This is a genomic window from Bacillus sp. MT(2024), from assembly GCF_036362845.1.
GTDB lineage: Bacteria > Bacillota > Bacilli > Bacillales > Bacillaceae > Bacillus > Bacillus velezensis.
The window spans coordinates 346,029-403,699 of the sequence record NZ_CP143632.1 but is presented as its reverse complement, the minus strand read 5'-3'; the positions used below and the strand labels follow the sequence as shown (position 1 = coordinate 403,699).

At 49.6% G+C, this 57,671-nt stretch carries 47 protein-coding genes (2 of these 47 cut by a window edge); 17 read left to right on the top strand and 30 right to left on the bottom strand.

Annotated features, from left to right (window positions below):
* Positions 1-865: the 5' portion of a succinate-semialdehyde dehydrogenase gene (gene gabD, locus VP472_RS02045; RefSeq protein WP_003156319.1), read on the bottom strand. Its footprint begins 524 nt before the window's first position; 865 of the gene's 1,389 nt are visible here — the first part of the coding sequence; its start codon is at positions 863-865; its stop codon lies off the left edge, out of view.
* Between the two features lie 105 nt (positions 866-970).
* The gene (gene gabT / locus VP472_RS02040; protein WP_153986646.1) at positions 971-2,278 is read right to left on the bottom strand and encodes a 4-aminobutyrate--2-oxoglutarate transaminase; all 1,308 of its coding nucleotides are present in this window, start codon (positions 2,276-2,278) and stop codon (positions 971-973) included.
* Between the two features lie 107 nt (positions 2,279-2,385).
* Here gabT and gabR point away from each other — a divergent pair, with 107 nt between their 5' ends.
* Entirely contained in the window at positions 2,386-3,795 is a 1,410-nt protein-coding gene (gabR, locus tag VP472_RS02035; RefSeq protein WP_146276116.1) for a MocR-like transcriptional regulator GabR, read from the top strand.
* A gap of 27 nt (positions 3,796-3,822) precedes the next feature.
* On the opposite strand, the gene VP472_RS02030 is transcribed toward gabR, so the two are convergent.
* The gene (locus tag VP472_RS02030) at positions 3,823-4,137 is read right to left on the bottom strand and encodes an ArsR/SmtB family transcription factor (protein WP_003156322.1); all 315 of its coding nucleotides are present in this window, start codon (positions 4,135-4,137) and stop codon (positions 3,823-3,825) included.
* Positions 4,138-4,278: 141 nt separating this feature from the next.
* Between VP472_RS02030 and VP472_RS02025 the strand changes: the two genes are divergently transcribed.
* From VP472_RS02025 to VP472_RS02010, 4 genes are all read left to right on the top strand, one after another.
* Positions 4,279-4,566, top strand: coding sequence for a putative quinol monooxygenase (locus VP472_RS02025; RefSeq protein ID WP_003156323.1), 288 nt, complete (start codon positions 4,279-4,281; stop codon positions 4,564-4,566).
* A 16-nt stretch (positions 4,567-4,582) separates the two neighbouring features.
* The gene (nfsA, locus tag VP472_RS02020; RefSeq protein WP_016937252.1) at positions 4,583-5,329 is read left to right on the top strand and encodes an oxygen-insensitive NADPH nitroreductase; all 747 of its coding nucleotides are present in this window, start codon (positions 4,583-4,585) and stop codon (positions 5,327-5,329) included.
* A 160-nt stretch (positions 5,330-5,489) separates the two neighbouring features.
* Positions 5,490-6,365, top strand: a complete 876-nt coding sequence (locus VP472_RS02015) for a TetR/AcrR family transcriptional regulator (RefSeq protein ID WP_025853760.1) — start codon at positions 5,490-5,492, stop codon at positions 6,363-6,365.
* A gap of 17 nt (positions 6,366-6,382) precedes the next feature.
* A complete protein-coding gene (locus VP472_RS02010; RefSeq protein WP_015388705.1) occupies positions 6,383-7,807 on the top strand; it encodes an MDR family MFS transporter in 1,425 nt (474 codons plus the stop codon).
* A gap of 41 nt (positions 7,808-7,848) precedes the next feature.
* Here VP472_RS02010 and VP472_RS02005 read toward each other — a convergent pair whose 3' ends face one another.
* From VP472_RS02005 to VP472_RS01990, 4 genes are read right to left on the bottom strand one after another with little or no spacing between them, the layout of a single operon-like run.
* A complete protein-coding gene (locus tag VP472_RS02005) occupies positions 7,849-8,793 on the bottom strand; it encodes a siderophore ABC transporter substrate-binding protein (RefSeq protein ID WP_003156329.1) in 945 nt (314 codons plus the stop codon).
* A 21-nt stretch (positions 8,794-8,814) separates the two neighbouring features.
* Positions 8,815-9,573, bottom strand: coding sequence for an iron ABC transporter ATP-binding protein (locus VP472_RS02000; protein ID WP_022552588.1), 759 nt, complete (start codon positions 9,571-9,573; stop codon positions 8,815-8,817).
* On the bottom strand, positions 9,567-10,514 hold the full coding sequence (locus tag VP472_RS01995; protein WP_077721797.1) for an iron chelate uptake ABC transporter family permease subunit: 948 nt from the start codon (positions 10,512-10,514) through the stop codon (positions 9,567-9,569). The genes VP472_RS02000 and VP472_RS01995 overlap by 7 nt, the downstream gene beginning before the upstream one ends.
* On the bottom strand, positions 10,504-11,457 hold the full coding sequence (locus tag VP472_RS01990) for an ABC transporter permease (protein ID WP_003156332.1): 954 nt from the start codon (positions 11,455-11,457) through the stop codon (positions 10,504-10,506). Before VP472_RS01990 ends, VP472_RS01995 begins: the two co-directional genes overlap by 11 nt.
* Before the next feature lie 414 nt (positions 11,458-11,871).
* Here VP472_RS01990 and VP472_RS01985 point away from each other — a divergent pair, with 414 nt between their 5' ends.
* Both VP472_RS01985 and VP472_RS01980 read left to right on the top strand, forming a co-directional pair.
* Positions 11,872-13,236, top strand: a complete 1,365-nt coding sequence (locus VP472_RS01985; protein WP_146276115.1) for an aspartate kinase — start codon at positions 11,872-11,874, stop codon at positions 13,234-13,236.
* Positions 13,237-13,315: 79 nt separating this feature from the next.
* The gene (locus VP472_RS01980; protein ID WP_369719092.1) at positions 13,316-13,426 is read left to right on the top strand and encodes a YjcZ family sporulation protein; all 111 of its coding nucleotides are present in this window, start codon (positions 13,316-13,318) and stop codon (positions 13,424-13,426) included.
* A 149-nt stretch (positions 13,427-13,575) separates the two neighbouring features.
* On the opposite strand, the gene VP472_RS01975 is transcribed toward VP472_RS01980, so the two are convergent.
* The 4 genes from VP472_RS01975 to VP472_RS01960 form a co-directional block, all read right to left on the bottom strand.
* Positions 13,576-13,695 carry a phosphatase RapC inhibitor PhrC gene (locus tag VP472_RS01975; RefSeq protein ID WP_003156334.1) on the bottom strand — a complete coding sequence of 40 codons (120 nt, stop codon included), beginning with the start codon at positions 13,693-13,695 and terminating at the stop codon, positions 13,576-13,578.
* Positions 13,679-14,827: a Rap family tetratricopeptide repeat protein gene (locus VP472_RS01970; RefSeq protein ID WP_014304340.1), complete on the bottom strand. Its 1,149-nt coding sequence runs from the start codon at positions 14,825-14,827 to the stop codon at positions 13,679-13,681. Before VP472_RS01970 ends, VP472_RS01975 begins: the two co-directional genes overlap by 17 nt.
* A 152-nt stretch (positions 14,828-14,979) precedes the next feature.
* Positions 14,980-16,413: a two-component system sensor histidine kinase YclK gene (locus VP472_RS01965; protein ID WP_162008365.1), complete on the bottom strand. Its 1,434-nt coding sequence runs from the start codon at positions 16,411-16,413 to the stop codon at positions 14,980-14,982.
* Positions 16,400-17,083 (bottom strand): two-component system response regulator YclJ, encoded by a 684-nt coding sequence (locus VP472_RS01960; RefSeq protein WP_094247243.1) that lies wholly within the window; start codon positions 17,081-17,083, stop codon positions 16,400-16,402. The genes VP472_RS01965 and VP472_RS01960 overlap by 14 nt, the downstream gene beginning before the upstream one ends.
* Positions 17,084-17,295: 212 nt before the next feature.
* Here VP472_RS01960 and VP472_RS01955 point away from each other — a divergent pair, with 212 nt between their 5' ends.
* On the top strand, positions 17,296-18,732 hold the full coding sequence (locus tag VP472_RS01955; RefSeq protein WP_146276111.1) for an ABC transporter permease: 1,437 nt from the start codon (positions 17,296-17,298) through the stop codon (positions 18,730-18,732).
* A gap of 14 nt (positions 18,733-18,746) precedes the next feature.
* Entirely contained in the window at positions 18,747-19,430 is a 684-nt protein-coding gene (locus VP472_RS01950) for an ABC transporter ATP-binding protein (RefSeq protein ID WP_146276109.1), read from the top strand.
* 103 nt (positions 19,431-19,533) lie between these two features.
* On the opposite strand, the gene VP472_RS01945 is transcribed toward VP472_RS01950, so the two are convergent.
* The 10 genes from VP472_RS01945 to gerKA form a co-directional block, all read right to left on the bottom strand.
* Positions 19,534-20,880, bottom strand: a complete 1,347-nt coding sequence (locus VP472_RS01945) for an MmgE/PrpD family protein (RefSeq protein WP_146276107.1) — start codon at positions 20,878-20,880, stop codon at positions 19,534-19,536.
* The gene (locus VP472_RS01940) at positions 20,877-22,028 is read right to left on the bottom strand and encodes a M20 peptidase aminoacylase family protein (RefSeq protein WP_071392134.1); all 1,152 of its coding nucleotides are present in this window, start codon (positions 22,026-22,028) and stop codon (positions 20,877-20,879) included. Before VP472_RS01940 ends, VP472_RS01945 begins: the two co-directional genes overlap by 4 nt.
* A 17-nt stretch (positions 22,029-22,045) precedes the next feature.
* Positions 22,046-22,795: an amino acid ABC transporter ATP-binding protein gene (locus VP472_RS01935; RefSeq protein ID WP_077721789.1), complete on the bottom strand. Its 750-nt coding sequence runs from the start codon at positions 22,793-22,795 to the stop codon at positions 22,046-22,048.
* A gap of 13 nt (positions 22,796-22,808) precedes the next feature.
* Positions 22,809-23,483 (bottom strand): amino acid ABC transporter permease, encoded by a 675-nt coding sequence (locus tag VP472_RS01930; protein ID WP_003156350.1) that lies wholly within the window; start codon positions 23,481-23,483, stop codon positions 22,809-22,811.
* A 22-nt stretch (positions 23,484-23,505) separates the two neighbouring features.
* Positions 23,506-24,297 (bottom strand): amino acid ABC transporter substrate-binding protein, encoded by a 792-nt coding sequence (locus tag VP472_RS01925; RefSeq protein ID WP_077721787.1) that lies wholly within the window; start codon positions 24,295-24,297, stop codon positions 23,506-23,508.
* A 28-nt stretch (positions 24,298-24,325) separates the two neighbouring features.
* Positions 24,326-24,817 carry a GNAT family N-acetyltransferase gene (locus VP472_RS01920; protein WP_115996110.1) on the bottom strand — a complete coding sequence of 164 codons (492 nt, stop codon included), beginning with the start codon at positions 24,815-24,817 and terminating at the stop codon, positions 24,326-24,328.
* Between the two features lie 13 nt (positions 24,818-24,830).
* Complete coding sequence (locus tag VP472_RS01915) at positions 24,831-26,156, bottom strand: LLM class flavin-dependent oxidoreductase (protein ID WP_102422332.1); 1,326 nt, start codon at positions 26,154-26,156, stop codon at positions 24,831-24,833.
* Between the two features lie 168 nt (positions 26,157-26,324).
* Positions 26,325-27,443, bottom strand: a complete 1,119-nt coding sequence (locus VP472_RS01910) for an endospore germination permease GerKB (protein WP_025853768.1) — start codon at positions 27,441-27,443, stop codon at positions 26,325-26,327.
* Positions 27,444-27,467: 24 nt separating this feature from the next.
* A complete protein-coding gene (locus tag VP472_RS01905) occupies positions 27,468-28,694 on the bottom strand; it encodes a Ger(x)C family spore germination protein (RefSeq protein WP_025853769.1) in 1,227 nt (408 codons plus the stop codon).
* Positions 28,681-30,321 carry a spore germination protein GerKA gene (gene gerKA, locus VP472_RS01900; protein ID WP_146276105.1) on the bottom strand — a complete coding sequence of 547 codons (1,641 nt, stop codon included), beginning with the start codon at positions 30,319-30,321 and terminating at the stop codon, positions 28,681-28,683. The genes VP472_RS01905 and gerKA overlap by 14 nt, the downstream gene beginning before the upstream one ends.
* Before the next feature lie 121 nt (positions 30,322-30,442).
* On the opposite strand from gerKA, the gene VP472_RS01895 reads away from it, so the two are divergent.
* Complete coding sequence (locus tag VP472_RS01895; protein WP_063174352.1) at positions 30,443-30,664, top strand: YczF family membrane protein; 222 nt, start codon at positions 30,443-30,445, stop codon at positions 30,662-30,664.
* A gap of 92 nt (positions 30,665-30,756) precedes the next feature.
* Here VP472_RS01895 and VP472_RS01890 read toward each other — a convergent pair whose 3' ends face one another.
* Entirely contained in the window at positions 30,757-32,502 is a 1,746-nt protein-coding gene (locus tag VP472_RS01890; protein ID WP_146276103.1) for a right-handed parallel beta-helix repeat-containing protein, read from the bottom strand.
* Positions 32,503-32,780: 278 nt separating this feature from the next.
* Here VP472_RS01890 and VP472_RS01885 point away from each other — a divergent pair, with 278 nt between their 5' ends.
* Positions 32,781-34,259, top strand: a complete 1,479-nt coding sequence (locus tag VP472_RS01885) for a peptide MFS transporter (RefSeq protein ID WP_003156366.1) — start codon at positions 32,781-32,783, stop codon at positions 34,257-34,259.
* Positions 34,260-34,301: 42 nt separating this feature from the next.
* Here VP472_RS01885 and VP472_RS01880 read toward each other — a convergent pair whose 3' ends face one another.
* Genes VP472_RS01880 through VP472_RS01865 form a run of 4 tightly spaced genes read right to left on the bottom strand, consistent with a single transcriptional unit; the run spans position 34,302 to position 37,052 of the window.
* A complete protein-coding gene (locus VP472_RS01880) occupies positions 34,302-34,763 on the bottom strand; it encodes a hypothetical protein (RefSeq protein WP_070081352.1) in 462 nt (153 codons plus the stop codon).
* Positions 34,763-34,990 (bottom strand): non-oxidative hydroxyarylic acid decarboxylases subunit D, encoded by a 228-nt coding sequence (locus VP472_RS01875; protein WP_016937281.1) that lies wholly within the window; start codon positions 34,988-34,990, stop codon positions 34,763-34,765. Before VP472_RS01875 ends, VP472_RS01880 begins: the two co-directional genes overlap by 1 nt.
* A gap of 17 nt (positions 34,991-35,007) precedes the next feature.
* The gene (gene bsdC, locus VP472_RS01870; protein WP_003156369.1) at positions 35,008-36,429 is read right to left on the bottom strand and encodes a phenolic acid decarboxylase BsdC; all 1,422 of its coding nucleotides are present in this window, start codon (positions 36,427-36,429) and stop codon (positions 35,008-35,010) included.
* A 2-nt stretch (positions 36,430-36,431) separates the two neighbouring features.
* Positions 36,432-37,052, bottom strand: coding sequence for a non-oxidative hydroxyarylic acid decarboxylases subunit B (locus VP472_RS01865; protein WP_146276101.1), 621 nt, complete (start codon positions 37,050-37,052; stop codon positions 36,432-36,434).
* Positions 37,053-37,137: 85 nt separating this feature from the next.
* On the opposite strand from VP472_RS01865, the gene VP472_RS01860 reads away from it, so the two are divergent.
* From VP472_RS01860 to VP472_RS01835, 6 genes are all read left to right on the top strand, one after another.
* Positions 37,138-38,010: a transcriptional regulator BsdA gene (locus tag VP472_RS01860; RefSeq protein WP_063174349.1), complete on the top strand. Its 873-nt coding sequence runs from the start codon at positions 37,138-37,140 to the stop codon at positions 38,008-38,010.
* Positions 38,011-38,138: 128 nt separating this feature from the next.
* On the top strand, positions 38,139-38,936 hold the full coding sequence (gene tcyA, locus VP472_RS01855) for a cystine ABC transporter substrate-binding lipoprotein TcyA (protein ID WP_003156373.1): 798 nt from the start codon (positions 38,139-38,141) through the stop codon (positions 38,934-38,936).
* Positions 38,923-39,627 (top strand): amino acid ABC transporter permease, encoded by a 705-nt coding sequence (locus VP472_RS01850; RefSeq protein ID WP_003156375.1) that lies wholly within the window; start codon positions 38,923-38,925, stop codon positions 39,625-39,627. The genes tcyA and VP472_RS01850 overlap by 14 nt, the downstream gene beginning before the upstream one ends.
* Before the next feature lie 12 nt (positions 39,628-39,639).
* Positions 39,640-40,383, top strand: a complete 744-nt coding sequence (gene tcyC, locus VP472_RS01845; RefSeq protein ID WP_003156376.1) for a cystine ABC transporter ATP-binding protein TcyC — start codon at positions 39,640-39,642, stop codon at positions 40,381-40,383.
* A gap of 117 nt (positions 40,384-40,500) precedes the next feature.
* Positions 40,501-41,112, top strand: a complete 612-nt coding sequence (locus VP472_RS01840; RefSeq protein WP_439931280.1) for a YczE/YyaS/YitT family protein — start codon at positions 40,501-40,503, stop codon at positions 41,110-41,112.
* A gap of 98 nt (positions 41,113-41,210) precedes the next feature.
* Positions 41,211-41,885, top strand: a complete 675-nt coding sequence (locus VP472_RS01835) for a 4'-phosphopantetheinyl transferase family protein (protein ID WP_146276099.1) — start codon at positions 41,211-41,213, stop codon at positions 41,883-41,885.
* 35 nt (positions 41,886-41,920) lie between these two features.
* On the opposite strand, the gene VP472_RS01830 is transcribed toward VP472_RS01835, so the two are convergent.
* From VP472_RS01830 to srfAB, 4 genes are all read right to left on the bottom strand, one after another.
* Positions 41,921-43,231 (bottom strand): aminotransferase class I/II-fold pyridoxal phosphate-dependent enzyme, encoded by a 1,311-nt coding sequence (locus tag VP472_RS01830; RefSeq protein WP_146276096.1) that lies wholly within the window; start codon positions 43,229-43,231, stop codon positions 41,921-41,923.
* Between the two features lie 121 nt (positions 43,232-43,352).
* On the bottom strand, positions 43,353-44,084 hold the full coding sequence (gene srfAD / locus VP472_RS01825) for a surfactin biosynthesis thioesterase SrfAD (RefSeq protein ID WP_003156383.1): 732 nt from the start codon (positions 44,082-44,084) through the stop codon (positions 43,353-43,355).
* Positions 44,085-44,103: 19 nt separating this feature from the next.
* Complete coding sequence (gene srfAC / locus VP472_RS01820) at positions 44,104-47,940, bottom strand: surfactin non-ribosomal peptide synthetase SrfAC (RefSeq protein ID WP_146276094.1); 3,837 nt, start codon at positions 47,938-47,940, stop codon at positions 44,104-44,106.
* Positions 47,941-47,974: 34 nt separating this feature from the next.
* On the bottom strand, positions 47,975-57,671 hold the 3' portion of the coding sequence (gene srfAB, locus VP472_RS01815) for a surfactin non-ribosomal peptide synthetase SrfAB (RefSeq protein WP_153986645.1). It continues 1,067 nt past the right edge of the window; 9,697 of the gene's 10,764 nt are visible here — the last part of the coding sequence; its start codon lies off the right edge, out of view — the gene reads right to left on this strand; it ends in the stop codon at positions 47,975-47,977.

The window sequence follows — 57,671 nt, the reverse complement described above, 5'->3', positions numbered from 1 at the left end:
CTTCACTCAGTTTTTTCGCAAACTCGTCTTTCACGGATTCGTGTACGATCAGACGGTTCGCACAGACGCAGGTTTGGCCGGCATTTCTGAATTTAGAGGCCATTGTTTGGGCTACCGCCAGATCAAGATCAGCGTCTTCATCCACGATCAGCGGCGCATGTCCGCCAAGCTCCATTGACATATGTTTTACGGTGTCGGCGCTGTTTTTCATCAGAATTTTGCCGACAGGCGTTGAGCCGGTAAAGGTAATTTTGCGGATTTTCGGGCTGCTGGTGAAGACGTTTCCGATTTCGGCTCCGTCACCGATCACCACTTGCAGCACGTCCTTCGGAATTCCCGCTTCATATGCGAGACGCGCAAGGGCGTAAGCGGAAAGCGGCGTATCCTCCGCCGGTTTGATGATGAACGTACAGCCTGCCGCCAAAGCGGGCGCGGCTTTTCTTGTAATCATCGCATTCGGGAAATTCCACGGCGTAATCGCGGCTACCGGGCCGACCGCCTGACGGGTGACGACAATCCGTTTGCCCGTTGTCGGCGCAGGTACGGTTCTGCCGTAAATCCGTTTTGCTTCTTCGGCGAACCATTCAATATAGCCGGCGCCGTATAAAACTTCTCCGACCGCTTCTTCGTACGGTTTGCCGTTTTCTTTCGTAATTAATTCCGCAAGTTCTTCTTTATTTTCAACAATCAGCTCATACCATTTTCTCAAAAGTGAGGCACGTTCTCCCGCTGATGTTTTGGACCATGATTGAAACGCTTGATGTGAACGTTCAATCGCTTTTTCAACATCTTCGGCCGTCTGCTGGGGGATGCTTTCGATCGCCTCTCCCGTTGCCGGGTTGTACACTGTTAATTGTTCTGGCATATTGAACATTCCTTTCTTTCCTATAGTAAAACCATTGAATGCTTGTTGATGTATCTCACACTTTCATGATAGCAGACACATCCGGCGGCATTCCAATAATTGAACTCACAGAGCTGCTTCGATAATGGAAAGGCCTTCTTTGAGCTGCTCATCCGTCACCACAAGCGGCGTCAGGAATCTGATAATGTTGCCGTTAATGCCGGCCGTCAGCAGCAGCAGTCCGTTCTCGTTCGCCGTTTTAGCGATCGCCGCGGCTTTTGCTTTATCCGGTTCCCGCGTGTGCGGATCTTTGACAATTTCGATGGCCGCCATCGCGCCGAGTCTGCGCACTTCTCCGATGCAGGCATGCTCTTTTTTCCACTCGAGCGCTTGATGCTCGATGATCCGGCCGATCTCTTCGGAACGCTGATTCAGCCCTTCTTCTTCAATAATATCCAAGACCGCGAGCGCAGCCGCACAGCCGAGCGGGCTTCCCGCATATGTGCCACCGAGTTCCCCCGGCGCGGCGGCATCAAGCATTTCCGCCCGGCCGATGACGCCGCTCAGCGGCAATCCGGCCGCAAGTGATTTGGATACGGTGATCAAATCCGGAACGGCTTCGAAATGTTCAATCGCAAAATACGTTCCCGTTCTGGCAAAACCTGTCTGAATCTCATCCGCAACAAAAACGATACCGTGTTTTTTACAAAAAGCGGCGACGTGCTGCACGAAACGTTTTGAAGGAATGATGAAGCCGCCTTCTCCCTGAACCGGCTCCATTACGACACAGGCGACGGTTTCCGGTGCAACTGCGGCGATAAAGAAATCCTCAAAAGCGCTGATGATAAAGTCGTCATACTGCTCGTTAGTCATGCCGGCCGGCTTTTGATAATAGTAAGGAAACGGCGCCTGATACACCTCTGAGGCAAACGGGCCGAAACCGAATTTATAAGGCTTCACCTTGCTCGTCATGCTCATCGTCATGTTCGTGCGGCCGTGGAACCCTCTTGTAAATGACACGACAGCCTGGCGCTTCGTATATTTTCTGGCGATTTTCACGGCGTTTTCCACCGCTTCCGCCCCCGAATTGAGAAAAATCGCTTTTTTCGCATGATCTCCCGGCGCAAGGGCGCAAAGTTTTTCGGCCAGCTCAATATAAGACGGATACATCATGACGTTAAATCCCGGGTGAATCAGATCCTCCGCCTGTTTCTTCACGGCCTCCACCACTTTCGGATGAGAATGGCCGACATTCAGCGTTCCGATCGCTCCGGCAAAATCAATGAATCGTCTGCCGTCCAAATCGTACAAAAGCGCCCCTTCCCCTTTTACCGCCATGCTGCGGTTTCCGTTGCCGACCCCCTTGGAAACGAATTGGTCCCGTTTTTGCTGCCATTGGGCAGTTGTCACTTCCGATGATGCTGTTCGACTCATAGATTCCATCCCCCTATATTGTTTTCTTATCATTCTGACTTCTTTTTGGTATGATGAAAAGTACCAAAATCAATTTATCCATGGTATCAGAAAGGAGCAGGGTCTGGATGCTGACGATTTCCATTGATCATTCTGAAACGGCGGATTATATCTATCAGCAGATCTATCAGCACATAAAAGCGGCCGTTTTGAAACGCAGCCTGATGCCTCATACAAAGATGCCGTCTAAACGGGAGCTTGCCGAGACGCTGAAGGTCAGCGTGAATTCAGTGAATTCAGCTTATCAGCAGCTGCTTTCGGAAGGTTATTTATATGCAGTCGAAAGAAAAGGCTTTTTCGTGGAGGAAATTGATACGGTTTATCATGAAGAAACGCCTTCGCTCTCATTGCCTGAAGATTTAAAAGAGCGGGAGCCGGATAAGAGCGGCTGGATTTCGTTTTCTCATATGAGCGTGGATACGGCGCATTTTCCCCTGAAAAGCTGGTTCCGCTGTGAGCATAAAGCAGCCGCCCGTTCATTTCATACACTCGGGGAACTCGTCCATCCGCAAGGCTTATATGAAGTCCGTGAAACCATTTCGCGGCTTATTTCCCTGACAAGAGGCGTTACATGCCGCCCGGAACAAATCGTGCTCGGGGCGGGCACGCAAATGCTGACGCAGCTGCTGACGGAACTGCTGCCAAAAGACGCGCTGTACGCCATGGAGAACCCGGGATATATGAGGATGTACCGGCTGCTGCAAAACCTCGGGAAAAAGGTTGCGACGATCAGCCTTGATGAAAAAGGCATGTCCATGGCCGAAATCGAAAAACGCCGGCCCTGTGTATTGATCACCACGCCTTCCCATCAATTCCCCTCAGGCGTGATCATGCCCGCTTCCCGGCGGATTCAGCTTTTAAACTGGGCCGCCGAACAGAACGGCCGCTTCATCATTGAAGATGATTATGACAGTGAATTTAAATATGACGCCGATACGATACCGGCGCTTCAAAGCCTTGACCGGTTTCAAAATGTCATCTACATGGGGACCTTTTCAAAATCCCTTTTCCCAGGTCTGCGCATCAGCTATATGGTTCTGCCGCCCGGGCTTTTGCGGACGTTCAAAGAGAGAGCGTATGACCTGCATACGTGCAGCACGCTTGCCCAGCTCGCGCTGAAAGAATTTATCGACTCGGGTGAATACCAGAAACATATTAAAAAGATGAAGCAGCATTATAAGAACATGCGGGAACGCCTCATTTCGGCTTTGGAAGAAACATTCGGAGAAAGAATCAGTGTAAAGGGCGCCAATGCGGGGCTTCATTTTGTCACTGAGTTTGACTGCGCCCGTTCAGAAAAAGAGATTTTGGCACGGGCGGATGCAGAACAGCTCGATCTGTTTGCGATGAGCCGGTTCCGTCTGAAAGCAGGAGGCGATTCAAATAAGCCGCAGCTCATTCTGGGGTTCGCCCGCCTGAAGGAGAGCGATATTCAAGAAGGCGTCCTCAGGCTTTACCGGGCGGTTTTCGGCGCATAAAAAAACCCCCGGAATTCGGGGACTTATTTACCAGCGGTCCGGTTCTGTCTGCAAAATCGCCTCCAGCAGGCCGGGAAACGCCGCTTGTAAATCATCTTTGCGCAGGGAATAATAACGGTGCTTCCCGTCTATGCGCACTTGGGCGATCCCCGCTTCCCGCAGCACTTTGAAGTGATGGGACAGCGTTGATTTGGCGACCCGGACATCAGCGCAGGTACCGCACGTTTTTTCTGTTGTTTCCGCCAATTGTTTGACCAGCTCTAAGCGGAGCGGATCACTCAGAGCATGAAGAACCTTTGTCAGCTGTAAGCGGTCGGTTTCAGGATGGTTTGGAATGTTCATGAGTCAAATGTAACACATAAAAGCGGCGGGTGACAATTTAGGCGGTGAGGGTTTTTCCTTTACCATTCACTGCGAAACATGTTACAGTTAGTTCGATAATATTCGAACTATAACAAATAAACCCAATCAGGAGGAATAACAATGATCGTCTTACAGGCTTACATGAAAGTAAAAGCGGATAAACGCGAGGAATTTTTAGGAGAAGCGCAATCACTTGTTCAGCATTCACGCGCGGAAGAAGGAAATGTGCAATACGATCTTTTCGAAAAAGTCGGTGAGGAAAATACATTCGTTATGCTTGAGCAATGGAAAGATGAAGAAGCGATGAAATTCCACAACGCAACTGACCATTTCCAAGGATTCGTGGCAAAAGCAAAAGAAGTGCTGAGTGCGCCGCTTGACGTCGTCCGCACAGAACTGTCAGAGTAACGAAAGGATGAATGACATGAACGAAGTCCTTCAAATATTAACAGACCACCGTTCCATCCGCAGCTACACAGATGAACCCGTATCGGATGAGCAGCTGGACCTTATCATCCAAGCAACTCAGGCAGCGCCGACTTCCATTAATGGCCAGCAATTTACCGTTATTGCGGTGAAAGATAAGGAGCGGAAGAAAAAAATATCCGAATTGGCCGGCGGCCAGCCGTGGATTGACCAAGCGCCGGTTTTCCTTTTATTCTGCGCTGATTTTAACCGCGCCAAAATTGCGCTGGAAGAATATAATGATACACCGCTTGAGATCACGAACGGTTTAGAGTCCGTTCTAGTCGGAGCCGTAGATGTCGGGATTGCGCTTGGTACGGCAACGGCTGCGGCTGAATCAATGGGACTCGGCACTGTGCCGATCGGCGCCGTGCGCGGCAAGCCTGACGAACTCATTGAACTGCTGAAACTTCCGAAATACGTTTTCCCGGTTTCCGGTCTCGTCATCGGCCATCCGGCAGACCGCTCCGCGAAAAAACCGCGTCTGCCGCAAGCAGCCGTTCTGCATCATGAAACGTATCAAGAAGAAGATTTAAGAACCCATATCGAGGCCTATGACAAGCAGATGTCCGAATACATGAAAAAACGCACCGACGGACAGGAAACAAGAAACTGGTCACAAGGCATCACTTCCTACTATAAGCAGGTTTATTATCCTCACATTCGTGAAATGCTTGAAAAACAAGGATTTAAGACGGATAAATAAACGTATCAGCCTGCCGGAACACTCCGGCAGGTTTTTTCTATTTCTCAAACAAAAGCGTTGACACTATGTAAAAATTTTTGTTAATATTTTCATCATATACTCATTGGTTTTCTGTGAACCGATGGGTTTTCTATTGTGACGAAAGAAGGAATCTGGGCTTATGAATGATAAGAAAACGGATATTCTGCTGGCGGCAAGGAAGCTTTTTTCCGGGAAAAGCTTTTCGTCGGTTTCGATGCAGGCGATCGCAGAGGAGTGCAAAGTCTCCAAAGCATCTTTATATAAGCTGTTTGAATCAAAGGAAGACCTGCTCCTGGAGCTGCTCGATTTTAACCAGAAACAGATGGTAGCGGCCGCTTCATTATTGAATGAAGAAACGAGCCTCTCCCCTGAGGAACGGTTTGCCAAAAAACTGATGGCTGAGCTTGAAGGCTTCAGGCGCAATCAGCAGTTTTTTAATATGCTGATGTACGGAAGCCCCTCTTCCATTAATGAGCGGGTAAAACGGCATATTCACAGGGCCCGCTCCACCTTTATCTGCTGGCATCGCGATTCACTGATTCAGACGTACGGCGAAGACATTATTCCTTATGTATGGGAGCTGGTGATCGTCCTGCAGGGGCTCCTGAGAGAATGCATCACGCTGATTAAGCTGGAAAAAGAACCGCTCGCTCTGGAGCCGCTCACGGACTTTATCATCCGCCATCTCAATCTCATCGTCGAAAACAGGAAAACCGAAACGGCTTTGCCTCAGGAGATGATTGACCTTTATACCGCCTCCGCTGCCTCATTTGAGCCGAAAGACAAAACCGTATTGCTGGCTGAAAGCCTGAAGGAACTGAAAGAAGCCGTCTCAGCCCTTCCGGAGGAAAAATATGATGCCGCAGGACTCGCTTCCGCGGCGGTTATGCTGGAGAAAGAATCAGCGGACAAACAGCCGCGGGATTTTCTTATAAAAGCGCTCATCGGTTATTTGGAGCAGGCCGGACCGCTGCACCAGCCGCTTGCAGCCGTTAAAACATTGCTCAAACTATAAAGAAAGAAGGAATCAGCTTGAATAAGAGTATTAAAACTGCACCATACAACCGCTCTGTCATTGTCGGGATTCTTTTGGCGGGAGCGTTCGTCGCCATTTTGAACCAGACACTGCTTATCACGGCGCTGCCGCACATTATGAATGACTTCAATATAGATGCCAACAAAGCGCAATGGCTGACAACATCGTTTATGCTGACGAACGGGATTTTAATCCCGATTACCGCATTTTTAATAGAGAAATTTACGAGCCGCACCCTCCTGATTTCCGCTATGAGTATTTTCACGGCGGGCACCATTGTCGGCGCATTCGCCCCGAACTTTCCGGTGCTCTTAACGGCCCGGATTATTCAGGCGGCCGGCGCCGGAATTATGCTGCCGCTCATGCAGACGGTATTTCTCACGATTTTCCCGATGGAAAAGCGCGGCCGCGCCATGGGTATGGTCGGCTTGGTTATTTCGTTCGCGCCGGCGATCGGCCCGACGCTTTCCGGATGGGCGGTCGAAGCATTCTCTTGGCGGTCTTTGTTTTACATCATCTTCCCGATCGCAGTCATCGATTTGCTTTTAGCGATTATTCTGATGAAAAACGTCACGACATTACGAGAAACACAGATTGATATTTTATCCGTGATCTTATCGACCCTCGGATTCGGCGGGCTGCTTTACGGCTTCTCAAGCGCCGGTTCCTCAGGATGGACCAGTACTGAAGTGCTGACTTCGCTGCTTGTCGGAGCGGCCGCGCTGATTTTCTTTATCGCAAGACAGATGAAGCTCAAAAAACCGATGCTGGAATTCCGTGTGTTTTCTTTCGGGATTTTCAGCCTGACCACCCTGCTCGGAACGCTTGTTTTCGCGCTGCTGATCGGAACAGAAACCATTCTCCCGCTTTACACGCAAAAGGTCCGGGGCGTATCCGCGTTTGATACCGGATTAATGCTTTTGCCGGGCGCGATTGTGATGGGGATGATGTCTCCGTTTATCGGCCGGGTGTTTGACAGAATCGGCGGAAAAGGCCTTGCGATGACCGGATTCTTCATCATCCTGCTCACGTCCCTGCCGTTTATGAATCTGACGGACTCGACGTCTCTCATTTGGATTGTCGTCGTTTATACCGCGCGGCTTTTGGGAACAGCCATGATTATGATGCCGGTGACGACAGCGGGAATCAATGCCCTGCCGCGCCACTTAATTCCGCACGGCACAGCCATGAACAATACCGTCCGCCAAGTCGGCGGTTCTATCGGTACGGCGCTGCTGGTTTCCGTGATGAGCAGTCAGGCCGCGCACGCCAATGCGTCAACTCCGGCAAACGCTGCCCTGCACGGCATGAATGCGGCATTTGTCGTAGCCGCCTGCATCGCGCTGGCCGGCTTCCTCCTATCTTTTACATTGAAGAAAAAACCGCGTCAGCCCGAGCAGCAGCAGGCCGTTACGCGGTAAACCAAAAAGAACCCGATCACGTATGTGACCGGGTTCTTTTTTTACTTCTCGATTCCGTCTTTTACTTCTTTCACCATTTGCGCCATGGATTCCAGGCCGCCTCCTGATAAATACCATGTAGCTGAATCAAGGTAGACAACATGGTTGTTTTTCACGGCTTTCACCGATTTTACATAATCATTTTCAACCACTTGTTTTGTTGAAGATTTTGTGCCGATCGCTGTTCCGCGGTCAACGACAAACATGTAATCAGGGTTTGTTTTGGCGATATATTCATAGGAAATGCTTTGTCCGTGCAGTGAAGCTTCGATGTTTTTGTCAGCCGGTTTGACGCCGAACACATCATGAATGAAGCCGTATCTTGATTTAGATCCGAACGCGCTGATTTTGCCGTCGTTCGCCATCACCACTAATCCGTTTTTATCCGTGCTGCTTGTCTTTTTCTTCAGATCGGCAATGGATTTGTCAATTTTCGCAAGCTTATCTTTCACTTCATTTTCTTTGTTAAAGATTTTGCCGATCACTTCAGTGTTTTGCTTGAATCTGTCAACGTAGTTTGTATAGTCATCATCAAGATAAATCGTCGGCGCGATTTTCGAGAACTCTTTATAAGAATCAGATTGTCTGTGGGCGATAATGATTAAATCCGGATCAATATCCGCGACTTTTTCAAAATCCGGTTCTTTTAAACCGCCGGTATTGGCGTATTTATCACTATTATATGAAGATAAGTATTTTGGAAGGTTTTGTTTCGGAAGTCCCGCCACGTGATCCTGTAAACCGAGTTCATCCATCGTGTCCAGCATTCCGAAGTTGAATACGACAACTTTTTTCGGATTCTTCGGCACTTTGACTCCTTCTTTGTTCAGATCATCTTTGATTGTGATTGTTTCTTTTGATTTGCCTGATGTTTTGTCCCCGTTTCCGCATGCAGAAACAACAAAAATCGTAACTAGCGCAATGAATAGCAATGCGAATTTTTTCATGACTTTCACCTCATCTGGTTTTTAAGAAAAGTACACACCGATCCGCTGACTGTCAATCTCTTGAATCGGGATGGTCATATCATAAATATCTTCAAGCACGGAGGTTTCAATGATCTCCTCCGCCGGCCCTTCTTTGACGATCCGGCCGTTTTTCAGTGCGACGATATGGTCTGAATAGACAGATGCGAAGTTGATATCGTGAATCACTACGACGACCGTTTTTCCGAAGTCTTCCACAAGCCGCTTCAACAGCTTCATCATTTCAACGGAATGCTTCATATCTAAATTGTTCAGCGGCTCATCGAGAAAAATATAGTCCGTATCCTGAGCGATGATCATCGCGATAAACGCCCTCTGACACTGGCCTCCGCTGAGCTGATCGAGGTATTTATCCTTTAAGTCATCCAGCTTCATATAACTGAGGGCCTGATTGATATGCACCCAATCTTCATCCGTCAGTTTCCCCTGGGAATACGGAAATCTGCCGAAGCTGACCAGGTCTTTAATCGTCAGCCTGATATTAATTTGGTTCGTCTGCTTCAGGATGCTGATTTTTTTCGCCAGATCGTTGCTTTTACAGGCCCCGATCTCTTGCCCGTCGACCGTGATTTCTCCGGAATCCGTCTTAATCAGCCGGCTCATGATAGACAGCAGCGTGCTTTTTCCCGCGCCGTTCGGACCGATAAACGAGGTGAGCCTGCCCTTTTGAATGGATAGAGACGTTTTCTCAAGGACGACTTTCCCTCCGTATTGTTTGCTTACATTTTTGACCTCTACCATGATTTATTCTCCTTTAACAGCAGATAGATAAAATAAATCCCGCCGGCAAAATTAATGATGACGCTCAGCGTCGTGGAAAACGTGAACACTTTCTCCACGACGAACTGACCCCCGACAAGCGCGACGATGCTGATCAGGACGGAACCCGCGATTAAATACGTGTGCCTGTAGGTTTTTAAAAACTCTCTCGCCAGATTGACGACAAGCAGTCCTAAAAACATAATCGGCCCGACAAGAGCTGTAGAGACAGACACAAGAATGGCAACGACGATGAGCATCTGTTTCACAAGCTTATCGTAATCAATCCCAAGGTTGACGGCGTGCTCCCTGCCGAGCGACAGCACGTCAAAAAACCGCGTGAACCGCCAGACATAAATGCCTGTCAGAAGAAAGACAGCACCGGCAAATCCTAAAAGATCGGTGTTGATATTGTTAAAGCTGGCAAACATTTTGTCCTGAACAACCTGGAACTCATTCGGATCAATCAGCATCTGCATAAAGGATGACAGACTGTTGAACAGCGTGCCGAATACGACGCCGACAAGCAGAAGGAAAAACACGTTCCGCCCCTCGCCTTTAAACATGAGCTGATACAAAACGAGTGACAAGAGCACCATCAGCCCGACGGAGATGACGAAATTAAGGTTTTTGTTCATCATGACGATATTCATTGAACCGAACAGGAACACGATGACGGTCTGAATGAGCATATACAGGGAATCGAGGCCTAAAATGCCCGGTGTCAGTATGCGGTTATTTGTAATCGTCTGGAAGATGACCGTTGAAAACGCGATCGCTCCTCCGGTGAGCATCATGGCAAGCACTTTGAAGCATCGTCTCGGCAGGGAGTATTCCCAATTGCCCAGTCCGTAGAACAGAAAGAATCCGATACATATCATGGCGAGCACCGCCAGCAGCGTAATTTTTTTATTATGACTCATATGCTTTTCTCCTTAACAGCATATACAGGAAGATGCCGCTGCCGATAACACCGACCATCAGGCCGATGGAAATTTCGTACGGGAAGATGATCACCCTCCCCAAAATGTCGCAAAACAGCACAAAAACAGCGCCCAAGAGAGCTGTGTGAGGCAGGCTGCTCCTCAGGTTGTCCCCTTTGTAAATCGACACCATATTGGGAATGATCAAACCGAGAAACGGCAGCATCCCGACGGTCAGGATCACCAGTGAAGCGATGAGCGACACGATAATCAGACCGATATTGACGACGCGTTTGTATTTCAGGCCGAGATTGACGGAAAAGCTCTCTCCCATTCCCGCCACCGTAAATTTATCCGCATAGACATAAGCGATGATCACCAGCGGGATACTCAGATATAAAAGCTCATACCGGCCTTTAACGACCAGTGAGAAATCTCCCTGCAGCCAAGATGACAGGTTTTGGATCAGGTCGTATTTATATGCGATAAACGTGGCGATTGAGCTGACGATATTCCCAAGCATTAAACCGACGAGAGGAATAAAAATCGCATCATTGAACTTGATTCTCTCGAGGATTTTCATGAAAAGGAAATTTCCCGCCAACGCGAAAATAAAAGCGATAGACATTTTCACAAGCGGACTCGCTGACGTAAAAAGCATTAATGAAATCAAAATTCCGAGCCTTGCCCAGTCCATCGTTCCCGCAGTCGTCGGCGATACAAATTTATTCCGGCTGATCTGCTGCATGATTAATCCGCAGATGCTCAGGCTCATGCCGGCGATGATAATGCTCACCAAACGCGGCAGCCGGCTGTCAAACAATGTACCTGCCTGTTCTTTATTTAAATGAAAAATATCCAGCGGCGACAAATCTTCTACACCGATAAATATAGAAGTACACGCCAAAACCGCCAGTAGCAAAAGTAAGTAACGTAGCTTCATGCTGCCTCCCTGCACCCATCACAAACGGAATGACTGATAGCCAAACAACTCCCATATATCCCCACTCGTAATGATTATCATTATCAACGACAACTATAATCTTATCATCTTTCCAAGCGCAGTCAATACAGTTTTGCTTTCAAAAGGGGTCATCCGCGGGCCGTACACTAAATTGTTTTACAATCAGTCTATCAAGAATTTGCAGGATTTTCTATAACCTTCATTTGGCTGCTTATCATTTTTTGCACATGATGACACGCTTGAGGGAAAAAAATCTGACAAACAGCGGCAAAATTCCTCCAGGAAAATACAAATGTTCTCCCTACGTAGAAAAAATCCTTGATTTACATGTTTGAAAGAGAGATAATAAAAATTAAATTTGTGAGAAAATTTAAATATTAGGGGATGTAAATCATGAAAGTTGTAAAATTCGGAGGCAGCTCTCTTGCGTCAGGAGCCCAGCTTGAGAAAGTGTTTCAAATCGTGACGGCTGATCCCTCGCGGAAAGCCGTCGTCGTATCGGCGCCGGGAAAACGCTTCTCGGACGATACAAAGGTGACGGATCTGTTAATCCGCTGTGCGGAGCATTATTTGCAAAAAGGTGGAGCGCCTGAGCTTGCCGAACCGGTCATTGAACGGTACGCCGCCATCGCGCGTGAGCTGAACCTGGATTTCTCTATTATAGAAAGAATCCGCAGTGACCTATTCGCTCTCTTAAACAGCTGTAAAACCAATCCCGAACAATATATGGATGCGGTGAAAGCGAGCGGCGAGGACAACAACGCGAAGCTGATCGCAGCCTACTTCCGACGGCAGGGCGTGAAAGCGGAATACGTAAGTCCGAAAGAAGCGGGGCTGTTTGTGACGAATGAACCCGGAAGCGCGCAGGTGCTCCCTGAATCTTATGATCATTTGTACCGTCTGAGAAACCGTGAAGGCTTGATCATTTTTCCGGGATTTTTCGGTTACACGAAGGAGCATGAGATTGTGACGTTTTCCCGGAGCGGCTCAGATATTACCGGCTCCATTCTCGCCAGCGGCTTAAAAGCCGACCTGTACGAAAACTTTACTGATGTGGACGCCGTCTATTCCGTCAACCCGTCGATCGTGCGGCACCCGAAAGAAATTAACGAACTGACGTATCGGGAAATGCGTGAGCTCTCCTATGCCGGGTTTTCCGTTTTTCATGATGAAGCGCTGATTCCCGCTTTTCGGGCCGGCATCCCCGTTCAGATTAAGAATACGAATAATCCGGATGCGAAAGGAACGCGCGTCGTCAGCAGCCGTGACAATACGAACGGGCCAGTCATCGGCATCGCAAGCGACACGGGCTTTTGCAGCATTTACATAAGCAAATATTTAATGAACCGGGAAATCGGTTTCGGCCGCAAAGCCCTTCACATTTTGGAGGAAGAAGGATTGACGTATGAACACGTTCCATCCGGCATTGACGACATCACGATCATCCTTCGGCACAATCAGATGGACTCAGAACTGGAACACAGGCTCGTCACCCGTCTGAAGCAGGAACTTCAAGCAGATGAAGTCACAGTCAGGCACAATCTGGCGCTGATTATGGTCGTCGGGGAAGCGATGCGCCATAATGTCGGCACAACCGCCAGGGCATCCAAAGCACTGTCCGAAGCAGGCGTCAACATCGAGATGATCAATCAGGGGTCATCGGAAGTCAGCATGATGTTCGGGGTGAAAGAAGAACAGGAAAAACACGCGGTGCGGGCGCTGTATGACGAGTTTTTCGCCGGAGTCTTACTCTCATAGGACACCGCCTCTTTTTTCTCTTGTCCACTAATATCCCTTACAAAGCAGCTTCTTTTACATATTGTATGGTATAGACAATATGGAGGTGAAGCTCATGTCAGGATATTCTGGAATCAGCTCTTTCGCTTTGATCGTTGTTTTATTTATCCTGTTGGTTATTGTAGGTACTGCCTATGTTGGCGGTTTCTAAGCATCACTCCGTCTATATGAGGACGCTGCGGGTTTTGACCTGCGGCGTTTTCTTTTGTTTTGCGCCGCTGTCCAAGTCCGGCCGCGCAAAAAAAAGACTGCCGGGAACATTCCCGGGCAGTCTTTTCCTTTGTTCAGGTTATTTTCTTCTCACGTCATTCCTCTTTCAGCTACATGGAATTCAGCCTGATCTGTCTGGCCTGCACCTGTCACTGTAAAAATCGCGGCGGCTGCTAAACAAATAACAAACCATTTAGATTTCAATTTCATACAAACCCTCACTCCTTTGTATTTGTTTCCTTGCCTCTTCGACTTTCAGAAAATAGTCAGAAGAAATCTTAAAGCAATTTTGTTCATAGTAATATTTAGCTGCTTCTAGTGCTAAATCCTCTATATCGGCGTATAAATTTTTATCTTCCAGGTAACGGAAACATGCGCTGATTGTTTCCTCGTCCGGTTTCGCCTGATACAGAGCCTGCAGCCATTCGAATTTTACCGTGTAAACGGGATCGTCTGTTTCTTTAGCATATTCATATCCCCGCTTGTGATATTCCGACGCTTTTTCTTTTTTTCCGAGTTTAAAGTAAATGAGTGTGATTAGAAAATATGCTTGAGGAAGAGAATTGACGATTCTTTGTGATTCAAATGTATCAACCGCCCGTTCAAAGTACGGAATCGCTTCGCCGATGCGGTCCTGATTGTAGTAGCACAGTCCGAGGTTATACAGCGCCCTCCCGACAAGCTGCGCTTTTTGTTCTTTTTCGGCCATTTGCAGAGCGTGCTGAAAATGTTTGGCCGCCTGTTCAAAGCGCCTTTCATCCATTAAATTGACGCCGAATACAAAATGGCATTGAATGATCCGGACGTTATATGTGTCCTGCTCTACGTAAATTTCATAAGCGTTTTTTATATGTATCAAAGAAAAATACGTTTGTTTCATATGATAATAAGCTTCGGCCACTTTAAAATAAAACTCCGCCCGTTCCACGTGGTCCGATACGAAGGCCAGTTTTTTCTCAGCTTGTTTATAATACGTAATCGCTGAGATAAATTCTCTTTTATCAAATTCAAACATGCCTTTGAAAAAGTTGACGTAATAATCGAGAAGCCCTTTGAGGCCGGCCTGGCTGTTATCAATGTTATCAAGAATTTCCGACAGGGTCGGCTGGTCTTCTATCTTCAGTTTTTCCAGCGGCTCCAAGTAGTCCAGCATCAGCTGATGGCGAAATTCCATGAGGGAATAATAAAGCACTAAGTTTGAATCAGGCTCCATACGGTCAAGCTCTTGTTTGATCTCGGCCTTCAAGATCTCCGCATCCGGCACGCTGAATGTTCTGATGTATCGATACCACTCGTTAATTTTCTGCCCGACTGCTGAAGAAGGAATTAACCCGCTCTTCATTCCTTCACCCTCCCCATCCAAGACCTGTTTACCAGTTATTTTATCACGTTTCCGTGTCTTTCCATCCCGAAAAACACGCAAACTTTGTTTCGGCAGAGCGCAATTTTCCGAGTGAAGATAAAACAGCCGGCAGCCAGACGGGACTGCCGGTTTCAAGATGATTCATGTTTCGTATTCAGCGGAAGGCGGATTGTAAAGGTCGTGCCTTTTCCTTTTTCGCTGTCAATATCTATCGTGCCCTTGTGCATTTCAACAAGCTGCCTGACGATGGACAGACCGAGTCCGTATTCGCCGTATGCCGTATTCGTCCGGGACACGTCCGCCTTATAAAACCGCTCCCATATATGCTCAATTTCCTCTTTGGAGATGCCGATTCCGGTGTCTTCGATCTCAATCACCGTTTCTTTATAGCCTTCATACCCGCGCAGCGTGATGTCTCCGTTTTGCGTAAATTGAATGCTGTTTTTCGTGATATTGACGAGAATCTGGATCAGCCTGTCATAATCGGCGAACACTTTGACTCCGTCCTCCGCCTGAATCCGCAGCTGATTTTGTTTTTCCTCCGCCTGCTGATTGAGATGCTCTTTAATAATTTCAAACACCTCGATGAGCGGCAGACTGAGCTTGTCCAGTTTGATTTGCTGGGATCTGATTTTTTCATAATCCAGATTTTCTTTCACGAGCCTGAGCATCCGCTTCGTTTCTTCGCTGATCAGAGAGAAGCATTTCTCTTTATCTTTTTCCGGGATGGTGTTGCTGTTAAGCCCCTCCACAAGTCCGTTAATGGTCGTCAAAGGCGTTCTCAGCTCATGGGAGACATCGGCGATAAATTGGCGCCTCCGTTTTTCCAGGCGGTCAATCTGCTCTCTCGATTGCTTCAGATTTTTGGCCATGGTGTTGAAATCGGACGCCAGCATGCCGATTTCATCGCCGCCGCTGTTCTTGAGCGAAATATCGTAATCACCGGACGCCACTTTTCCGGTCGCATCCCGCAATGTCTGAATCCGCTTGACGTGAAATTTAGATAAAAGCCAGCTCAGCAGAATCGTGATGATAAGGGTGCTGATGATCGCGTAAATCATATAGCGGTTGACCTGGCTGATCATCTCCTCGACCCCTCTGACGGGAGACACGAGCAGCACCGCGCCTTTAAATTGATCGTTGATCAAAAGCGGTTTTGCGACAAGCGATACTTCCAAGCCTTCCGTATTAAAACGGTTCATCTCCGCTCTGATCTGAACGGTTTTCCCTTGCTTCAGCAAGTGCCACTCTTTACTTTTCAGCTTCTCGCGCGGCGGCATATCGTCAGGAAAAAAGTAAGGCCGCTGATGTTCATCAAAAATAATAAACCTGGTCTCGCGCGTTTTTAACATGTCCTGATACGGATACAGGCGGCGCAGATCAAGATCGCGTCCGTTCAGCTCACTTGTGATCTGCTGGGCGTAAGAAGACAGCTCATCCACTTTATTTTGATACGCAAAATCTTTCACAAAGTGCGAAAACAGGGAAATGATGATGAAAAAGGCCAAAATCAAAATGCTGACATGGCTTAACAGCAGCTGATATAAGTATTTAATCCTCATCAAATTTGTATCCTACCCCCCACACCGTGTATAAAAACGGTTTTTCCTCACTGGACAGTTTTTTGCGCAGCCGTTTAATATGAACATCAACCGTACGTTCATCGCCGTAAAATTGATACCCCCACACCTGCTCAAGCAGCTGCTCTCTCGAAAAGACCTGGCGCGGATTTTGTGCGAGATAAAAGAGCAGATCGAATTCCTTCGGCGTCAGATTCTCGACAGGCTTTCCGTGCAGAAACACTTCCCGCGTCTTCTTATTGATTGAAAAACACGCCGTTTCGATCAAGTCGTCGCTTTTTACGGTCTGCCCCGTCGCCCGGTATCTTCTGATCACCGCTTTAATCCGCGCTACTAGCGTCAGCGGGCTGAACGGCTTGGTGACATAGTCGTCGGCCCCCATTTCAAACCCGATCACCTGATCAGACTCCGTGTCCTTTGCGGTCAGCATAATAATCGGCACACTGCTCGTCTCTCTTATTTTCCGGCAGATCGTCACTCCGTCCATAGATGGAAGCATAATATCCAGAATGACCAAATCCCAGTCCTCTTCCGTGAACCGCTGATAGCCTTCCACTCCGTCATGGACAAATTCGGCTTCAAATCCTTCTTTAAAAAAGAACATTTCCGTCATGGTGCATACGCTTATATTGTCTTCTATCATTAATATCTTCATTGGTTCCTCCGCTTATCTTGACGCTTTTACTTATAATAGCACCATTTTACCCGGATATTTTCGGGTTTCACAATTGTTAGTTTTTATTTCATCACCCGGAAATAGTTTGTTCATATTTTTTTCACACATTTCTCCTACTATATACATATCGGATAACCGGTTCTAAAGAAGGTCGGTTTTACAAGATCTGACACCCACACGGAGGAACAGACATGAACTTTATAAAAAGAGCCTTTTGGAGCATGAAGGCAAAAAAGGGAAAAACGTTTTTGCAGCTGGTTGTGTTTTCAGTGATTTGCATTTTTGTCCTGTCCGGTCTTACGATCCAGTCAGCGGCAAAGAAATCAAGCGAACTGGCAAGGCAGCAGCTCGGCGGGAGCGTCACACTCCAGGCTGACCGCCAAAAGCAAATGGCGCAGCAGCAAAAAGACGGTGAAAAGAGGACGTTTGAATCAGCGCCGATTTCCGTCTCGGATGCCAAGAAACTTACATCTTTACAGCACGTTAAAAATTACAACTTCCTCACGACAGCGTCAGCAAATGCAGAAAGCTTTGACGCGATAAAAAGCTCAGGCGAATCAGCCGATAACAGTTCCGGCGGAAGCCGTTTTCAAGGCGGCGGAAGACAGATGATTTCAGCGGACATTTCGGTCGAAGGCGTGCTCTCTACGGCGCTGCTTGATGATTTCACAGGCGGGAGCTCAAAAATCACTGACGGCCGCGCCATCACAAAAACAGATGCGGACGCAAAAGTCGCCGTGATCAATGAAACGCTGGCAGATCAAAACAAGCTAAAGGTCGGCGGCTCCATTACGGTTTCCTCAGCAGCGGATGATTCTGTGAAAACGAAGCTTAAGATTGTGGGAATTTATAAAACAACATCATCAGGAGACGATCAGGCAGAGCATTTTTCATTCTTAAATCCTGACAATAAAATCTATACGCCTTACACCGCCGCGGCGGCGTTAAAAGGGTCTGATAACCAAAACAAAATCAGCTCAGCCGTTTATTATATGGATGATGCAAAATATATTGACTCATTCGTTGCGGCTGCGAAAAAAACATCTATAGATGATAAAACCTACACGCTGACGACAAATGATCAGGTGTATCAGCAAATGGTCGGCCCGATTGAAAATGTCGCGTCATTTTCTAAAAACGTGGTGTACCTTGTATCCATCGCGGGCGCGGTCATTCTCGGGTTGATCGTGATGATGTCGATCAGGGAACGCAAGTATGAAATGGGTGTCTTGATGGCGATCGGCGAAAAGCGCTGGAAGCTCATCGGACAATTCTTAACGGAAATTCTGATTGTCGCGGTTATCGCCATCGGGATCGCATCCGTCACGGGCAGCCTTGTGGCGAATCAGCTCGGAAATCAGCTTCTTTCCCAGCAGGTCAGCTCAGCCGATGATTCCCAGCAGCAAACAAGCGGCTGGGGCGGCGGAGAAATGCCGCGGGGAGGCGGCCTGTTCGGTCAGCATTCATCCGGTGCAGATGTCATCAGTACAATGCAGGTAAACGTTTCGCTGAATGACCTTCTGACTCTCGGCGGGATCGGCGTCGCAATTGCCGTCATCGCCACATTACTGCCGTCTGTATCAGTCATGCGGCTTCACCCTAAAACGATCCTGACCAAGCAGGAATAAGAGGAGGCAGCATAATGAGCCTATTAACCTTTCAACAGACCGGCTACTGGTACCAAGATAAATCACAGCCGCTGTTTCAGGATATAACGATCAGCTTTGAAAAAGGGAAGTTTTATACAATTGCCGGCGCCTCCGGGACGGGGAAAACAACGTTTCTGTCTCTGGCGGGCGGCCTTGACACACCTAAAGAGGGAAGCATCCTTTATAACGGAGAAGACATCTCCAAAATCGGATTAACCAAATTCAGAAATCAATATGTCTCTATCGTCTTTCAATCTTATCATCTGATCCCGTATATGACGGCGCTCCAGAACGTCACAACGGCGATGGAGATTACCGAATCTAAGGAGAAAAACAAAGATGCGTTCGCGCTCAGCATGCTGGATAAAGTCGGCATCACCGAACAGCAGGCCCGTCAGCGGGTGCTGACATTAAGCGGCGGACAGCAGCAGCGCGTTTCAATTGCGCGGGCTTTCTGCTGTGACACGGATTTGATTTGCGCGGACGAGCCGACGGGAAACCTCGACGAGGATACGTCAAAGGAAATCGTCCGGCTCTTTCAGGATCTGGCGCATAAAGACGGCAAATGCGTCATCATGGTTACGCACGACGAACAAATTGCCAAAGTGTCTGATATCAACATCCGCTTATCAAGAGGAAGTTTCACGGTCAAAGAAAACGGCACGGCCGTTTCCTGATACCGCGCCCCTGCCAGCGCAGACGGGGGCGCACCCTATATCCCCCTATTCAATAGAAGTGAACGTAAAAAGAGCGAGGGCTGCATCCCCTCGCTCTTTTTATTTATATCAGCTGTAAATAACGGTCCATATTTGATTGTCCGGCTGCTTTGATCAATTCTTCCGCCTTTTTCTTTTCTCCCGGCAAAGCGAGCCGGAGCTTGTCTTGAATGTCTTTTTCAGAAAGACCGTTTCCCGGCGCTCCCCTCGGACAGTCGATACGTGCTTCATAGACATGACCGCCGGAAGCCGTGACCCGTACAATTGTAAAACGGCCCTTCGGAACGGCGTTGTCAGCCGGCTGAATTTGGTCATCGCAGCTGCGGTGAATCCGCTCAAATCCTTTTTGAAGGGATTCCGGGATCGGCTCGGATGTGAAATGTTCAACTGAAAAATCCTTACCGTGCAAAGCCAAGGTGATCACATATTCTACGCTGAACCGTCCCGCTTCGCCTGTTTTCGGACGCCGTTCTGTCAATGCGGCGTCCCCTCCCGGCGGATAAATCACGTCAATCCGTTCCGTTTGGCCGAAAGTGAGACCATGTTCGGCCTTCAGCTTGAGAATGGCGTCCGCCGCATGATGGGCCGCCGAGCAAAACGGATAAACCTTAAACCAAAGTCCCGGACTCACAATCCGCCAAGGGTTTCCCCACCCGTTTACAAGCAGGGTTTCTGCCCGTTCAAGATCGCCGTACAGTCCGAAAAAACCTTTCTCCCCGTCAAGCGCATGAGCTGAGCCGCCGAAACCGGCCTTTGCAAGCTTTACGGCGAACAACCCGGCTTGGGCGGCCAGTCCGGCGTGGAGCGGCTTCATTTCTGTCCCGAATTGCACTCTCATGCCTCCGGAACGGGCAGCCGCAAACCCGATTGCTTTCTGCAATTGGGTTTGATTCAGATTCTCCGCGAATCCGACGGCGCATGCGGCGGCAATGGCACCTAACGTTCCTGTATTGTGCCAGCCTTTTTCGTAATGATGCCTTCCAGCTGACTCGCCTAGCCGCGCCATCACTTCGATTCCCGTCACATAAGCACCGAGAAAACGGCTCTTGTCTATACGGCCCGCTGATGCGGCTGCAATCAAAGCCGGAAGGATGACTGCGCTCGGATGTCCTCTTACATCAGAATGAACATCGTCAAAATCAAGCGCATGTGCGATGAATCCGTTAATGAGCGCGGATTGGGACGGCGTGGTTTTTTGATTTCTGCCGATAAGCGGCGCTATCGGCACCCCGCCTTCTTCTTCGGCCAGTTTTACCAGCTTTTCAACTCCTTTATCCCGTCTCCCCGCAAAAGCCGCCGCTGTAAAATCAAGCAGTCCTTTGCGCGCTTCTTTCATCGCTTCGGCGGATGTTTCCGGTACAGACGACATGACGGCCTGAGCAAGTCCGGCCGTCAGATTTTCCGTATTCATTCCGTCTGCTCCAATACATTGACGGCAAGCCGGGCGAAAAACTCAGCCGCTTTCGGAAGCGCTTTTTCGTCGAGTGTGAAGGCGGGATGGTGCCATTCTTCTGTTCCGTTTGTTCCCATCCAGACGAAGAAGCCGGGGATTTTTTCTTGATATAACGCGAAGTCTTCGCCGCCGGGCGACTGTTCTGCCCGAACGGTTTGAAGCCCGAGATCTTCAGCCGTTTGTTCCGCCGCCTGTATGAAACGGGCGTCGTTCATGACTGACGGCAGGTAAGGAAACCAGCGGAAGTCAGCCTCTGCCCCGAATCCGGCCGCGATTCCTTCGGCAACCCGCTTCATATGTTTCGGAACAGCGTCACGCGCTTCTTTTTGAAACGTCCGGACGGTGCCTTCCATTTCAACATGGTCCGGAATGACATTCCAAGAACTGCCCCCCTGAACTCTTGTGATGCTGACGACGGCATTGTGAAGCGAGCTGATGTTTCTGCTGACAACCGATTGCAGGCCGCCGATGATCTGCCCTGCCGCCTGAATCGGATCAATGCTGTTGTCGGGGATCCCGGCGTGGCCGCCTTTTCCTTTCACGGTGATTTCAAAACGGTCGACACTCGCCATCAGCGGGCCTTCTTTCAGACCGACCGTGCCGACGGGGAGGTCAGGTTTGTTATGCATGCCGAATATCGCCGATACACCGTCAAGCGCGCCGGCTTCAATGACCTGTCTTGCTCCGGCGGCGATTTCTTCCGCGGGCTGAAAAATAAACCGCACCGTTCCTTTCAGCTCATGCTTTCTCTCATTTAATAAGAAAGCCGTGCCGAGAATAGATGCCGTATGGAAATCATGGCCGCATGCGTGCATCACGCCGCTGTTTCGCGAAGCAAACGGAAGGTTTGTTTTCTCTTCGATCGGCAGTGCGTCGATGTCCGCTCTGACGGCGATGACAGGGCCGCTTTTATCTCCTTTGATTTCAGCGATCACTCCGGTTTGAAGTTTCGGCACATCAAGAACCGTGATTCCTTCTTCCTCCAGCCAGCGGCGGATTTTATTCGTCGTTTCGAATTCCTCGCCTGACAGCTCAGGGTGTTCATGAAGGTCGCGGCGGATATTGATTAAACGTTTGTTTAATGATTCATACGTTTCATTTGCCATTTCTTCTTCTTCCCTTCTTAGACAAGTTCGGCAGGCTCTCCCACTTGCTTAATGAATTTTTTCGTCCGTTCGTTCTGCGGATTGTCAAACAGCTCCTCCGGCGTTCCCTGTTCGATGATGCGTCCGTCCGCCATAAAAATAACTTTGTCGGCTACTTCACGCGCAAAAGCCATCTCATGCGTGACGATGATCATGGTTGTCTGTTTTTCGGCAATTGATTTGATGACTTGGAGCACCCCGGCTACAAGCTCAGGGTCAAGGGCTGAAGTCGGTTCATCCAGTAAAATCGCGTGAGGATCAACGGCCAAGGCTCTCGCAATCCCGATCCGCTGCTGCTGCCCGCCTGACATCGTAATCGGGTAGCTGTCCGCTTTGTGTTCTAAACCGACTTGCCGCAGCAGGTCCATACCGATCTGTTCCGCTTCTTTTTTCGTTTTCTTTTGCGCGGTGATCAGCGCCTCTGTCACATTTTGCAGGGCGGTTTTGTTTTTGAACAGGTTGTAATTCTGAAACACCATCGCCGTCTGCTGGCGAAGCTTGTGTACGTCTTTGCGCGAATAGGACGCTGCATTCAGCTTTGCATCGCCGATTTCAATGATGCCGTCATCCGGGCGCTCCAGCAGATTCAGACAGCGGAGGAGCGTTGATTTTCCCGAGCCTGACGGGCCGATGATGGCCGTGACTTCGCCGCTTTTGATCTCAAGATCGATCCCGTCAAGTACGGTAAGGTCTTTAAATGCTTTTCGAATATGTCTGACTTGTATCATCCTGAGCCTCCTCCTATGTGCGATAAGGCTTGCTGATCGCCCGTTCGAGCAGATCCTGCAGCACACTGTAAATAATCGTAAGAATCCAGTACATGACGGCGACGGCTAAATACGTCTCAAAATATTTGAGGTTGCCTGATGCGTACATTTTTCCTTGGGCGAACATCTCCATCACTCCTAATGTAAAGGCGAGCGATGTTTCTTTTAACAGGCCGATAAATGTATTTCCCGTCGCGGGAAGCGCGTTTCTGACGGCTTGCGGGAAAATGATCCGTCTGTACGCCTGGGATTTTGTCATTCCGACAGACAGACAGGCTTCAAGCTGCCCCTCATCGACTGAGTTGAGCGCAGCGCGGAAGATTTCAGCCAAGTAGGCGGCATTTTTCAGGCTTAGCCCGATAATCGCCGCAGTTAACGCCGTCATCTTGCTCATTCCGGGAAAGAGCTGAGGCAGGCCGTAATAAATTAAGAAAAGCTGCACGAGCGTCGGCACGCCCCGGAAAAATGAAATATACACCTTTGACAGCTGGTGAAGCACAGGAATACGATTTTTTGTGATAAGCGCTAATATAAGGCCGCCGATCACGGCAAATACCATGGCCGCGACGGCCATTAGTAATGTGATCGGCAAGGCTTCGATTAACGCGGGAAAAGCTGAAAACATAAATCCCCAATCAATGCTGTTCATTCTCGATTTTCACCGCCGTTTCTTAATGCTTTGCTTCCTTTGTGATATCTTCGTTAAAGTACTTTTCAGACAGCTTTTTCAGCGTGCCGTCTTTCTGCAGGTCTTCAATGGCTTTGTTTACTTTTTTGCGGATTTTATCGTGAGCCGCATCTTTCGCAAACGGGAAAGCGACTTTTTCATAGACAATCGGGTCTCCTGCTAATTTCAGAGGCAGACCGGTCTTTTTGATCTGGGCGATCAGGACGCTGCGGCTGTTTACATAAGCGTCAACCCGTCCGTAAGCCACGTCTTTCAGCGTACCTTCTTGTGTTTCATATGTTTTTATGTTGATTTTTTTATCCGGGTCCTTGCTCTCAAGGTTTTTCGCGTGGTTTGAGCCCAGAACGGCCGCCACTGTTTTTCCTTTCAGATCATTGACTGATTTGATGTCTTTGTTATCGTTTTTGACGACGACTTGAGTGCCCGCATACGAATACGGTTCTGTGAAGTTATACGTTTTCTTGCGTTCGTCCGTGACAGCGACCTGGTTTGAAATGGTGTCGAGTTTGCCGGTCTGGAGCTCGCCCATCAGTCCGCTGAACTCAAGCAGCTTCCAGTCCAGTTTCATGTTGATTTTTTTCGCTACGGCTTCCATGACATCCACGTCAAAGCCTGTCAGCTTGCCGTTTTCTTTATATGCGAACGGATAGCTTTGTCCCGTGGCGCCGACATGCAGCACGTTATCGCCGCCTTCGCTTTCTTTTCCGTTTCCGCATGCTGTTAAGACCGCCAAAAGCGCCGCAGACAGCAGCAAAGCCCATGTTTTCTTCTTCATTGAAATCCCGCCTTTTCCTATTAAAATGTTAATCCTGCAATTGTTTTTTTAAATAGATGGTGATGTGCCCTTTTCCTAAATCCTTTTCGCCTGCGCGGACGTAGCCTTTCCGCTCGTACATGCCGATCAGCCACGGATGCTTGTCCGCTGTGCCCAGTGACACGAAAGGCGCTTTTAATGTATCGCGGAGCACTGTGTTCTCCAGCCACGCCAGCATGTCTGAGCCCGTCCCTTTTTTACCGGTTTCAGGATCGACGGCGAACCACCAAATATGAGGGACACCGTACGGCCCGGGATTCGGCCCCCACGGCATCCGCAGAGAAATCGTCGCCAGAATCCGTCCGTCTTCCTCCAAAACGTAACAGGCGTTTTTTTGTATGTTAGTTAATACGAGTTCTTTATCCGCCGTGGCAGCGGCAAAATTGATGCCGAGCTTGCGGATCGGTTCATACGCCCGCAGTGTCAGTGAAAGCAGCTCATCAGCGTCTGCCTCCGTTGCGAGCCGGTATTGTCTTGACATGATGAGCCCTCCTTTAGTCGGCATATCGGTTTGCCGGTTTTTCCAGTCCGAAATGTTCTCTGAGCGTCGTTCCTTCATACTCTTTTCTGAACACGCCCCGTTCTTGTAAAATCGGAATCACTTTGTCTACAAAAAGAGTGAGACCTTCAGGCAAAAGCGGAGGCATGATGTTGAAGCCGTCACAAGCTTGTTTTCCGACCCATTCTTCCATCTTATCGGCAAGCTGTTCTGGCGTTCCGACAAAGATATGATGGCCTCTTGAACCCGCCACATATTTGTACAGCTCGCGGATGGTCATGTTATCGCGTTTGGCCATCTCCTGAACGAGCTTGAACCGGCTTTTAACGGCATTCGACGCATCCGCATCCAATTCAGGCAGCGGGCCGTCAAGCGGGCAGGCGGAAAGGTCGACGCCGCCCAGATAGTTTTGCAGAATGTTCAGGCCGACAGACGGAATGATGAGGTCTTGGAGCTCTTCATATTTTGCCTGCGCTTCTTCTTCGGTATCGGCGATAACGGGAAAGATCCCCGGCATGATCGCGATTTTTTCAGGATCACGGCCGAAAGAAGCCGCTTGTTCTTTAATAGATTGATAGAATTCCTGCGCGGACTCCAAATGATTTTGCGCGGTGAAAATGACCTCCGCCGTTTTGGCGGCCAGCGCTTTTCCGTCTCCTGATGATCCGGCCTGAATAATGACCGGGCGCCCTTGAGGTGTGCGGGCGACATTTAACGGCCCTCTCACGGAGAAATATGTTCCTTTATGGTTCAATTCATGCATTTTGTCTTTATCGAAAAATGCTCCTGACTCTTTGTCACGGATAAAGGCGTCTTCCTCCCACGAATCCCATAATCCTTTGACGACTTCAACGAATTCTTCCGCGCGCTGATATCTGAGATGGTGCTCAAGATGCTTTTCGCCGCTGAAATTAAGCGCGGTCGATTCAATCGAAGATGTGACGACATTCCAGCCCGCGCGGCCGTTGGAAAGATGATCAAGCGATGCAAATTGTCTCGCGATATGGAACGGTTCGCTGTATGTGGTAGACGCGGTCGCCGCCAGACCGATGCGGGATGTGACCTGAGCGAGCGCCGACAGCAGCGTAAACGGCTCAAAGCGCGTCAGCACATTCGGATGTGATTTGCCGTCTATTGATAAACTGTCCGCCAAAAACAGCATGTCCAATTTCCCCCGCTCAGCCGTTTTCGCCAGTTCTTTGAAATAATCCAAATTCATGCTCGCGTCCGCCGGTGCCTGAGGATGTCTCCAAGAAGCGACATGATGGCCGGTGCCCGCGAGAAACACACCGAGTTTGATTTCTTTTTTCTTTGTCATGATGGATCTCCTTCTATTCTGAAATACGGTTCAGAAAATATTAACACCACTAAACCTATATTTCCTAGTAATTTTATAAGAATAAATCAAAATGTACAATTGTCACGCAAGTTTGTCAATGCATTAAGACAAAAATCATGATTTTTAAAATAACCCGGCGCACCGGCCGGGTTATTTCTTCGAAACTGTATAGACGGTCCCTTTGACCTTTTTCTTAATAACAGCAATGATAAGCAGCAAAACGGGGAACAGCACTTGAAACGGAAGATGAATATAGATCGGCACAATGTTTAAGCCTTCATTCATGTGTTCCGAAAAATTGCTTGCGATGCTGATGGAGAGAATCAGCACCCCCAATCCGACCGGAAAGGCCAGCTGGGACGGATTTTTTTCTTTAAACAGCGTGGACACGCCCACGACAACCGCATATGTAAAAAGGCTGACTTTGAAAAAACCGCCGATGACGAGCACGAGCATGAAAAAGACATCCAGCCGGTCTAAAAACTCTTCTACTTTAATCGTCTGTATGGTGCTCAGCAGCGGAAATTGAGAGCGGAGCATTAAGTTGACGTCCAGCACACAAATATTAATCGCCACTGACATCGCCAAAAACAGCCCGCTGATGATAATCGCCAGAAATCCGGTTTTCTTCACCTTTTTCCGATCTTTTAAATAAGGGAAAATCATGACAAACACGATTAATTCACCGAATGGGATGAACATCGTCTGTTTAAACACGGAATAAATGACCGTTCCTGCACCCTCCGCTAAAACCGGCTGGAGAAATCTGAGGTTGATCGTGCCTGAGCTGATAATGAGGATCAGCCCGACAGCTGTCAGAAAATACATAATGCCAAACAGCAGCTCGCCGGCTCTCGCTATCACTTCAATTCCCTTTCTGACCGCAAATATTGCGGCGATCATCAGCATGGCATTCACAATTAAAAGCGGCGTGTCCTGGTAGGCGAAGGTGACAAGCATTTCGCCAAAATCCCGCAATACGCGGGCCGCGATATAAGAAAAATAGAGAATATAAAGAAGCGAGACCGCCCAGCTCAGATGTCTGCCGATCAGTTCGTTCATGTAATCTCTCGGAGAAGACTCAGGAAAAAATTGATACAGGGCCTGATAAACGTAGAAAAGTCCGAGACCGGTAACGCACCCGAGAAGCACGGACAGCCACGCATCCCGCCCGGCCATCGTGCCCGGAGGGATCAATAACGAACTGCCCAATTCAAACAAAATGATCATAATAAACAGCTGACGCGTGCCGATTTTCGCATTTTCCATACGCTTCGCTCCTTTCCCCTCAAATCAATCATGCTCAAGCTTGTCTGAGAGAGGATTATTCCGCAAGCCCGTTCTTCTGATAATGACTTCCGTTTTGACATCTACGGGGAGATTGGGGAAATATTCTTCCTCCCACTTCCCTTTGAACTTTTTCCATTTGTCCGGATGCTTCCGATAGATCAGGTCTCCGAAGCCGACGAAGTCATTCTTACGGGCTTTTATATCTTCAATTGATTTGGTGATATCTTTGTCAAGCTGCACGCTGAGCGCCTTTTGCATCGTCATCAGCACTTGCGGATCAGACAGATGGAAAGGGTATCTGACAGCGTCCACCAGCCCCTCGACCTGAGCATGCACGTGAATATGCGGTTTTCCGTTCGGAAAAGTGGCCGTCACCTTTGTATTCTGGCGGGTGACCTGCAGACTGATTGCATGCTTCACGTTCTTCCAATCCGCATTGATGAACGTATGCTTGATCCTATTGAGCAGCCATACAGCCCCCACACTGTCGTCATCCTCAATCCAGTAATCCAGCCTCCCATCCTTTTTGAACACCGCCAGTCCGTCCGCTGACAGCACTGCTTTCGGTTCAGTCGTCTGCGTATTTTCCATTGTAGGGCCGGCTTTTTCGTCTCCGTGCATTTCATAACCCGGTATAAACGGCGACCCGGTCGGAGAAGCGAGATCAATCAGAACGTCCTGAAGGCTGGTTTTAATGACTCTGCCGTATTGTTCCTGCGTGAAGCTGAGCGTCTTGTTCACTTTATTGGAAGGGATTTTATCAATCGGCGTCAGCACTTTAATAATGTCTTCAGCCTTGCAATTATGCGCGATAACCGCGGTTGCGGTCGTCCTGAATTCGGTGTCGCGGTCAAGATTGTCCAGAATAAAACTGAGCCCTTCCTCTTTCGCCAGTTTTTCACTGAACACCACGAGATTCGTATGCGCAAAATAGAGCCTTCTGGACACTTTCATCGAGCCTTTTCTCAAAGCTTCCGTCATATTGTCTCCGGACACCGAATAGACGGAAACCGGAGGCCGGTCTCCCGCTCCGCCGCCCTGCAGACCGCCGGCCACGTTTCCCGGATTGATAATTTGCAAGTGAAGGACGTATTTTCCCGTTTCGGTCCGGTCAATACCGATGGCGGAGATCACAGCCAAATCAGTCAGCTCCCTTTTATCCCAGCATCCGGATACAAACATAAGGGAAACCATCGTACAAAGGATAAGTATCCATTTACGTCTTTTCATTACCGGCGCCCTCTTCTACATCTTTATTAACCATTCCTCTGGATGTCTCCGGTTTCGGTCTTTGATGTTCCCCTTCGCGCCTGTTGTTTTCCTGCACGAGCAGTTCCGGCCTTTTTTCATCCGCCCATAACGGAGCGCGGAGGATGGAATCCTTCAGCCCGCCCGGGGTCAAAGGAGCGAGCGGGGACATATACGGAAAACCGAATGAACGCAGGCCGCACAGATGGACGAACATCATGATAATGCCCAGAATCAGCCCGTAAAATCCCATGACCGCCGCTGACAGAATAAAGAGAAACCGGATCAGCCGCGCGGATATCGCCATGTCAAAAGCCGGGGTCGCAAAGCTGGCAATCGCCGTCAGCGCGACGACGATAACCATGGCCGGGGAGACGATGCCGGCCTGTACGGCGGCCTGGCCGATGACAAGCGCTCCGACTATGGAAACGGCGGAGCCGACAACTCTCGGAAGCCGGACACCCGCCTCCCTGAGAATCTCAAAGGCCACTTCCATCGTCAGCGCTTCAATCACGGCCGGGAACGGCACCGTCTCCCGCTGAGCCGCGATGACAATCAGCAGCTGCGTCGGAATCATTTCCTGGTGAAAGGTCGTCGCTGCCACATAAATCCCCGGCGCCACCAGTGAAATGAAGAAAATCAAAACCCGCAGCACCCTGATGCTTGTGGCGATATCAAATCGTGAATAATAATCCTCAACGGATTGAAAAAATTGAATAAATAAAGCCGGCGCGATGAGAACGAACGGCGTTCCGTCCACGATAATCGCAAATCGTCCTTCCAGCAGATTCCCCGCCACGACGTCCGGCCGCTCCGTATGATATACGGTGGGGAACACAGAAAACGGCGCGTCTTCAATGAGCTGTTCAATGTAGCCGGATTCCAGAATGCTGTCGATGTCAATGTGCTTCAGCCGCTTGCGGACTTCCTTAATCAGCTTTTTATCGCAAATTCCGTTAATATACATCAGCGCGACATCCGTATTCGTTTCGTGTCCGATCTCCATTTTTTCAACCCATACATCAGGCGTTTTTACATACCTGCGGATCATGGAAATATTGGTTTGCAGAGATTCAGTGAATCCCTGCCGCGGGCCGCGGAAAGAGACCTGAGTGCTCGGCTCTTGAATGGACCGGTGCTCGCCCCCTTCCGTGCTGGCGATCAGCGCCTTGTCAGCCCCGTCGACAAAAATGAGCGTGCTCCCCGCCACCAGCCCGGCATAAAGGCTTTTCCATTTTTCTTCCTCTTTCACCCCGCCGATCGCAAGCGTTTTATCGTATATCAGGCAGACCGCTTGTTTCGGCTGAACGGACGGGATGTCGATTAAATCCTCCAGAAGGGATTGACTGACAAGCTGTTCGTCTACCAAACCGGCGATATACACAATTGCGGCCGGAAGCTCTTCTTTTCCGATTTTCAGCCGGCGGATGACGACATCGGCACTGTTGCCGAACCTCTCAGACAGCTTCTTCATATTTTGCTTTAAGCTGAGGGAGATCGGCTCATCCCGCTCTTTGTCCGGCTGGCTGTCCGCTTCTTTTCTGCCTTCATTGTCACGGTCGTTTTGATCGGCTTTTTTTTGTTTCCTCTGCTTAAAAAATGGCGGCATATCGCAAAAAACCTTTCCTCGTTTTTTTCATATTCTTCCTGTACGGCAAAAGATTATGCACGCCGGAAAGTCTGTATAAGTTCTGCGTAATCGAAAAGGATAAAAAGGGAGAGTGATGCGCATGAAAATATTGGGAGTTTCATTTTTTTTGCTGACTGCCTGTCTGATCATTTCAGTAACGATGGATATGCTGCAAGGTTTCAGTTTCTATGGAGCGGTCCAAAACAACCTGTCCGCTTTTAAATTGACCACCTTCTCAGAATGGCTGATGCTGTTTTTATTCGCCCTCTTTTTAATCAGAGAAATGATCGCTTTATATAAATCAGGTAAAAAAGATGCCTGACAGGCGCACGGCTGTATTGTGTCAAAAAAGAACACATCCCTCATTCTCTTGGAGTTCATGTGTTCTTTTTATTTTTCCGGCGCAGATTGTTCTCAGATGACGATATTTCCGCTTTCCGTATCTGTCGCGTGTTTCACAATGACGCCTTTGATAATGCGGTTGCCGATGATTTTAGTACTTGCGGAGGAGCTGGTTTGGATGGCGGAAGCAGAAGCGGCGGAAAGGTTGTTGATGGTATTGCCCGAAACGAGGGAATTGGAGGCTCCGTTCAGATAGATGCCGATCGGGCTGCCCGCTGTTCGGTTGATCGTGAGCGTATTGTCTATGACTTCATGCGTGCCTGAGTTCAGATACACGGTAACGATAAGCGGTGATGATTCAAAGCGGTTGCTGATGACAGAGGTTCCCGAGGATGTTGAACTGAATACGGGATAGTTTTTATAGTTCTTAAAGAGATTGCCTTTGATGACAGCCCCGGCGTCATTTGTCACAGATACGGCATAGGACTCCGCGGCGCCCTGATACGCATTCGGGAGGAGCGTATTTCCTTCAATAACGGCATTTCCGCCTGTGACCCATATGCCCCGGCTGAACGATTTCAGCACATTTTGTTTTACAATGATACTGCCGGCCGACATGGTGATTCCGTCTGTCACCTGATTCAGAGTGTTATTCGTAAAGACGGCGTTTTCCGACAGCGTCGCCCGCATCCCCGTGCTTCGTCTCGTTTCGGAACGTCCGTTTTCAATGACATTGCCGTCAACGGTCACATCTTCTGCCTGATAGACGGAAATGCCCGTATTTTCAAATTGATTGATTTTGTTGTGGGTGACGAGGACGCTTTTTCCCCTTACATCTATTCCGGTGGAAAACCCGGTAATCAGATTGTTGGAAATGACGGCATTGCTGCTGTCCTGTCCTTGTGACACACCTTGTCCGGCGACTGCGGTCCTTGAGCCGCCGTCTGACCGAAAGAAGACATTCCCCGAAATGACGGTATGTGCCCCATACCCGTAGCTGATTGTGTTATCGGAATGATTTCCTTCAATTAACACATTATATCCGTTAAAATTGGTGACTGAGCTTGCGGCGTTTCCGGAAAAGAAGTTGTTGCGGACCGTAATATGAAGAGCTTCTTCATAATCAATATCGCCTTCTCCGTACGATTCAATATCGATTCCGAATTTCGGAGCCGTTCCGTTCCCTTGCCCGGCGTCTTCAATCACGCATTCTTCCACCGTAACGGTATTGCAGCCGGTGATTGAAATGTTGTTCCGCCTTGACTGCCTGATCTCACAGCGGCGGACGGTCACCTGTTCTGAAGTTTCGTAATCACTGTTTGTTTTTAACCCGAGCGGGCTGACAATTATGCCGTCTCCCGTAAAATCCGAAATCTTCACATTTTCGATCAGCACATTGCTGCTGCCTTCAATACAGATTCCAAACCCCCATTCATGGGTCGACCGCAAAGGGACATTGGTATACGTGTGTTCATCCCGTTCCCCGATGATCCGGCCGCCGGTGATGGTGACATTTTCACGCCTGCCTATATAGAAAGCCGAGTAGCCCCAGGAGCTGTTCGGCGCCACTTTAATCGTGCATTCCGGATCTAAAACGATGGTGAGATGGCTCGGCACGTTAATCCCGGCGTTCCGAAACGGCTGACTTCTGTCCCCGCCAAGCGTGCCGTTGATTTTATACGTTCCGGGCGGAAAAAACACCGTATGACAGCCTTCGCTGACGGCCCTGGCCAAGCATTGGTTGATGGCGCCCGTCACATCGGTTTTTCCGTCTGCCGCCACACCGCAATCCGTAATATCCAATATACGATTCGGCAAGTGATAATCTCCTCCTTCCTCTCTTATTGTCATCTTATTCCGCCATATCCCGCTCCGCCTGTACATACTTTAAATTTTATTAAAAAAGTTTATAAAGATAGTTTAGTCAGATAATATAACAAAATAAGTCATTGGAATCAGGAAAATTCGTCTATATTAAACGTTTTAATATCTTTTCATTCTGGAATTTTTTGAATTCAGTATAAATTATATTGACACAAGTATTATATAAGAATATGATTTTTGTAATACACTTTTTTAAGAAAGGGTTGGCTCAGGTGGCATCTATTGATAAGGAATCTATAACAGAAACTGTGCCGCAACGAGGCTTTTTCGGTCATCCCCGCGGCTTGTTCACACTGTTTTTCACCGAATTTTGGGAGCGTTTCTCCTACTATGGTATGAGAGCCATATTGCTTTACTATTTATACACGGAAGTCGCTCATGGCGGTCTCGGCTTTGATAAAACGACCGCAGTTGCCATCATGTCCATATACGGATCTCTCGTATATATGTCGAGCGTCATCGGCGGATGGCTGGCCGACCGGGTATTCGGCACGGCAAACACCGTATTTTACGGCGGAATTTTAATTATGTTCGGGCACATCGCTCTTGCCTTCCCCGGCAGCACGGCGGCGTTTTTTACCAGCATGGCTCTGATCATTATCGGAACCGGCCTGCTTAAACCAAACGTATCCAGCGTTGTCGGAGATTTATATACGAAGGAAGACGAGCGCCGCGACTCAGGTTTCAGCATCTTTTACATGGGGATCAACCTCGGCGGATTGCTTGCGCCGCTAATTGTCGGAACACTCGGACAGAAGTACAACTACCACTTAGGCTTCGGATGCGCCGCGGCCGGTATGTTCCTCGGACTGATTGTTTTCGCTCTTACGAGAAAGAAATACCTCGGCAAAGCAGGCTCCAATGTACCGAATCCGATTTCTAAATCATCAGTGATCGGCACGGGAATCGGAGTGGTCATCGCAGCAGCCGTTATTATCGTTCTGATTCAAACCGGCTGGCTGACGATCCAGCGTGTGATTGACACCGTCAGTATCCTCGGCATTGTCATTCCGGTTATTTACTTTATCGTGATGTTCACAAGCAAAAAAGCGACGAAAACGGAAAAATCACGGCTTGCGGCTTATGTTCCGCTGTTTATTGCAGCGGCAATGTTCTGGGCGATTCAGGAGCAGGGCGCGACGATTCTTGCTTTATATGCGGATCAGCGCACGAGACTTTCCTTTGCGGGCATGCATCTTGAGTCTTCATGGTTCCAGTCTCTGAACCCGTTATTCATCGTTATTTTCGCGCCGGTGTTCGCATGGATCTGGATGAAGCTCGGCAAACGCCAGCCTTCAACACCGATTAAATTCGCGATCGGCATTATCCTTGCCGGATTATCATTTTTAGTCATGGTGCTTCCGGTTATGGGCGGAAGCGGCGAGCTTGTGAGCCCGCTTTGGCTTGTGCTCAGCTTCCTTTTGGTTGTGCTTGGTGAGCTTTGCCTTTCACCGGTCGGTTTATCCGTCACAACGAAACTTGCGCCTGCAGCTTTCTCAGCGCAGACGATGAGTATGTGGTTTTTAACAAACGCCTGCGGTCAAGCCCTGAACGCAAAAGTAGTCGGTTTGTTTGATAAGATTTCTGAAGCGGCCTACTTCGGCTCAATCGGTCTTGTTTCGATCATTCTCGGTATTATTTTAATTCTTCTGTCTCCCGTCATTAAACGGGCGATGAAAGGCGTACAATAAAAGAAAAGCCTGCGGAATCGTCCGCAGGCTTTTTTTGTGCGTCTATCGTTTTAACTCCTCAAGTGTTTCTCTCCATCTCTTCAGGACATCTTCCGGTTCGTGGAGCTGGATGGCCGGTCCGGATGTCAGATCCGCGTATTTCGCCCGATCTTCCTTGACGGTGATCACGCGGCAGCTGAACCGTTCCCGCTCGTGTTTCGCCTCTTTCAGCGGCGGAAGCGCCTTACATTCCAATGTGACGTAATATGCGGCTCCACCGTGCCAGGCGATGAAAAGAGCTTGTCCCGAATGCAGAAGGCTGCTTACGGTCGTGGTGTTTTTCCATAAGGCGAGCCGGAGATTTGTTCTACTCACGGCCGCGATTTCACCGGCGCTGATCATGGCCGCGTGCGGACGTCCTTCTTTTGTCACGGATTGGAGCACAAATGCGTCGTGCTGCTTTTTTTCAAGCTCCGTTCCGTCTAAAAGCGTGTAAAGCGCCTCCGGCAAGTGCTCCGTCAGCATTACGCTTTTCTTTCCGGGACAGCGGGAACATGTGTGGCCGTCTCCGTTTCTTTCGGATCGATTTTAAATGCCGGGTTGAATGCCGCCGGATTCGTGATGCTTTCCGGTTCACAGGATCTCCATGTGAAAAAGCAGGTTTGGCATTGGTATATTTCCCAAGCGCCTTTGACCGGCGATTGGCTGACGGTTTCTCCTTTTTTCGATTCACAGCGCGGGCATGTTTTCATAGCAACCTCATCCTTTCTTATTGATTCATTAAGTCCATCAGTTTTTGTTCCCACTCTTTCGTTGTCAGCGGGGAATCAAGCGGCTGCGAATAATGGCCTCTTGTTTCCGGCGCGACAGGCGTCGTGGCGTCAAGAATCATTTTGTGTGTCATCCCTGCCGGATCAGACCCCGGGTCAAGCGGAAGGACGGACAGATCAGGAATGATGACTGCATCGTGTTTCGGATGCATTTTCGTTGAGAGCGCCCACATGACTTGCGGCAGGTTAAACGGATCGACATCCTCATCCACGACAATGACCATTTTGCAGTAGCCGAGTCCGTGCGGCGTCGTCAGGGCGCGCATGCCGACTGCCTTGGCAAATCCGCCGTAGCGCGTTTTCGTGGAAATAATGGCGATCAGCCCGTGCGTATACATCGCATTCACGGCGACGATTTCGTTCGGGTAGGCTTCCTTCAGCTGCTGGTAAAGCGGCACGCACGTATTAATGCCGATCATATAGTCGCACTCCGTCCACGGCATGCCTAAGTATAAATGTTCAAAAATCGGATTGTTTCTATGATATACCCGTTTGATTTTGATGACCGGCATGCTGCGGCCGCCTGAATAATGGCCCGTGAACTCACCGAAAGGTCCTTCGTATTCCCGTTCTCCCGCAAGGATCTCTCCTTCCAGAACGACTTCCGCGCCCCAAGGGATGTCTAAATCAGACAATTTAGATTTAACGATTCTGTAGGGCTCCCCTTGAATCGCGCCGGCCATTTCATACTCGGATTGATCGTATAACAGCGGAGTTGATGCAGCCGTCGTAATCACCGGCTCACAGCCGAGCGCGATCGTAACGGGAAGATTCACGCCGCGTTCTTCAGCTTGGCGAAGATGAATCGCAATATCATGCTGAGGCACGGGCTGAATGCCGAGGCGGTCTTTTCCCTTTACCTGCATTCTGTAAATGCCGACATTCTGCTTGCCGAAATTGTCCGGATCTTCAAGATCGCGGGAAATGACGCACGCTTTATCCAAATAGTAGCCGCCGTCCCCCTGGTTGATTCTGAATAGCGGAAGGATGTCAAAAAGGTTGATATCTTCCGTTATTTCATTTTCATGAAACGGCGCGGTTTCTTCCCGTTTGACCGGCACCGGAAATGCATCGTACCGTTTGGCAAACTCAAAGAATTGTTCTTTTACAGGCGTATCTTTCGGCATGCCGAGCATCATCGCGTGATTCGGCCACGAGCCGATGACATTCAGAGCCACCTGCGCATCGTGATGTCCGTAAATATTGTTAAACAAAAGCGCAGGGGTTTTATCCCCGAGATTGCTGGCTGCACGCGCGGCGGCGCCCAGGTCCGGCTCCGGTTTTACCTCTTCGTTGACGGTTAAGAGCTGCCCTTCTTTTTCAAGAGCGGCGAGAAATTCCCTAAAATCCTGATAGGCCATTATCAGATTCCTCCTTTTTGTTTTTCAATTCCGTACCACCGTTTCGCTTCCGGCAGACGGATGCCGAACTGATCGAGCGTCCGGAACACAATATGGTCTATCAATTCATCCATGTCAGCCGGCTTGTTATAGAATGCCGGCATCGGCGGAAGAATGACGGAACCCATTTTTGTAAGCGCTAGCATATTTTCTAAATGGATTTGGCTGAGCGGCGTTTCTCTTGTCAGCAGCACAAGTTTTTTCCGCTCCTTCAAGATGACGTCAGCCGCCCTTGTCAGCAGATTGTCAGCCATTCCGGTGCGGATGCTTGCCAGTGATTTCATGCTGCACGGAGCGATGATCATCCCGTCCGTTTCAAACGAGCCGCTTGAAATCGCCGCTGCCTGGTCTTTGTGAGAATACGAATAGGATGCGAGTTTCTCGACATCTTTTAACGTATAATCGGTTTCATGTGTTATGGTGACATTTGCCCAAGGAGATACGACAAGATGGGTTTCGATCTCCGCGGCTTGTAAATATTCTAAAAGCCTGATCCCGAATATGGCCCCCGTTGCCCCGGTCATTCCGATGACGAGCTTCATATTGACCCCTCCTTTACGGTTGAAATGTGGTGTCAAATCCATCATACTCCTGATATATCCATATGAAAAATATTCGTTAAATCTATGTATCATACCTTAAAGGTATAATAGAAAGGAGCGCGTTCTCATGGATATCCGGCAATTGCGTTATTTCATCACCATTGCCCAAGAGCAGAAAATCACGACGGCCGCCAAAAAGCTTCATATGGCACAGCCGCCTTTAAGCAGACAGCTGAAACAGCTCGAAGAAGAATTGGGCGTCATTCTGTTTGACCGCAATAAAAAGAAACAAATGACCCTCACATATGAAGGAAATGTCTTTTTGAAAAGAGCGAAAGAGATTCTTCATAAGTTTGAGGACGCTATAATCGAGGTACAAGAGCTGAAGGAGGAGGTGGCCGGGACACTTGCCGTCGGGTCAACCATTTACTGCGCAGCGCTCATGCTTGAGAAAGTGTCACAGATGAAAGAGCGGTTTCCGCATCTCACCTTTAACATTTGGGAAGATGAGCCCGTCTCACTGCTCGAGCTTCTGGAAACCCGGCAGATTGACGCCGCCGTCACCACCACCTTGATTAAAAACGACGGCATTGAATCGAAGGAGCTTGAAGACATTCCGTGTGTATTGGTGCTGTCCGAGCATTCAAAACGACTGTGCGGAGAAACGATTAAACTGAGTGACATTGCCTCTTTGCCTCTGATCCTTTTGCGCACCGTCAATGGAAGAGGTGTGTATGACCAAGTCCTCCATGTTTGTGAACAGTACAGTCTCGACCTTCAGGTTGTCTGTGAATGCCATGACTCCGCGACGCTCTTGAGCCTCGTATCATCAGGATTCGGCGCCACGATTCTGCCTTTGACGATGATTCCCGTCCATATGCGCTCGCATGTCAAAACGGTTATCATCGAAGACAACCCGTTTGTCATGACACCGGCCGTCATCTGGAGAAAAGACAGCTACCTGCCGAAGCCTGTCAGACAGTTTTTGGAATTATTTTGATCCGGAACACGATGAATTCCCGCTTATGAAAACCAATTACTTGACTCATACTAAAAAAAAGTTATCCTTTACAATTGGGAGCTATTTTTTCTCAATAAAACTACTCAGAAAAGTGGGGAATAAAGAAGATGAAAAAAGCATTATTCGCTTTGTTCATGATGGTCAGCATCGCAATGCTTGCAGCCTGCGGAAACTCACAGGACAGCGGATCTAAGTCAAAAGACGGCGATCTTTGGGCTTCTGTCAAGAAAAAAGGCGTACTGACCGTCGGTACAGAAGGAACGTACGAACCGTTTACCTTCCATGATAAAAAGACTGACAAACTGACCGGATATGATGTTGAAGTGATTCAAGAAGTCGCGAAACGCCTCGGTCTGAAAGCTGACTTTAAAGAAACACAATGGGACAGCATGTTTGCCGGTTTAAACGCGAAACGGTTTGACGTCGTCGCCAACCAAGTCGGCAAAACAGGCCGAGAGAACCAATATGATTTTTCTGATAAATACACAACGTCAAATGCAGTCGTCGTGACGAAAAAAGACAGCACGATTGCGAAAGAGGCTGATGTCAAAGGAAAAACAGCGGCTCAGTCATTAACAAGCAATTACAATAAATTAGCGAAAGAAGCCGGCGCGAAAATTGAAGGCGTTGAAGGCATGGCGCAATCCCTTCAGCTCATTCAGCAGGGCCGCGCTGATCTGACTTATAACGATAAGCTTGCCGTACTGAACTACTTAAAAACGTCCGGCAATAAAAACGTGAAAATCGCGTTTGAAGCAGGCCAGCCGCAGCAGACGTATTTCGCATTCCGAAAAGGAAGCGGCGAACTTGTGACTCACGTCAACAAAGCGTTAAAAGAAATGAAAGAGGACGGGACTCTTTCTAAAATAGCGAAAAAATGGTTCGGCGAAGATGTTTCTAAGTAACATGCCGGAACCCGTGATTGCAACAGCCATTCCGTGGGATTTGGTGCAGCAGTCATTCTGGCCGATTCTTTCCGGGGGAATCTATTATTCGATTCCCCTTACCATTCTTTCCTTTATTTTCGGAATGATCATCGCGCTGATTACGGCGCTCGCCAGAATGTCAAATATGAAACCATTGAGATGGGTGTTCAGCGTATACGTATCAGCGGTGCGCGGCACTCCTCTTCTCGTTCAATTGTTCATCATTTTTTATCTGTTCCCGACATTTAATATTACGCTGGACCCTTTCCCAAGCGCAGTCATCGCGTTTTCATTAAACGTGGGCGCCTATGCTTCTGAAATCATCCGGGCATCTATTTCATCCGTGCCGAAAGGGCAATGGGAAGCCGGTTATACGATCGGCATGACCTATCGCAAGACATTGTTCCGCGTGATCCTGCCGCAGGCGTTTCGCGTGTCCATTCCGCCATTATCAAATACATTTATCAGCCTGATCAAGGATACATCTCTCGCGTCACAGATTCTCGTCGCGGAGCTGTTCAGAAAAGCGCAGGAAATCGGCGCGCAAAACCTTGATCAAATCTTGGTCATCTATATTGAAGCCGCCTTTATTTATTGGATCATCTGCTTCTTGCTGTCAATCGTACAGCACGTGATCGAACGGCGTCTCGACCGTTACGTGGCCAAATAAGGAGGTTTCGATATGCTTTCCGTCAAAGGATTAAATAAATCATTCGGACAGAATGAAATTTTAAAAAAGATAGATATGGAGATAGAAAAAGGGAAAGTCATCGCCATTCTGGGGCCGTCCGGTTCAGGAAAAACGACGCTTCTGCGCTGTCTGAACGCGCTTGAGATTCCCAATCGCGGCGAGCTGGCATTCTCCGATTTTTCAATAGATTTCTCTAAAAAAGTGAAGCAGGCTGATATTCTCCGCCTCCGCCGCAAATCAGGCATGGTCTTCCAGGCGTATCATCTGTTTCCTCACCGCACGGCGCTTGAAAACGTCATGGAAGGACCCGTTCAAGTGCAAAAGCGCGACAAGGAGCAAGTCAGAAAAGAAGCGATAGAGCTTCTGGAAAAAGTCGGACTGAAAGACAAAATGGATTTATATCCGTTCCAGCTTTCCGGCGGTCAGCAGCAGCGGGTCGGCATCGCCCGCGCGCTTGCGATTCAGCCCGAGCTGATGCTGTTTGACGAACCGACGTCAGCACTTGATCCGGAGCTGGTCGGCGAGGTGCTCAAAGTGATTAAGGATTTGGCGAACGAAGGCTGGACGATGGTCGTCGTCACCCATGAAATCAAATTCGCGCAGGAAGTGGCTGATGAAGTCATCTTCATTGACGGCGGCGTCATTGTGGAACAAGGACCGCCGGCCCAGATTTTTTCCGCGCCGAAAGAAGAACGCACGCAGCGGTTTTTAAACCGTATACTGAATCCTTTGTAGGAGCCGGAGAAGAAGCGAAACACTGATTTCGCTTCTTCTTTTTTTTGGCGGTTATGCTACAATGAAAATTAATGAAATTTTATGAAAGAAGGGACCTCTTTGAAGCGGGAATTCTTGATGCGCTGGACGTTTTATTTTGCCGGTCTGTTGATTTTGTCTTTCGGGGTATCGTTAACCATTAAAGGAAAAGCTCTCGGCATCAGCCCTTGGGATGCCTTTCATTATGGGCTTTTTCAGCATTTCGGGCTATCTGTCGGCCAATGGTCCATCTTGGTCGGCGCGGTCATCGTGGCTTTAACCTGCCTGTTCACGAGGACACTCCCGAAAATCGGCGCTATCTTAAACATGGTGCTGATGGGAATGTTTATTGATTTCTTCTCGTTTCTGCTTCCTGAGGTGCACGCTTTTTCCTTAGCGGCCGTGTTTTTTTCTATCGGATTGCTGCTGATCGGCTGCGGCGTCGGTATTTACGTATCGGCTGGGCTCGGCGCGGGCCCCCGGGACTCTCTGATGATGCTGATATCTGAAAAAACGGGCTGGAACGTGCAATGGGTGCGGAACGGCATTGAGCTGACGATTCTTGCCGCAGCCTGGGTGATGGGCGGACCGATCGGCGCCGGAACCATTATTACGGCTGTTTTGACGGGGCTGATTCTGCGTTTTTCTTTGCCGCAGTCCTCTAAACTGTTAACATACGCGATCTCCGGGCGGGCAACGTCCGTGCATTAAAAACAAAGCCGAAACGGTTTTGTTTTTTTATTTTCGGACAGCTTTCGTTTGATATGATAGGATGGTTTTGACAATATTTTCAGACGGAGGATCTGGACATGAAGATTTACGGAGTATATATGGACCGCCCGCTTTCTGCAGGGGAAGAGGATCGGATGATGACGGCCGTGTCCGCTGAAAAGCGGGAAAAATGCCGGCGCTTTTACCATAAGGAGGATGCTCACCGCACCTTGATCGGCGACATGCTGATCCGCACCGCTGCGGCGAAAGCTTACGGACTTGATCCGGCCGCGATTTCATTCAGCGTCCAGGAATACGGAAAGCCGTACATCCCCGCGCTTCCGGACATGCACTTTAATATTTCCCACTCCGGGCGCTGGATCGTGTGTGCCGTTGATTCAAAACCGATCGGCATTGATATTGAAAAAATGAAGCCCGGCACGATTGATATCGCCAAACGTTTTTTTTCGCCGACGGAATACAGTGATCTGCAAGCGAAACACCCCGATCAGCAGACCGATTATTTTTACCACCTGTGGTCGATGAAAGAAAGCTTTATCAAGCAGGCCGGAAAAGGGCTTTCCCTGCCGCTTGATTCATTCAGCGTCCGCCTCAAAGACGACGGCCATGTGTCCATTGAGCTCCCGGACGGACATGAACCATGTTTCATCCGCACATATGATGCGGACGAGGAATATAAGCTGGCCGTTTGTGCGGCGCATCCCGATTTTTGTGACGGGATTGCGATGAAAACGTATGAAGAGCTGCTGTAAGCATAGAAAAAGGAGGGTCTCCCCCTCCTTTTTTGTCAGCTTGATATTTCCGCCTGTTTCTGCAGCTGCTTTGCTTCTTGATAAATTTCTTCGAACAGATCCGCGATGTGTTCTTCTTCAACACATGAAAATGCGATTCGCAAATCGGTTTCATTAATGGATATCGTCCCGATTCCTCTCTTTTCAAGCAGCGACACTCTCAATTCGCCGGCGTTTATGTCTTTCAGCCGGACACACATGAAATAACCCGAGTTAAACGGATAAGGTGTCCATACGTCTTCATAGTGCTTGTTTTCTGCAAGAACGGCTTTCACTTTGTCAGCCCGTTTTTTCATGATGTTATATTTCAGCGATTTTTCTTTCTCATATTCCGGTGACTGCATCGCCCGCAGCATAAACGTTTGGGACGGATGCGGGGCGCTTGAAATCGTTCCCCTGATAATCCCTTTTGTTTTTTCCTCGAGCACGCGCAGCGCTTTTTCGCTTTTTGTGCTGTACGTAATAAAACCGACGCGGAAGCCCCACGCGTAATTTTCCTTCGTCGCGCCGTCTATTTTTACGCAAAGCACCCGGTCGTGCACTTGGGCGAGTTTGCTGAAGATGGATTCCTGAATGGCTGTTTCATCGTAAAACAGATTGTAATACGCATCGTCTACGAGCATGACAATCTCTTTGCCGGCCTCCGCCGCCTCCAGGATCACGCTGACGATTTCTGCCGCTTCCTCTTCTCCCGGCGTATAGCCTGTCGGATTATTCGGGAAATTCAGCACGACAATCGCCTTTTCTTCCTGCTTTTTCAGCAGCTCGGACAGCCCCGCCGCATTAAAACGCCCATCCTGATGAAAAAGCGGGTACGTCTCAATGGATGCCTTGCGCCGGACACCGAAAATGAAATTGTAATTTCCCCAATATTTATCAGGCAGAAGCAGCGCATCCCCTTCATTGACGAACAAGTCGGCGGCAATGCTCAGCCCGTGTGTTAAAGCGTTTGTCACGATCGGCGTGCTGATATCTTTGCCGGCTAATGAAGGATTTTCGAGACGCATTTTTTTCAGCCATTCCTGTCTGAGCGGCTCTTTTCCCTGCGGCGGAGCATAATCGTAGATATCATCGGGGTTATAGGCGGACAATGTCTCTTGAATATGGGAAAAGTGCATGGACTCGCCTTGTGAGGTGGCAATCCCGATCGTGGCATTATACTTTCCGGCCTTGGCTTTCGCTTCCGCCGATTGTGTCAGCACCCCTTTCGGATAAAACAACTCTCTGCCCAAATCAGAAAGCATATGAAGCACGTGCGGGTTTTCTTCAGATAATGTTCTGTTCAGCTCTTTTGCTGCATCATTCATGTACGACAATCCCTTCAAAATTATATTCCATCAAATCATAACATAAAATTTTTGATAAATGAGAAAACTCACGGGCAGATTTTGTTACAAAAAACAGACAGCGAATGCTGTCTGTCATCTCCTATAACAATTGGCCTGCAGTGCTCCTGTTAATAATCTCATATATTCGTTCCGCCACTTTTTCAGTTTCACTTAATATGAACATGTGGCCGTCCGAAAACTCATGAAATACGGGATTGTCGGCCCATTTTTTCCATCCGTCCGCATCTTTGATACATTTTTTATCTTTCCGCCCGTTAAAAATATGGACGGGTGATTGAATCATGTGAGAATCAGACGGACGGAAGCTTTCAAGCGCGCGGTAGTCGGATCTGAAAGAAGGCAGGAAAAATGACATGACCTCCTTATTCTCCACTAACTCCTGCGGCATTCCGCCCAGCTCGATAATATGGGCGAGAAATTTTTCATCATCAAGATGAGACACTTTTTTCCTTTCAATATGCGGCGGCTGAATGGCTGAGATGATCACGGCCTGCGGGTAAATCCCCTCCCGCTCCAGCTTTTGAGCCAGCCTGAAAGCGACCATGCCTCCCATACTGTGGCCGAACAGGACAAACGGGCGGTCAGGATGGAGATTCAACTCCTGCTTGTACAAGCTGACAAGCTGTTCAAAATCTTCAACGGCGGACATTTGATTTGTTCCGTGTCCCGGCGGTTCCGCGGCGAGCATCTCACACTCACCTTGAAGATAGGTGTGGAGCGGGCGGAATGATGCGGAATAGCCTCCTGCGAACGGAAAACAGATGAGCTGCGTTTTTTCTGTGGTATCGAACGATTTAAAGAGCTGGACCATTAGCGGGCTTCCTCCTTTTCTATCGTGAAGCTGTCAGCTTCGGATGTTCCTTCCTTAGGAATTCGAGCAAATATGCCGCATTCCTTTCGAGACATTCTCCCTGAAGCATTTCTGCGTGAGTGCCGCAGCCTTTTTTCACACGGTATTCACCTGTCGTGGCTTCCTCCCACGAAGCGAGCCACGGCGGCATCGCAAAGTCCGGTTCTGACGTTAATAGATCTATATCCGCATTGACCGTGCCGGTGCTGACGGTATGCACGAAATAAGAATAAAACGCGTTTGTTTTTTTGGCGAGACCTTCCTTGACGGCTTCGTCATTCAGCGCTTCGTTATCCCGGTTTACCTTCATCAGCGCCTGGACATCGCTTTCTACGGTGCGGCCTTCCAAGTCGCTGACGCCTTGTTTTTTATAAGAATCAACCATGATCAGCCGCTCCACTTTACGTCCTTCGGATTCAAGCCGTTTGGCCGTTTCAAAGGCGAGCGTGCAGCCAGCCGAGTATCCGAACAGCTTGACCGGTCCTTCCGGCTGGAGCTGATTGATCAGCTCTGTGTAGCGTTCGACGCGGTTGTCTTCCTCGATAAAATCAAACGCACAGATTCTATAGCCGGACAGCTGTTTTGCCAGCGGCTGGTACATCAGCCCGTAACCGAGAACCGGCGGGAACGCAAACAGTGTGTCAGACTGATTTTTATTCATGATGGTGAGATCTTTCATTCCTTTTTCTTCACCGTGAAGCAGATAACCGGCAATGTCTGCGATTGTCGTCGCTTCGAATAACAGCTGCACCGGGATGTCCGTACCGAGCTCTTTTTTAATGCGTGACGCTGCCGTCATCGCTTTTAAGGAATGGCCTCCGAGCGCGAAGAAATCATCATGAATCCCGATCTGCTGTCTGCCGAGAATCTCGGACCAGATGTGTGCAATCGTTTCTTCCGTCGCGTTTCGAGGCCCGATCCATTCTTTTGCCGCCTGAGCCTGATCCGGTTTCGGCAGCTGCCGTTTATTGACCTTCCCGTTTGTCGTTAAAGGAAGCTCCTCTAAGAAAGTAAAGGTTTGCGGCACCATGTAAGCAGGAAGCTGTTTTTTCAAGTGCCTCTTTACGTCTTCAGCTGAAAGCGGCGTCCGGTTCACGAGATAGGCGTTGATTGATGCATCTCCGGACTCATGGCGGTCTGCAACAACGACCGCATCTTTCACACCCGGGTATTCCTGCAGCTGCTTTTCGATTTCTTCAAGTTCAATCCGGTGTCCGCGTATTTTGACCTGGTCGTCAATACGCCCGGCGTATTCAATCGTTCCATCCGGCAGCCATCGTGCTAAATCCCCTGTTCGGTAAAGCGTTTCTCCCGGCTTGAACGGATTTGGGATAAACGTTTGCTTCGTCAGGTCGTGACGGTTCAGATACCCTTTTGATACACCCATTCCGCTGATGCACAGTTCACCGACAGCTCCGAACGGCTGAAGCTGGTTTTGCCTGTTAAGAATATAAATACTTGCATTGCTGATCGGCTTTCCGATCGGCAATGAGGAAATGGAATCCGGTATATCATGCACGATGTGAGCTGTCGCAAACACCGTTCCCTCAGTCGGCCCGTAGCAATTAATCAGCTTGCCAGGCCCCATGATCTCAAGCGCCTTTCTGACGTGAGGCACAGACGCGCGCTCACCCCCGAATAACACACAGCGGAGCCCCTTCAGCCACTCCTCTCCCGCATCGGTGAGAAGATTAAAAAGTGCGGTTGTCGCAAACATGACATTGACATTCTCCTGCCGGATCAGATCAGTGAGCCGTTCTGTATCAAGCAGTGTATGTTCATCTGCGATAATGAGCCGTGCCGCATTCAGTATTGATGCGTAGAAATCAAAAGTAAATGCGTCAAAGGCGTAATTCGAAACAGATAAGAACGTATCTTGTTCAGAAAATGCCATATAGTCTACATGCTTGACCAATCCTTGTATATTGGCATGAGTGGTGATATTGCCCTTCGGCTTTCCGGTTGTGCCGGACGTATACATAATATACGCCGGATCATCGGGATCAATTGCGGCTGCAGGATCGCTTGCCTGTTCCTCAAACCGTGCTTGATCATCGATGATGAGTGTTGTTCCTGTATACGGCAGCTGAGCCGCTTTTTCTTTCATCTCCTGATGTGTCAGCAGACAGGCTGCCGCACTGTCAGTCAGCATGTACGAGATTCGGTCCTCCGGCAGCATCGGATCAACCGGCAGATAAGCCGCTCCTGCTTTTAATACGCCGAGAATGCCGATCACCAGTTCAAGCGAGCGCTTCGTGTACAACGCGACAACGGTGTCTTTACCCGCACCTTGCTTTTGCAAACGGCGCGCAAGACGGTTCGCTTCCTCATCTAATTCGCGATAGGAAAGAGTCTGGCCGGAATACGTAAGCGCCGGTGCATCAGGATTTACATTCACCGCTTCCTTGAACCAATCCGTCAGAGGCTTCGCCTGATGAGTCTGAGCCGGCGGGTTTAAGCCGGTAAGCAGAAGCTCTCTTTCCTTTTCATCAACAAGTCTGATCGTATTGACAGGCTGATCCGGCTTCTGGATGAGCTGCTGAATCGCTGTAAGAAGCTGAGATTTTAAGCGCAGGATAAACGCCTCATCAAACACATTCCCGTTATAGGCAAGCTTAATCAGCATCTCATCACCTGGAGAAGCCATCAGGTTGAGATCATAATTCGATTTCTCAAAAACATGGACGTCCTCCATATCAAAGCCATTTTCACTGCTTTCTTCATTTTTTGCATCCTGAAGCGGATAATTTTCAAACACAATGATGTGGTCAATCAGCTTTGGCTGATCGGCCTGGCTTTGGATGTCATAGAGCGGCACATATTGATGAGGCTCAGACTGCAGCGATTGCTCCTGCAGCTGCTTGAGCAAGCCGTTAAATGTGGTATCCTCAGACAGCTTCACCCGCCTCGGGACAGCATTGATAAACAGCCCGACCATATGTTCAACGCCTTTGATTTCTGCGGGACGCCCGGAAACGACTGTGCCGAAGATCAAATCGCCGGACTGCTGGTAGCGGCTGATTAATACACTCCAAACCGCCTGCAGCGCTGTACTCAAAGTGGTATGCTGCGATTTTGCAAGCTCGGTAAATGCTTTTGTTTCCGCCTCCGGCAGTGAGAAGAGCAGCTCTTTCGGCTCATAGCCGTCCTTTTGTTTCTTTCTTTGCTCCGCAAATGTCGTTTGTCCTTCAAAATCTTCTAAGTACCCGCGCCAGTAATGCAGTGATGCTTGTTTATCCTGCTTTTCAAGCCACTTGATATAGTCTTTATACGGTTTGACCGGCGGCAGGCTGTACGGCTTTTGTTCGCGCAGGGCATTGTATACCTTAAACAGATCCTGCACGACGATGCCGAAGCACCAGCCGTCCAAAATGATGTGGTGGTAGCTCCACACCCATTCAAAGCTTTCTTCCGATTTTTTGAATATGGCTGCCCGCATCGGAATATCCCGCGTCAAATCAAACCCCTTGATCTTATCCTGTTCTTTGTATTCATTAATTTTGGATGCTTGCTCGCTGCCCGTTAAGTGTGTCAGATCGATTTCTTCTATCTGAAACTGCCGTTTTTTCAATACGACTTGGACCGGCCTTTTTACTTTTTCGTGAATGAACACGGTACGAAATACGTCGTACCGGTCCATGATCACATTCATGCTTTCTTCAAGGCATTTAATATTCAAGCTGCCTTTTACTTTCATTGTCATTTGTTCGATGTAAAAGCTTTGGCCGGGATTCAGGAGAGTATGAAACAGCATTCCCTCCTGCATCGGCGACAAATAATACATGTCCTGAACTTGATCTTTTTTGAACTGGCTCATCTGCTCCGCTCCCCCCTTCTGTTAACTGTTTTTGTCACGTTAAATTCTCCTCAAGCATGTCAAAGATGTCTCCCATTTCATCCATCTCAAGATCCTGCGCGCTGAAATCGCTCGGCGTAAATTCTTTCTCCTCTTTGGCCGTGCAATGGCGGATGATCATTAAAAGATTGTCTTTAAACCGCTGCATCTGTGTTTCGACGGTGCTTCTTTCATATTCTTCCTGATTGTATGAGCAGGAAATGACGAAGCGGCCGCCTGTAACCATCCCGCTGAAGCTCAGTGCGTATAACGCCTCTGACTCTTCGCTGACTTGACGTCCCATATCATATGGAGACGGCTCAAACCATTCCGTTTTCACTTCATTGTCAAACTGCCCCAAGTAGTTAAAACTGATTTCAGGCGTGACGCCTTTTTCTGTTTCATCGGATGACAGATACCGGAGAATCCCGTATCCTACACCTTTATCAGGAACGCGCCGCACTGTCTCTTTTACCGTTTTAATGACGGAAGAGACGCCGTCTTCCTTGCTGATCTGCAGAATCAACGGATATTGGGCCGTAAACCAGCCGACCGTCCGTGAAATATTGACGTTCGGTATGATTTCTTCCCGGCCGTGTCCTTCTAAGTTGATGCCGACTTTGCCGTTTTCCGTCCATTCACCGATCGTTAAGCCGAGTGCGCTGAGCAGAATGTCGTTGATTTCCGTTCCGTACGGATGATGAACATCTGTCAGCAGCTGTGCCGTTTCTTCCTCAGTCAATTCACATTTCACGGCCGCCGTATGTTTGACGAGCCGTTTGTCCGGATCATGGTCTTTCGGCAGCGGCCGGAGTTCTTCCGCATCTGCCTGCGCCCAATAATCCGCCTGCTTTTTCAGCTCTTCTGATTGCGCAAACGTGTTCAGCGCCTCCGCCCAATCTTTAAAGGAGTGGGTTTTTTGCGGGAGAACGATGCTGTTTTGCTGCTGCGCCTGTTTATAACCTGAAGCGAAATCCTCAAGCAGAATTCTCCATGAAACCCCGTCCACGACGAGATGGTGAACCGCGATTAACAGATGATCGCCTTGTTCTGTCCGGTATTGCTCCGCTTTTAACAGCGGGCCGTTCTCCAGATCAAAACTTCCCTGAAGATGATCGGCAAGCCGCTGAATCTGGCTTTTCAGCATATCCTCGTCCGTTCCGTACAGATCAACGATTTCAAAGCTTGCCTTGCATTCTGTGACAGGGAGGTATGTCTGAATGATGCCTTCCCTTGCTTCACGGTAAACCATGCGGAGCGCATCATGGTGTTCAATCAATGCTTGCAGGGTTTTTTCCACCAGGTCCGGATCAAAGCCGTCTTTCGCATGAAGCATGACGGATTGGTTCCAGTGGTGTTTGTCGATGAAGTTTTTCTCAAAGAACCAGCGCTGGATCGGCGTTAACTCCGCTTCGCCTTCGACAGGTCCCTGATCGGCCTGCTTGCCTTCCGTCCGCTCCACGTAAGAGACGAGCTCTTCGATGGTCGGGTGCTGGAAGAGATCTTTCATCTCCAGCTTGTAGCCGTGCTGGTTCAGACGGCTCGCCATTTGGATGCCTTTGATCGAGTCGCCGCCGAGCGTGAAGAAATTATCGCTTACGCCGATCTGATCAAGACCGAGCACTTCCTGCCAAATGTCGGAAAGCAGCGTCTCCATTTCCGTTTCCGGCGCTTTATACGCGGCGCTTCCCGCTTCAATGTCCGGTTCCGGCAGGGCTTTTTTGTCAATCTTTCCGTTTGCGGTGACCGGAAGCTCGTCCATCTCCACCCAGAACGCCGGCACCATGTAGTCAGGCAGCGTGTCTTTCAGCGCGGCTTTGAGCGCTTCAATATCGTTCTGCTGAGGCGCGACATAGGCGCAAAGCGCGGTATTGCCCGCTTTGTCTTCCACAGCCGTCACCGCTGCGTCATGAACGTCCGCAAGCTGGGCGAGGCGGACTTCGATTTCTGAAAGCTCGATCCGGTAGCCCCGCACTTTGACCTGCTGGTCGATACGGCCGATGTATTCGATGCCGCTCTGCGCGTTCCATTTGACGAGGTCGCCGGTCCGGTACATGCGCTCGCCGGGCACGAACGGATCTGCGGTAAACCTCTTAGCCGTTTCTTCTTCACGGTTCAGGTATCCGCGTGCCAGACCGCGGCCGGCCACGCACAATTCACCGGCAATGCCTTCCTGCTGTACCTGATCTCCGTCGCCGAGAATATAAGCTCTCGTATTGGCAATCGCCCGTCCGATCGAAAGCGATCCTTCCTCAGGATTGATGACGCCGCTTGTCGCGACGACGGTGTTTTCCGTCGGGCCGTAGTTGTTGACGATCGTGTATGGCTGTTTCACCGCCCGCTTCAGCTTGTCGCCGCCGACGAGAAGCATGCGGAGAGAGGTATTTTCCAGCTCCATAAATTGTTCGGCCAGCTGCGTCGGCAGGAAGGTGATGGTCACGCCGTGCTCCTCGAAATAGTGATTTAAGCGGGTGATATCCAGCCGGATCGCTTCGTCAATGACATGAAGCTCCGCGCCGATGGTCCATGTCGGGAACATCTCCCAGATGGAGGCGTCAAAACCGAAGCCCGCGTATTTGGCGCTTTTATCATCCGCCGTCATGGCGAATGCGTCGTGGTGCCAGAAGCACAGGTTCACCAGCGCATGGTGTTCGACCATGACACCCTTCGGCTGTCCGGTCGTTCCTGACGTGTAAATCATATAAGCGAGATGATCCGCCGTTGTTTCCGTCTGCGGGTTCGCTTCATCGTTTTCATCAAGCGGCAGGCTCAGAATGGAGCGTCCGCCGTCAAGCAGGATCGTTTCACCTTTGTAGCTTTCCGGCACGTCGAGCGCTTCCTGTGTGAGAAGCAGCTTGGCGCCGCTGTCCTGCAGAATGTAGCTGATCCGCTCTTTCGGATAATCCGGGTCAATCGGCACAAATGCCGCGCCCGCTTTTAAGACGCCGAGTACGCCCGCGGCCATTTCCAAGGACGGTTTCGTTAAAATGCCGACACGTTCGTCAGCCGTGACGCCGCAGTCCATGAGAATGCGCGCGATCCGGTTCGCCCTTGCGTTCAGCTCACCGTACGTCCATTTCGCGCCGTTATATGCCGCGGCCGGCCGGTTCGCGTGGCGGGCGGCCGTTTCTTCAAAGAGACGGTGAACCGTTTTGTCCCGCGGCACAGAAATTGTTTTTCCTTTCCATGCGTCAAGGAGGGCTTGTTTTTCAGCATCGCTGATCAGTGAAATCTCAGGCAGCTTTCTGTCCGGGCTTTCCGCCGCTTGCTTCAGAATCCGCAGGAACCCGGCGCTCCACTTTTCAATGGTTTCTTTTTTAAACAGATCAGTCGCATATTCAAACTGAAGGCCGAGACCTTCTTGATCCGTAAAACCGCCGAGTGTCAGATCGAATTTCGCCGTGCCTTGGTTTGACTCATACGGAGTGATGCGCAGGTTCTCCAGTTCCAGTGTTTCTTTATCCGGATCTTCTGTCGTCACCATCACCTGGAACAACGGGTTGCGGCTCATATCTCTCGGCAGGTCAAGCTTTCCGATCAGATCCTCAAACGGATAATCCTGATGCGCCAGCGCGTCGAGATTGGTTTGTTTCACCCGTTCGAGCAGCCCGGCGAAGGTCTGCTCTTTTCGCGTTTCATTGCGAAGCGCAAGCGTATTGACAAACATCCCCGGCATTTCCTGAACTTCGGCGCTCGTTCTTCCGGCAGTCACCGAACCGATAATGATATCGCGCTGTCCCGTGATTTTGCTCAAAAAGACATGGAACGCGGCGTGAAGCACCATATGAAGAGTCGCTCCCGATGATTCCATTAATTCACGCACCGCTTTTTCCGTTTCACGCCCCGCTCTGAAACGGACGGATTGTCCTTTAAAACTTTGAACCGGCGGACGGGGAAAATCGGTCGGCAGATTCAATTCAGGAAGCTCGCCGGAAAATGCGGAGAGCCAATAACGCTCATGGTCTTTCATCCGTTCGGCCTGCCCGGGTTCATTCTGCCAGACGGCGAAGTCTTTATAGTGCAGGTTCGGCGACGGCAGACTTCCGCCTTTGTAAAGGTGAGCGAGCTCTTTGACCAGCATGCTTCTGGACACGCCGTCGGCAATAATATGATGCATATCCAGCAGCAGCAGGTGTTTCTTTTCATTCAGTCTGACAAGAGCGGCCCGAATGAGCGGAGCCGCGCTCAGATCAAACGGCTTAATGAATGCCTGAATGATAAGATCCGCTTTCTCCTCGTCCGCTGCTTCAAAAATGTGCAGGTCAATGTCAGCCTGTTCTGCGATCTTCTGCATCGGCTGGCCTTTTTGATCGATAAAGGACGTCCGCAAAGATTCGTGGCGATTGATCATCTGATTGAGCGCTTCCTGAAGCCTTGAAATATTGACTTCTCCTTCCATCAGAAGAACGGACGGCATATTATAGCTGATTGTCTCCCGGTCAAGCTGGTTCAGGACGTACATCCGTTTTTGGGCGGATGATAACGGGTACGCGTCTGCACTGTCTGCCGGTGTGATCATCCGATATCCCTCAGATACCGCCGATTTTTCGATATATGCGGCAAGCAGGCGGACAGTCGGCTGTTCGAACAGCGCTTTTAACGGAACCGTTTTGTCCAGTTCAGCCTGAATATTGGCGAGGAGCATCATGCCTTTTAAAGAGTGCCCGCCGTAATCGAAGAAATTATCGTCGATGCCGAGCGTATCCGTACCGAGTGTCTGTTTCCAAATGCGGCACAGCTTTTCCTCCAATTCCGTTTCCGGCAAGGCTGAAGCTGTTTGCGCCGTTTGGCTGACGCCCGGTTTCGGGAGGGCGTTTTTATCGGTTTTTCCGTTGGCTGTGAGCGGAATGCGGTCTACCTGCACGAAGTAAGCCGGAAGCATATGAGACGGCAGTGTTTCGGAAAGCCGTTTGCGAAGCTCAGAGCCTTTCAGCCCGCTGTCGGCTTTATAGTACGCGCACAGTTCCGGCAGCCCGCCTTCGCTGACTGCGAGAACGACCGCCTCCTGAATGCCGTTTACGCTTAACAGCACGGTTTCAACCTCTTTTAATTCAATGCGGTAGCCCCGGATTTTCACCTGATCATCCGCACGGCCGATAAATTCAATCGTCCCGTCAGGAAGCCTGCGGACGACATCTCCCGTTTTGTACATCAGGCTGTCCGGTGAAAAAGGATTTGAGATAAATTTCTCCGCCGTCAGCTGCGGACGGTGAAGATATCCTCTGGCAAGCCCCTTCCCGGTAATATAAAGCTCGCCGCTTGCGCCCGGAGGAACGAGCTGCATTGCTCCGTCCAATACAAGCGCGCCGGTATTTGCGATCGGGCGGCCGATGACGGGACGCTGCTCATATTGATCAAGACGCTCCATATTGATCCGTTCCGCAATGGCGCCGATCGTCGTTTCCGTCGGCCCGTAGTGATTGATGAAGTCGGTATGGGCGTATACGTCATGAAACTTGCGGACATCGGACGTGATGATCTTTTCTCCGCCGAGCACCACTAAACGAAGCGGGCTGAAACGGCGTTCTGACGTAAAACGGGCTGTGTTGACGATCATATGGAACAATGACGGCGTCAGTTTCATATACGTAATGCCGTTTTTCTGTATATACTCACCAAGCTGATCAGGCGCGGTGTACGTCTCTTTCGGCACAATGTGCAGCTCGCCGCCCGCCTGAAGAATCGGGAATATGGCCGTATAGCCGAGATCAAATGCGTAAGAAGACAGCAGCACGGATTTGTCAGCTTCGGTCAAACCGGCTTCACGGCTGAACCATGTGACATAATTGATTAGATTGCGGTGCTCCAGCTGGACGCCTTTCGGTTTGCCCGTTGTTCCCGAGGTATAAATGATATAGGCAAGCCGGTCGGCGCCGGGCTCCGTTTCAAGCCGGTCGGCGCTTTCGTTCTGCCATTCTCCGTCTTCCATTACGACCGTTTTTCCTTTATAAACGGCGGCCGCGGTCATGTTTCTCTCATTGACGACCAGAAGCTTCGTTCCGCTGTCTTCGAGAGAGTAGCGGATTCTCTCTTCAGGAGTCTCCGGATCAATCGGGAGAAATGCCGCTCCGGCTTTCATGACGCCGAGAATCGCGGTAATCAAGTCGGCCGAACGATCCATCATAATGGCCACGATGTCCTCACTGCCCGTTCCGCAAGCCTGAAGGTGGCGGGCAAACCGGTTCGAGCGTTCATCAAGCTCACGATATGTCAGACTTGTTCCGCCCGCAACCGCCGTGAGATCAGGCGTTTTTTGCGCTTGCCGTTCAAACAGTGAAACAAAAGTGCCCTCAGGCAGATCCGCTTCCGTCCGTTTTTCATCAGAAAGGAGCGCTTCCCGCTCAGGAGCGGACAGCAGGCTTGCGTCGGCCAGCTGAATATCCGGATTTTCGGCGCAGGCTTTAATCAGATTGACAAAATGAGCGCTCCAGCGGCGGATGGTTTCGTCCGCAAATAAGGCTTTCGCGTAATCAAAGCTCAATCCGACCTCTTCTCCGCGCTCAGCCGCTTCTAAGGAAAGATCAAATTTAGCGACATGATGATGCATGGAGTAAGAAGAAATCTCCAAATCTCCGAGCCGCAGGGCCGGGATCTCCATGTTCTGCATATTAAATAACACGCTGAACAGCGGACTCCGGCTTGTGTCCCTCGTTAACGGCAGTTTTTCAATTAATTCTTCAAGCGGATAGCTTTGATGCTCAAAAGCTTGAAGGCTCGCCGTTTTCACTTCATTCAGAAATTGCTTGAACGTTTTTTTGCCGGCAGGATGCGACCGAAGCGCCACGGTGTTGACAAACATGCCCGGCACGTCTTGGAGATCAGGATGCTGTCTTCCGGCCGCCGGAGACCCGACTATGATGTCTTCCTGGCCCGAATATTTGGACAGCAGCACTTGAAAAGCGGCCAACAAGAACATGTACATCGTCGTATCCGTATCAGCCAGCAGCTTCTTAATCTGCGCCGTCACCTGTTTATCAAGCCCGAAGATGACGCGTTCTCCTTCAAAACTGCGCTCGGCAGGACGCGGGAAATCAAGCGGCAGATCCAGCACCGGCAGATCGCCTTTGAACGTATCAAGCCAGTAGGCTTCGTGCTGATCGAGATTTGCTTTTTCACGCTGCCAGACTGAAAAATCCTTATAATGAATCTTTGGCAGATCAAGCTCCGTGCCTTGATAAAGCTTCGCAAGATCACCGATGAAAATGCCCATTGAGCTTCCGTCCGTAATAATGTGGTGCATGTCAATCAGCAGAAGATGCCGGTCTTCTTCAAGCCGGATCAGCTTCGAACGGACCAGCGGCGCATGATTGAGCGCAAACGGCCTGATAAAGGCTTTTGTCAGCTCTTCTGCATCTTCTTCCCGGCCCTCGGCGGTTTCAAGCTCAAACGACACATTTTTATGAATGGTCTGCACGACTTTTCCATCTGCCATGTCAAACGACGTACGCAGTGTCTCATGACGGTTGATTAATGCCTGCATGGCCTCTTCAAGACGCTTTTTGTCTACTGATCCTTCCAGCAGAAGTACAGCAGGGACGTTGTAGCTCGTGCTGGCCTGTCCGAGCTGATTAAGGATATACATCCTGCGCTGTGCTGAGGAAACAGGATAATGCTTCTGATAAGGCGCTTGTCGGATCGGTTCAAACTGCTGTTCCTCCTCGCTCTCATGCTCCAAATAATGCGCAAGCTCCTGAATGGTCGGCTTTTCAAATAACACTTTAATCGGCACTTCTTTTTGAAAGTGCTCCTGGATTTTAGCGGTCATCATCATAGCTTTTAAAGAATGTCCGCCAATCGTGAAGAAATTGTCAGTCACACCCGCTTTTACACCGAGAATGCCTTCCCAAATGTCCGCGAGTTTCTGCTCCGCTTCCGTTTTCGGCGCTTCGTATTCTTTTTGAACGGCTTCAGCCTGAGGCTCAGGCAGCGCTTTTTTATCAATTTTTCCGTTCGCCGTCAGCGGAAACTGATTCATCTGGATGAAGTGCGCGGGAATCATGTATTCCGGAAGTGATTCCGAAAGCGTTTTGCGCAGGTCTTCCGGCGAAAGGGCTTGGTCTGCGGTAAAGTAAGCGCAGATTTCATTTTCATCCGCTTTATTTTTCCGGATCACAGCCGCAGATTCCGTCACATTCTCCGCCTGGCTGATTTTCGCCTCAATTTCGCCGAGCTCGATTCTGAAACCGCGGACCTTTACTTGGTTGTCAATTCTGCCGAGAAACTCGATCGTGCCGTCCGGAAGCCACTTCGCCAAGTCCCCCGTCCGGTATATCATTTCATCCGGTCTGAACGGATCGCGGACAAACTGCTTCTCCGTTAATTCAGGCAGATTCACATAGCCTCTTGCCACTCCGCTTCCGCCGACGCACAGCTCACCGGGCGCGCCGATCGGCTGGAGGTTGCGGTTTTCGTCCATAATGTACGCAGTGGAATTTCCGATCGGCTTCCCGATCGGGATCGAGCCGTCGTAGTCCTGATCAATGAGAAAACTCGTCGAAAACGTCGTATTCTCCGTCGGCCCGTAGCCGTTCCAAAGCGACAGCTCCGGTGATGCCTTCCTCACTTTGCTGACGATATGCGGCACAAGCGCGTCACCGCCGATGATGAGGTGCCGGAGCGTGTTAAACATGCCCGCATCCTTTTGGGCAAGCTGATTAAACAGCGGAGACGTCAGCCACATGGTCGTGATCCGCTGCTCTTTCAGAAATTGGGCGAATTGCCCGGCGTCAAGCAGCGTCTCTTTTTTCACCGGGTGCAATGCCGCTCCGTTCAGCAATGCGCCGAAGACTTCGAAGGTTCCGGCATCAAAGCTGACGGCTCCCGTTTGCGCCATCCGGTCTTCTTCATGAACCGGCACGTAATTCGAATGTTTGACGAGCCTGATGATATTTCTGTGTTCAATCATGACGCCTTTCGGTTTTCCGGTCGACCCGGATGTATACATGATATACGCCAAGTCGTTGCCGCCGGCCGGAAGATTCAAGTCTGTTCCGCTTACCGTTTCATCCTCGCTTTCATCCAGCATGACAATCGGGACTTGCAATGTGCCCGCTTGTTCTTGATAGTCCTGAACTGTCAGCACAAGCCGAATCGAGCTGTCTTCCGCCATAAAGCGGAGACGATCCTCAGGAAAAGCCGGATCAATCGGCACATAGGCGCCGCCTGCTTTTAGGACGGCAAGCATGCCGATAACGGTTTCCGCAGACCGGTCGTTCATAATAGCGGCGGTCCGGCCTTTTTCCAGCCCGCTCTTCACAAGGTGTCTCGCCAGGCGGTTGGCCGCTTCGTTCACTTCACGGTAGGTCCATTCGCGTCCCTCTTCTTTTATCGCGATGCTTGCAGGCGTCCGGTTTGCCTGTGCTTCAAACAAGCGGTGAACGGCCTCCTCTTCCGGAAGCGCCGTTTTCGTATCATTGAATATCTCAACAATCTGCCGCTCTTCTTCGCCTGAAACAAGGCCGAGTTCCCGCACGGGCGCGTCAGGCGTTCCGACCGCCGCTTTCATCATGCGGGTCAGATGGTGCGCCGTTCGTTCGATGGCATCATGAGCGAAAGCCGCTCCGTTGTATTTGATTTTGACAGTCCACGTTTTCCCCGGATACACGATGAGATTGAAATCAAAGCTCGTCTGCTCAAAAGCATGTTCAACTTTAATGGAAAAGCCGAGTCTTTCCTCCATGCCCCCGTTTTCCAGCTCTTTGTCCAGCGGATAG

Bases quoted from the DNA above. Each gene is read 5' to 3' on its own strand.
- VP472_RS01970 (WP_014304340.1), bottom strand. From the start codon at position 14,827: ATGAAGAGCGGGTTAATTCCTTCTTCAGCAGTCGGGCAGAAAATTAAC.
- VP472_RS01850 (WP_003156375.1), top strand. From the start codon at position 38,923: ATGTTTCTAAGTAACATGCCGGAACCCGTGATTGCAACAGCCATTCCG.
- VP472_RS01865 (WP_146276101.1), bottom strand. From the start codon at position 37,052: ATGGATTTGACACCACATTTCAACCGTAAAGGAGGGGTCAATATGAAG.
- VP472_RS02005 (WP_003156329.1), bottom strand. From the start codon at position 8,793: ATGAAAAAATTCGCATTGCTATTCATTGCGCTAGTTACGATTTTTGTT.
- VP472_RS02025 (WP_003156323.1), top strand. From the start codon at position 4,279: ATGATCGTCTTACAGGCTTACATGAAAGTAAAAGCGGATAAACGCGAG.
- VP472_RS02030 (WP_003156322.1), bottom strand. From the start codon at position 4,137: ATGAACATTCCAAACCATCCTGAAACCGACCGCTTACAGCTGACAAAG.
- bsdC (WP_003156369.1), bottom strand. From the start codon at position 36,429: ATGGCCTATCAGGATTTTAGGGAATTTCTCGCCGCTCTTGAAAAAGAA.
- VP472_RS01880 (WP_070081352.1), bottom strand. From the start codon at position 34,763: ATGCTGACGGAGCACTTGCCGGAGGCGCTTTACACGCTTTTAGACGGA.
- VP472_RS01990 (WP_003156332.1), bottom strand. From the start codon at position 11,457: ATGAAGCTACGTTACTTACTTTTGCTACTGGCGGTTTTGGCGTGTACT.
- VP472_RS01840 (WP_439931280.1), top strand. From the start codon at position 40,501: ATGCGCTGGACGTTTTATTTTGCCGGTCTGTTGATTTTGTCTTTCGGG.
- VP472_RS01955 (WP_146276111.1), top strand. From the start codon at position 17,296: ATGAACTTTATAAAAAGAGCCTTTTGGAGCATGAAGGCAAAAAAGGGA.
- tcyC (WP_003156376.1), top strand. From the start codon at position 39,640: ATGCTTTCCGTCAAAGGATTAAATAAATCATTCGGACAGAATGAAATT.
- tcyA (WP_003156373.1), top strand. From the start codon at position 38,139: ATGAAAAAAGCATTATTCGCTTTGTTCATGATGGTCAGCATCGCAATG.
- VP472_RS01830 (WP_146276096.1), bottom strand. From the start codon at position 43,231: ATGAATGATGCAGCAAAAGAGCTGAACAGAACATTATCTGAAGAAAAC.
- VP472_RS01980 (WP_369719092.1), top strand. From the start codon at position 13,316: ATGGAGGTGAAGCTCATGTCAGGATATTCTGGAATCAGCTCTTTCGCT.
- srfAC (WP_146276094.1), bottom strand. From the start codon at position 47,940: ATGAGCCAGTTCAAAAAAGATCAAGTTCAGGACATGTATTATTTGTCG.
- VP472_RS01935 (WP_077721789.1), bottom strand. From the start codon at position 22,795: ATGATACAAGTCAGACATATTCGAAAAGCATTTAAAGACCTTACCGTA.
- VP472_RS01945 (WP_146276107.1), bottom strand. From the start codon at position 20,880: ATGAATACGGAAAATCTGACGGCCGGACTTGCTCAGGCCGTCATGTCG.
- VP472_RS01995 (WP_077721797.1), bottom strand. From the start codon at position 10,514: ATGAGTCATAATAAAAAAATTACGCTGCTGGCGGTGCTCGCCATGATA.
- VP472_RS01930 (WP_003156350.1), bottom strand. From the start codon at position 23,483: ATGAACAGCATTGATTGGGGATTTATGTTTTCAGCTTTTCCCGCGTTA.
- gabT (WP_153986646.1), bottom strand. From the start codon at position 2,278: ATGAGTCGAACAGCATCATCGGAAGTGACAACTGCCCAATGGCAGCAA.
- nfsA (WP_016937252.1), top strand. From the start codon at position 4,583: ATGAACGAAGTCCTTCAAATATTAACAGACCACCGTTCCATCCGCAGC.
- srfAD (WP_003156383.1), bottom strand. From the start codon at position 44,084: ATGGTCCAGCTCTTTAAATCGTTCGATACCACAGAAAAAACGCAGCTC.
- VP472_RS01925 (WP_077721787.1), bottom strand. From the start codon at position 24,297: ATGAAGAAGAAAACATGGGCTTTGCTGCTGTCTGCGGCGCTTTTGGCG.
- VP472_RS01940 (WP_071392134.1), bottom strand. From the start codon at position 22,028: ATGGCAAATGAAACGTATGAATCATTAAACAAACGTTTAATCAATATC.
- gerKA (WP_146276105.1), bottom strand. From the start codon at position 30,321: ATGCCGCCATTTTTTAAGCAGAGGAAACAAAAAAAAGCCGATCAAAAC.
- VP472_RS01905 (WP_025853769.1), bottom strand. From the start codon at position 28,694: ATGAAAAGACGTAAATGGATACTTATCCTTTGTACGATGGTTTCCCTT.
- VP472_RS01835 (WP_146276099.1), top strand. From the start codon at position 41,211: ATGAAGATTTACGGAGTATATATGGACCGCCCGCTTTCTGCAGGGGAA.
- VP472_RS01860 (WP_063174349.1), top strand. From the start codon at position 37,138: ATGGATATCCGGCAATTGCGTTATTTCATCACCATTGCCCAAGAGCAG.
- VP472_RS01960 (WP_094247243.1), bottom strand. From the start codon at position 17,083: ATGAAGATATTAATGATAGAAGACAATATAAGCGTATGCACCATGACG.
- VP472_RS02000 (WP_022552588.1), bottom strand. From the start codon at position 9,573: ATGGTAGAGGTCAAAAATGTAAGCAAACAATACGGAGGGAAAGTCGTC.
- VP472_RS01910 (WP_025853768.1), bottom strand. From the start codon at position 27,443: ATGGAAAATGCGAAAATCGGCACGCGTCAGCTGTTTATTATGATCATT.
- VP472_RS01875 (WP_016937281.1), bottom strand. From the start codon at position 34,990: ATGAAAACATGCCCGCGCTGTGAATCGAAAAAAGGAGAAACCGTCAGC.
- VP472_RS01895 (WP_063174352.1), top strand. From the start codon at position 30,443: ATGAAAATATTGGGAGTTTCATTTTTTTTGCTGACTGCCTGTCTGATC.
- VP472_RS01975 (WP_003156334.1), bottom strand. From the start codon at position 13,695: ATGAAATTGAAATCTAAATGGTTTGTTATTTGTTTAGCAGCCGCCGCG.
- VP472_RS01920 (WP_115996110.1), bottom strand. From the start codon at position 24,817: ATGTCAAGACAATACCGGCTCGCAACGGAGGCAGACGCTGATGAGCTG.
- VP472_RS02015 (WP_025853760.1), top strand. From the start codon at position 5,490: ATGAATGATAAGAAAACGGATATTCTGCTGGCGGCAAGGAAGCTTTTT.
- VP472_RS01950 (WP_146276109.1), top strand. From the start codon at position 18,747: ATGAGCCTATTAACCTTTCAACAGACCGGCTACTGGTACCAAGATAAA.
- gabR (WP_146276116.1), top strand. From the start codon at position 2,386: ATGCTGACGATTTCCATTGATCATTCTGAAACGGCGGATTATATCTAT.
- VP472_RS01985 (WP_146276115.1), top strand. From the start codon at position 11,872: ATGAAAGTTGTAAAATTCGGAGGCAGCTCTCTTGCGTCAGGAGCCCAG.